Raw genomic sequence first — 53,074 nt, 5'->3', positions numbered from 1 at the left:
AGGAATTTTAAAAATGGGAAAAACAGAGGGCTTGCTTTTTCAAAAGACAAAAAAAACACTGTTGTTAGCTTAATTTAAATGATTTAATGGTGTGTTTAGATTTTAACCGGACAACAGTGAAATAAATTCAGGATGACGAGCGTATTGTGGCTCCCGTTTCATTAACATTGTAGTATAACAATACTAGGCTGTAATCTTATTTGCTTCTGCAATAATTGCCTCACGTATTTTCGAAGATACTTGAACTAAAGGAAGTCTAAGGTTATCTTCACATACGCCAAAGTGTTTCAATGCCGCTTTAGCGCCAGCCGGATTGCCTTCTACAAACATTAATCTTGTAAATTCGATTAAGCTAAGGTGTAAAGGAAGCGCTTTTGCAAAGTCACCAGCTAAACATAATCTTATCATGTCAGACAGTTGTTTTGGCAATGCATTTCCAATAACAGATATTACACCTACAGCACCTATTGAAATCATTGGCATTGCAACAGGATCATCACCTGAAATTAACATGAAATCCGCTGGTTTATCTCTCATGATCTGATTAAACTGATCGAAATTCCCAGAGGCCTCTTTAATCGCAATGATGTTCTTTAAATCAGTAGCTAAACGACAAGTCGTTTCAGCGCTGATATTGCTTCCTGTGCGTCCTGGTACATTGTACAAGAAAATTGGCAATGAGCTGGATTCACTAAGTGCTTTGTAGTGTTGGTAAATACCTTCCTGAGTTGGTTTATTATAGTATGGGCTGGCCGATAAGATGGCGTCATAACCGCTTACTTCAAAATCTTTTATATTTTGTGCAATAGCTCTAGTATCATTACCACCGATACCGGCGATTAATGGTAAACGGCCATTGTTTATTTCTGCTGTAAATTCCCAGATCTTCTTCTTTTCGTCTTTATTGAGTGTTGATGCTTCTCCTGTAGTACCTAATGATACCAGGTATTCTACCTTTCCTTCGATCTGGTAATTGATCAGGTTTTTCAACCCGTCAAAATCTACCGACCCATCTGCATTAAATGGCGTAACCAATGCTACACCCGTTCCGTGAAATTTGTTCATTGTTTAGTTATTATTTCAACATCTCTAATAAATCACCCTCTGAAATCAGTGGTACATTCAGTTTTTTTGCTTTATCCAGTTTAGACGGACCCATATTGTCGCCGGCAAGTAAGTAATTAAGCTTTGCAGAAATGCCGCTTAATATTTTACCACCATTGCTTTCTATCAGATCCTTAAGTTCTTCTCTGCTATAATTTTCAAAAACGCCCGAAATTACAAATGTTTTTCCAGTTAATTTGTCACTTTGTAAAGCAATTTCATTTTCTATAGCTTCAAATTGAAGTCCGTAGGATTTTAAAAGGCCAATTTGATGTAAATGTTCCGGATTTCCAAAATATTCGATTATACTTTCTGCAATACGCTGTCCAATTTCATCTATTGCTGTTAGCTCTTCAAGGTTGGCTGTCGACAGTTTCTCAATATCTTTAGTGCCAAAAGCTAATTTTTTGGCAACAGTTTCTCCCACATATCTTATCCCCAGGCCAAACAGTACTTTTTCAAAAGGCATTTGTTTAGAAAGCTCAATACCTTTCAGCATGTTTTCTATAGAACGCTCCCCAAAGCGATCTAAGGTTTTCAACTCTTCAGCTTTTTCGTGAAGCGTGTACAAATCACTGATGTGTTTTACTAAGCCCTTCTGGTAAAAAGTTTCTATAGTTTCATCTCCAAGACCATCAATATTCATGGCTTTTCTACCAATAAAATGCTGGATTTTACCTACAATTTGTGGTGGACAAGCTTCATCATTAGGACAGTAAAACGCAACCTCACCTTCTTTTCTAATCAGTTCTGCGCCACACTCAGGGCAGGTAGAAGGATAAATAATTTTAAGTGCACCCGCTTTACGTTTATCGAGGTTCACATTAATTATTTTAGGAATAATCTCTCCGCCTTTTTCTACAAATACACTATCTCCTTCATGTAAATCTAACCTTTCAATCTCGTTGGCATTATGAAGGGTAGCTCTTTTTACAGTAGTGCCAGCAAGTTGTACGGGTTTTAAATTGGCAACAGGAGTAACTGCACCTGTACGACCAACCTGATAAGTTACCTTTTCCAGTATAGTTTCTACTTCTTCGGCCTTGAATTTAAAGGATATGGCCCAACGTGGAGATTTTGCGGTGAAGCCTAATTCTTGCTGTTGTGCATAACTGTTCACTTTAATTACAATGCCGTCAATATCATAAGATAATTTGAAGCGCTCAGTTTCCCAGTGTTTTATAAATAACAATACATCATCAATACTGTTAACCAGTTTAGAGTTGTCGCTTACATTAAATCCCCAGCTTTTTAAGGTTTGCAAACTTTCCCAATGCGTTTTAAAATAATTCTTATCGGTATTTAAAGAATAGAGAAAGCAATCCAGAGGACGTCTTGCCACTTCTTTCGAATCCTGCATTTTTACGGTTCCTGAAGCAAAATTTCTAGGGTTGGCATATTGTACCTCTCCAAGCTCTTCGCGTTCTTTATTTAAACGCTCAAAGGCCGCGCGATGCATAAAGATTTCACCTCTGATTTCAAACAGAGGAGGAACTTCTTCATTCTTTAGTTTATGAGGAATGTTGTTGATTGTTTTAATGTTGGTAGTTACATCATCACCTTTGGTCCCATCCCCACGTGTAACGGCTCTTACAAGCTTGGTATCTTCATAAGTTAAACTGATGGAAAGACCATCAAATTTAAGCTCACAAACGTACTCAAAGCTTTCGCCAATGGTTTTTCTAACCCTTTCATCAAAATCACGGAGATCCTGCTCATTATAGGTGTTGCCTAAAGAAAGCATTGGCCATCTGTGTTTTACAGTGGTGAAGGTTTTAGTTATATCGCCGCCAACCTTTAGGGTAGGAGAGTCTGGGTCTGCAAATTCCGGGTGTTCCTTTTCCAGCTTGGTAAGTTCTTCCAGTTTTTTGTCAAACTCATAATCTGCAATGGTAGGCATTGCCAATACATAGTAATTGTAACTGTGTTGGTTAAGCTCCTTAACCAATGCATCCATTTTGTCTTTTATATCAAATAGTGACATAAAAGCGAAGATACAAATTAGCTTTAGGAGCTAATTGAGATTTGTACGAAATATTTTGGTGTTAATGGTTGCCGGAACTTAAATGAAGCTCAATATCTCTAAATATTGACATATAGTTATCTTCAATACCTGACTTAAAAATAATGAGTTTATCGGTTAACAATGCAAGTTGTGGTTCGGTAAAAGGGCTGTCCCACAAACGCATACAAATGCGATTTAAGGCATAAGAAATGTTTTCGATCTTTTGGTAGCTAAAAAGGTATCTGCTCGAAATAAAGCTGTTCAGAAATTTAAAGAATACTGTGGTATCAGCTACGCCACTTTTCTTTAGGAATGAATCCAGCGCTTCTTTGTTTACTTGCCCCAGTTGCTCATAAAAAGTATTGATGTTTACAGTTCCATGAATGGTCAGTAAATGATCCAGTACTAATTCAAGACCAATATGCGCTAAAAAAAAAGGTTTTACAGGACTGTTTTCAAGTACAGGTAAAATGATTTGCTTTAAAGCGTTAGTGTGTAATTTAAAGAACTCCGAAGAATGAAAAACAGCATCAACTGCGATGTGTCGGGCCCATCCGCTAAGAATAGAATTTTCATTAGCGTCAGATTCAAAAAGATGTCTTTCTTTTAATGGATATAAGTTGCTGTCTTTCTGTGCGTTCTTTACAAAATCGGGCAAAACTACTCCAATTACCATGTTTTCGTCATGGTTGTCTCTCTCAAAATAAAAATGCGACAAAAAGTTCATTGCTTTAAAAGTAGCTAAATTTGTTTAATTTAACTGTTTTTGAAGTGTATTGAATTTAAAGGATAACATAGGTTTTCCTATATTTGCCGCAAAAGGATATAATAATGACCAATTTCGTTGAAGAGCTACGCTGGAGAGGTATGTTGCAAGACATCATGCCTGGTACTGAAGAAAAATTGAATGAAGGAATGACCGCGGGTTATATAGGATTTGACCCTACTGCAGATTCATTGCATGTAGGCCATTTAACTCAGATTATGACGCTTATTCATTTTCAACGTGCAGGTCATAAGCCATATGCTTTGGTTGGTGGAGCTACCGGTATGGTAGGTGATCCTTCAGGCAAATCTGACGAAAGAAACCTTCAAACGGAGGCCATGGTAGAACATAACCTTGCCGGGATGAAAAAACAACTTTCTAAATTTTTGAAATTTGAAGCGGCAGGCAATGGTGCGGTGATGGTAAACAATAATGACTGGTTTAAGGATATGAACCTGTTTGCTTTTATCCGAGACATCGGTAAGCACATCACTGTAAACTACATGATGGCAAAAGATAGTGTTAAAAGAAGATTAGAAGGTGATTCTGGACTTTCTTTTACAGAGTTCTGCTACCAATTGATTCAAGGATATGATTTTTATTACTTATGGAAACACCACAATTGTCTGGTACAAATGGGTGGTTCAGATCAGTGGGGTAATATTGTAACAGGAACAGAATTAATCAGAAGAAAAGATGCGGGTACTGCATTTGCGGTTACTACCAACCTGATTAAAAAAGCTGATGGTACTAAGTTTGGTAAAACGGAAAGCGGAGCGGTATGGTTAGATCCAGCAAAAACATCGCCATATAAATTTTATCAGTTCTGGCTCAATGCTTCTGATGATGATACCAAAAAATGGATCAGAATCTTTACGCTTAAAACGCAGGAAGAAATAGAAAGTCTTGAGACAGAGCACGACACAGCACCACATTTGCGTGTTCTTCAAAAAGCATTGGCTGAAGATATAACCATCAGGACACATTCTGTTGAAGCATTAGAGACTGCAATTAAAACTTCAGAGTTTTTATTTGGTAATGGTTCATTAGAGTTTTTTAAGAGCTTAAATGACGACCAGGTATTAGAGATATTTGAAGGTATTCCGCAGTTTGAGATTTCAAAAACAGAGCTTGAACAAGGAATAGATGCAGCTACTTTGCTTGCCGAGAAATCAAGTGTTTTCGCTTCTAAAGGTGAAGCTAAAAAGCTAATTCAAGGAGGAGGCGTATCGGTAAACAAAGAAAAGATCGGTGATCCTCAGGGTATTTTCAATAATAGTAATCTATTGAATGATAAATTCATTATTGTTCAAAAAGGTAAAAAGAACTATTATTTGGTTGTTGCAAAATAATAGTTTTCGTTACTCCGGAATACTCTTTGTCACCCTGAATTTATTTCAGGGCCTCGCACAAGCAAGGCTTTCTTTCTCTTGAGGGATCCTGAAATAAATTCAGGATGACGAAGATATGATTGTTGAATCTAGACGGATATTATTGCTAAGTCAAGGATGGTTACTGAACCAATAGGTTACAGCCTCTGATATCCGCATTGTCAAAACGGCCTAAAACCTCAAAAGATTCATCTTCAAATACGCGGCCCAGATCCTGGGTCGCTATAAAAGAGCAGGAATTGATGTTTGCTAGATCTATAACATTGATTCCTCCTGTTTTGTTATTCGCTATCAAGCTAAGCGGATCATTGGTATCACGAAGATTGATCTTCATCCATGGCGGACAATTAAATATCCCATTTCCATAAGAGTAGGCTTGCGATAAGAGTTCAGTCATGCCGTATTCACTATGAATGGCGTTTACACCAAAGCCATTTTGAAGTATTTCATGCAATTCTTCTCTCACCATTTCTTTTCTTTTCCCCTTCATTCCACCAGTTTCCATTACAACCAATTCTGGGAATGATATTTTGTATTGCTCAACAAAGTCGAGCAGGGCATAAGTAACGCCAATTAAAATTGTTTTCTGACCGGAAGCTTGCAGTTCTTTTAGTTTTTCAAACAAGTCGTCATGATTGTGCAAAAAGTAGCCACTGTCTTGGTGTTTACTTTGTTTTAGTAATGCATCAACCATATAAATCAAAGAAGATCCATCACGCTCCAGGTAAGAAGGCAACAGCGCAAGTATACAGGTTTGCTCAGGCTTAGCATAAAACTGCTCAAAAGCAAGATTGAAGCTTTGTTCGTAAATTTTAACATCAGTAACCAGGTGTCTGCTTTGCAACATACCGGTGGTTCCTGAACTACTGAAGACGATCTCAATTTCGTCAGTAGAACTTAATACTTCATGGCTTTTAAAAAAGCCAATAGGTAAATAAGGAATGTGATCTGATGAAGATATTTCATTAGGCTTAATCCTTAGATGCGATATGTATTCACGATAAACAGAACAGTTTTTTGCCTGATACCTAAATACCTCAAGAGCTATTTGTTCAAACTGTTCTTTAGTTTCAATAGAGAAAATTTGCCTGATTAAATCCTTCACGTGTGCAAAAATACACAACAAAGTTTTAATTAAGAATTGGTTTTCATGCTCAGCACAGCTTTTCTAAAATGATAACCACAAAAGCCACTAATGCCGGCTATAAATGCGCCTAATACTGAACTTAAAACAAGAACTAATATCCATGAACTTACACCAAGCATACCAGCAACTCTTAGCGCTAAAATATTGTCGTTAGGTAAGCTTTTAAATAAAGCCATACCTGTCCATAACAATAGAATGGCAAGAAATGGCGACCATAAAGATATCTTCCCTGTCTTTCCGATTAAGCCACATGTGGCAAATGCAATGATTACAACTATCCACCACGGTAGAACCATTTGAAGTAAAAAAGAGGCTATTAAAATTACAATAAATACCATGATGCTATTTTTTGGATATTTTTAATTTAGAAATTATTTTGGCTGAAGGATCATCAAATGACTGCATAAAGAAAAGATCATACAGCTCGCCATTTGCCCAGGTATCAATCATGTTGTCATAAAATTTACTTCCTGGATTTCCTGATTGTCCACCCGGAAAAACACCATGTCCCTTGGGTGTTTTTCCTAGTTCAATTACCATTCGCCATGATGGGCCATTACTTTCACTTAATGCATCGATAGTCATCTTTCCACCACCAATCATTAGTGTTTTTGACCCGAAGCCTGGTATTTTTGCTAAATGAGGCACATTAGTATGTTTTAAATTAGCCCACTGCCAGCGTTCACCAATCGGCCCGTACTTTCTTTCCAGACTGTCACATGAGTATTTAAATGCCTCATTTACCAGATCACTTAAAGTTTCTTTCTCAGGTGTGTTAATATTATCAATCCATTTAGAATCAGGTTGTGTTAAAATTAACTGTACTGTTCTATCCCTCGATGGATAACGCATTGGAATGCCATCGACATTAAAATCATCCGCCCAAATGTTGTCTTGAAGGCGTTTAGTCCAAAGATCAAAAATGCTTGCTGCAATTTCTTTTGCGTCATAACGTTTGTTCCATACAGATACCAAAGAGAAACCTTCCTTTTGTGTAGCATTTAGTTTGCTGGCATCTATTAAAGGCAAAATTGCAGGTAAGATGTTTTGAGCATGGATACTGTAGGTATCTGTTTGCATGATTCTAATGCTATCAGCAGTGGCTTTAGTCATCACAGTTAATCTATCGTTTATACGTTTCGCACGTTCATAAGGGCTAAACTCCCAATTAATGTAGTACGGATAGCTTGGATCGGTTGATGATTGGTTTGCAGAGCTAACAAAATTCCGTGGAGGGTTTTTAACCGTAGGATTCTGATCAGAAGGAATCCATCCTTGCCAATCATTTTTAGGATCTGAACCATCTAAGATAAATTTCCCCTGATCTTTCCATTTTAAGGGGAACTTGCCGTTAGCAGTAATTGCGATGTCATTGTCAGTAGAAGCGAATACAAAATTTTGTGCCGGGGCAGTATAAAAAGTTAGTGCTTTACGGTAATCAGTATAGTTTTTACCACGGTTTAGTAAGTAAAAAGTTTTAAGCTCATTAGATTTTTCGTGTGCAATCCATCTGAGCGCATTACCAACAGGGACATTATTTGCTTTAGAAAATTTTTCCGGTTTTTGAAGGTAGACTACAGGGCCTTGATGTGTATAGTAAACCGTATCGATTTCGGGCTTGCTACCTCTTATCACGATTTTTTCAAAGCGAGTGGTTGTATTTTTCCACTCATTGTTATACCAGTAACTTTTATGAGTGTTGTCTTTAAATTTAATCTGGTAAAAATCCAGTACATCGGCTGCAACATTAGTTACTCCCCAGGCAATATTTTGGTTAAATCCAATAATTATACCAGGTGCTCCTGGTAATGATACCCCGTAACTATTTAGTCCGGGAGCATGTAGCTGAATTTGGTACCATATAGAAGGAAGTGTTAGGTCAAGATGTGGATCGTTGGCCAGGATAGGGTATCCCGATGCAGTTTTTTCGCCCGAAATAGCCCAGTTATTACTTCCAATTCCTTCTTCTTTTTGCATGGTTTGTATATTTCCGGTTGTCATTTCCTTTAACGCATCAGCTGGAGGACTGGGTATTGGTAGCGGATTAAAGTCCCACTTGGTACCTACGGGAATAATTGGGTCTTCTTTGAATGGATAATCAGGGAACAAGTCTTTAATTACATCGTTTCCAAATTTTTTTCTGATGTTGGTCATGTAAAATTCGTCAGAGCCCATGGCTAATACTGCCGACATTTGTTTTAGTAACAATGCGCACTTTAATGGGGTCCAGTCTTCCGGTTTAAAGTCGAGTAACTTGTATTCTACAGGTAAACTTGCCTGCGATAAGGAATGAATGTAATCGTTAATGCCGGCAGTATAAGCCAACACCATTTCTTTAGATTTAGGATCAGCCATCATTCCCTCCAATGATTTTTCAGCACCATAAACCATTCCCATACGGCGTTGATATTTATCTAGCTCGATGGCTTTTTTGCCAACTACCTCGCATAATCTGCCTGCTGCAAAACGAGTTTGGAAGTCCATTTGCCATAGGCGATGCATTGCAGTTACATAGCCCTGTGCATAATAAACATCATGGTCATTCTGAGCAAAAATATGAGGAATCATTCGATCGTCAAATGCTATGTCTACATTCTGAAGTGCATTTTTCAGAATCAGTTTTCTATTTGGATTTACTGTTGTTTTTTCAGCGTTTTGCCAAAAGCCTGTAAAGGGGTTAAGGAATTTAAGAAGTGGGGGAGTATCGCCGAACTTTGTATTGAGAGCATATGTTAATAGTATCGGTATAACAATGCAAATGAGGGCTTTTATTTTATTCATCATTTTTCAGTTAAAGGCACTTCTAAAACATAAATGAAAGTACTTGGTTACTACTTCCCTTGATATTAAAATATTGACTTTGCAAGTTAGCATAAAAGTTAAATCAAATGCAATGAAAATCAGATTTTACCAACGAAATATTAGTCGAAATCTGATTTGGAAAATTAAATTAATGTATTATATTTATAATAAAATTAACCTAACATAAATTAACTGTATGAGCAAAACGTTTACTAAAGCAATCTTTACGTGTTTATTGCTATGTATTACCGCTGTGGTAGTGCATGCACAAACTGTAACCATTAGTGGGGCCGTTACTGATAAAGCCACTAAGGAGCCAATACCAGGTGTTGGGATTACTGTCAAAGGAACTACAATCGCAACGGCAACAAATATGAGTGGTAAATATGCGTTTGTAGTTAAGCAAACCGGTCCATTTATTATCGTTATTTCTTACGTGGGTTATACATCAATTGAAAAGGAAATCACCGGAAATATTGCCAATTTAGACTTTGAAATAGAAACAGCCGTAGTTTTAGGCCAGGAGGTAGTTATTTCTGCATCTAGAACTCCGGAGCGAATTTTGGAATCTCCGGTATCTGTCGAAAGGATGGGGCCTGCGGTATTAAAAGAACTTTCTGCACCATCATTTTACGATGCTTTAAACAATATGAAAGGGGTTGAGATCAGTACCCAGAGTTTAACTTTCAAATCTGTAAATACGAGAGGATTTAACTCTAATGGTAACAATCGTTTTAATCAGTATGTTGATGGGATGGATAATCAAGCACCCGGATTAAATTTCGCTGTAGGAAATATTATCGGAGTATCAGATCTTGATCTTGATAATGTGGAGCTACTGCCTGGAGCCTCTTCTGCACTATATGGTGCTGGTGGTATCAATGGTACTATGCTTATGACTTCTAAAAGCCCTTTTGATTATCCTGGAGCAAGTTTTTCTTATAAATCAGGAATTAATCATTTGAACGATAATAATACGGGAAACCAACAGTACAACCAATTGGATGTACGTTTGGCAAAATCTTGGAACAACAAGTTCGCTATAAAAGGTACTTTCTCATTTCTTCAAGCAAAAGATTGGCAGGCTGATAACTATAGTAATTTTGACCGTGTATCACGTACTTTTAAGCCGGGAGACCGAGCATCTGATCCAAATTATGATGGTATAAACGTATATGGTGATGAGATTAATGCAAATATTTTAACTGTTTCCAGACAATTACAAGCAGGTTTTCAGAGTCAATCGCCGGCAGGTTTTGCAGGTATGACTGCCTTAATAAATGCGTTCCCGAATTATAACCTGGATCAGTATGTAGCCACCATAACAGCCCCAGGTTCTCCATTTGGAGGGCTTGCCCCAGCTATTCCTTATCTGGGAATTGTAAAGGGAGTCAAAAATAATACTATATCTAATCAAGATGTTTCCAGAACAGGGTATAACGAAGTTAACCTGGTAGATTATAATACTAAATCATTAAAAACTTCAGGCTCTTTGCACTATCGGTTTACACCAACTATTGAAGGTATAGCGCAACTCAATTGGGGAACAGGGACATCAGTATATACTGGTTCAGATCGTTATTCTCTTCGCAATTTCAGTATCGGACAATATAAATTGGAGCTGAAAGGACAGGATTTTTTTGTTAGAGGATACACTACTCAGGAGCGTTCTGGTGATTCTTATATTTCTTCAATCCTTGGGTCATTTATTAATGAGGCGTATCGTCCAAGTCAAGGTCCAGCAACAAATCCTACCTCTGGATGGTATGCACAGTATGCTTTGGCTTATTCCACTGCGCTTCTTAAAGGGGGCTCTGATGCACAAGCTCATGCTGCAGCACGTAGTGTTGCAGATCAAGGCAGACTGATGCCGGGTACGCCTCAATTCGATGCGGTAAAAGAAAACATCATGAATAACACCATTTCATCAGGAAAGGGTGCGAAATTCAATGATAAAACTAATCTATATCATTATGAGGGTATGTATAACTTCTCAAATGCACTTGATAATGTAGTCGAATTACAAGTAGGTGGATCGTATAGGATATATCAACTACGCTCTGGAGGGACTATTTTTGATGATCTTAATGATAAAATTGATATCAATGAGTACGGAGCTTTCGCTCAGATAGCAAAAAAAATGTTTGCTGATAAGTTCAAGCTGGCTGTATCGGGTAGATACGATAAGAGCTCTAATTTTGATGGACGTTTTACACCAAGAGTTTCAGGTGTGTATACCGTAGCTCCTGATAACAATATCAGAGTGTCATTCCAGACAGGTTATAGGAATCCAACAACCCAAAATCAATATATCGATTTATCAGTAGCCGGCGGTGTACAAAGGCTTATTGGAGGTATACCAAGTATGCTAAATAAATATAACTTGCTTACAACTAATGTCCCTTATACAGATGTGAGTTATCGTGCATTTCTTGGCTCCGTAGCTGCCGGTGCTCCGAACCCTGCATTATTACAGAAATATAATTTCGACCCAAGAGGAGTTCGTCCTGAGAGTGTTCAAGCGTATGAGGTTGGGTACAAAGGTTTGTTAGGATCAAGATTCCTGGTGGATGCCTATGCTTATTACAATAGCTATAAGGATTTCATTACAGCCGTTGAAGTATATCAACAAAATAAGGACAATACATTCTCTAAATTTGGTGCGCCTGTAAATGCAACAGGTAAAGTAACCTCTTATGGTGGTGCTTTAGGTTTAGATTATTTAATAGGGGGTTACAACTTGAGTGGTAACGTATCTTACAACAAATTAGGTGATCTTCCTGCAGATTATATCAATGACTTTAACACTCCTGAGGTTCGTTATAATTTAGGTCTTGGTAATAAGGAGATCATTAAAAACTTTGGTTTTAATGTTAATTACCGCTGGCAGGATAAATTTTACTGGAACTCATCTTTTGCTGCAGGAAACGTTCCTTCATTCAGCACAATTGATGCGCAGGTTAATTTAAAAATACCTTCAGTAAAATCAATGCTTAAACTTGGGGGATCGAATATTTTAAATAAATACTACTTTACTTCATATGGTAACCCTGCTGTAGGTGCACTTTACTACATAGGATTCACATTTAACCCATAAAATCAAATTAACTAAGCTCTACATCAATTAATTAGTTTTATAAAAGTGCCCTGATAGTAATGTCAGGGCCTTTTTTATACCCGTATTTTTATCTGATAATAATCCTTTGGTTTTAATGGAAATTTTAACACTTTAGTTGTACAAAATACATGATCTATAACATGATCAAAAGGGGGGCAAATTTTTACTAAAGCGTTTTTTCATGGAAGAAAATAAAGAATTAATAAATAATATAATCACTAAGGAAATTGTAGAAGAGCCAGTTCAGCATTTAAACAATCCGGTTACAGATATAAAACCAATAGTTAAAAAATACCTTAGTCCAGTGCAAAGTGTTACTACTGTTGGGAATAAATTTTTCTTTGCCGATGGTGATGCAAAGGTTGAAATTAGAGTAGTAAGTGATGAGATTATCAGAGTGAGATTAGCACCACACGGTGTTTTTCTGGATGATTTCTCCTATGCTGTTCCAGTGGTAGACCAAAAGGTTACTACTTTTAAATTAGAAGAGCTAGCGGACTACTATAGCATATCAACAAATACCGTTACTTGTAAAGTAAGAAAGGATGATTTCCACATCTCATTTACCGATAATCTGAATCAGATGGTGATGAGTGAAGATGCGACACCAATGCATTGGGAAGAAAACATAGAGTTTGGTGGTTACTATGTGTATGCTACAAAAAAATGTGGCACAGAAGAGAACTTCTTTGGTCTTGGAGATAAATCAGGAAATATGAACCTGAGAGGTCGTCATTTCCAAAACTGGAATACCGATGCTTATTCGTTTGGGTGGGATCAGGATCCATTGTATCGTACCATTCCATTTTATGTTGGTGTAAATCAGCAGGCAGCCTATGGCATTTTCTTCGACAATACCTTCCGTTCTTATTTCGATTTCGGTAGAGAAGACAACTCTAAAACCAGCTTTTGGGCTGATGGTGGTGAATTGCAATATTATTACATCCACGGTCCACATATGATGGATGTGGTAAAAAGATACCAAACATTAACCGGAACTCACCCAATGCCTCCAAAATGGGCCTTAGGTTATCACCAGTGTAGGTGGAGTTATTATCCTGAAAAGAAGGTTAAAGAAATTGCAGATGGCTTTAGATCACGTAATATCCCTTGTGATGCCATATATCTGGATATAGATTATATGGATGGATACCGTTGCTTTACCTGGAACAAAAGCCATTTTCCTGATCCGAAAAGAATGATCAAGGAATTGGCCAACGATGGTTTCAAAACCGTTGTAATGATTGACCCGGGGATTAAAGTAGACGATAACTACTGGGTATTTAAAGAAGGTAAAGAAAACAATTATTTCTGTCGCCGAAGCGATGACTACTTTATGGAAGGTCATGTTTGGCCCGGCAGATGTCAGTTCCCTGATTTCACCAATCCAACTGTAAGAGAGTGGTGGGGTAATTTGTACAAAGAACTGGTAGATATAGGCGTTGCCGGAGTGTGGAATGATATGAACGAACCTGCAGTATTTGGTTCAGGAACTTTTCCTAACGACGTAAGACATAACTATGATGGTTATAGAGGTTCGCACCGTAAAGCCCATAATGTGTATGGTATGCAGATGGTACGTTCAACCTACGACGGTCTGAAAAAACTAATGCGCAACAAGCGTCCGTTTACCATTACCCGTGCGGGTTATTCAGGTATGCAGCGTTATGGTTGTGTGTGGACAGGTGATAATGTAGCTACCTGGGAGCATTTAAAAATCGGTAACATCCAGTGTCAGCGTATGTCAGTTTCGGGTGTTCCCTTCTGCGGAACAGATATAGGAGGTTTCAGCGGAGAGCCAGATCCGGAATTGTTCACAAGATGGATCCAATTGGGTACATTTTCGCCATTCATGCGTGCACACTCTGCAGGAGATACTGCTGAACGAGAGCCATGGAGTTTCGGAGAACCATATACCAGTATCAATAGAACTTATATTGAATTAAGATACAGGTTATTGCCTTATCTGTATTCTGTGTTCTGGGAGCATCACCGTTATGGCTTCCCAATTTTAAGACCATTGGTGATGTTGGAGCAAGAAAATATCAGCAACGGATACCGTCAGGATGAGTTTACTTTTGGTGATAAAATATTGGTTTGTCCTGTTTTAGAGCAAGGAGCAGCTTCTCGCATGGTTTATTTGCCAAAAGGTAAATGGTACAACTTCTGGACGCATGAGGTATTAACTGGAGAGAGTGAGCACAGTATTGCAACACCTTTAGATCATATGCCGCTGTTCGTAAGAGCGGGTTCGGTAATTCCGGAATATCCTGTAATGCAGTATGTTGGCGAAAAAGACATAGATGAAGTATTGCTTAATGTTTACTTTGCTGATTATGAAGTAAATTCATTCCTTTTTGAAGATCATGGAGATACCTTTGCTTACGAGCAAGACATCTATTCTGAGAAAAAATTCAGTGTTAAAGGAACTCAATATGCTTTAACAATTGAACAGTCGAGAACCGGTTTGTATACACCTAATTACGAATTGTACAATTACAATGTAGTCGGCTTACCATTCAATGTAAATAAGATTACAGTTGATGATAAAGACATTACTGATTATACCTTAGATGAGCATAACTGCTTACGTTTTAAATCAAATAAGAATTTCACCACAATAAAAATCTATAATTAATGGAAGTGCTTGCCTACAGTTTATTTAGCGATTTTGATATCTCATTATTTATTTCAGGCAAGCATTTTCGGTTGTATGAGAAATTTGGTGCACACCTTATACAGCACAACAAAACAGATGGAACTTACTTTGCTGTCTGGGCACCTAATGCCCAGGCAGTAAATGTAACCGGTAATTTTAATAAATGGAATAAAACATCGCACCCGCTTAACAGACGACTGGATTCTTCAGGTATCTGGGAAGGATTTATTCCAAACATCGGTAAGGGCGAAGTCTATAAATATGCCATTGTCGGCTTTGATGGTAGCAATATAGAAAAAGGTGATCCTTTTGCTACAAAGTGGGAACATCCTCCAAGAACTGCCTCAATTGTTTGGGATACAGATTACAGTTGGAAGGATAAAACATGGCTCAATAAGCGTCCTAAAGCAAATGCATTAAACAAACCCATGTCGGTTTATGAAGTGCACTTAGGCTCTTGGCAACGCGATCCATCGGAACCAAAAAGGGTGTTAACCTATAAAGAAATAGCAGCAAGCCTGGTGCCTTATGTATTGGATATGGGCTTTACTCATGTTGAGCTGATGCCAATTATGGAATACCCATATTACCCGTCATGGGGGTATCAGATTACTGGCTACTTTGCCGCAAGCTCCAGACATGGCACTCCGCAGGAGTTAATGTTTCTGATAGAGGAACTGCATAAAAACAATATCGGGGTTATTTTGGATTGGGTTCCTTCGCATTTTCCCGGAGATGCACATGGGCTTTACAAATTTGATGGCACTCATTTGTATGAGCATGCAGATATGCGAAAAGGCTTTCATCCTGATTGGAAATCCTATATCTTCAATTATGATCGAAATGAAGTTAGGTCTTTCCTGATCAGTAATGCGATGTACTGGCTTGATAAATTCCATGCAGACGGTTTGCGTGTAGATGCCGTGGCTTCTATGCTTTATTTTGATTTCTCGAGAAAGGCCGAAGAAGCAGCTACCAATGAATTTGGTGGTAGTGAGAACCTCGGTGCAACCTTATTTTTAAAAGACCTTAACGAAGCCGTTTACGGTGCTTTTGAAGGTGTACAGACCATCGCCGAAGAAAGCAGTACTTATCCGGGTGTAACACATCCAGTGTTTGCCGGCGGATTAGGTTTTGGAATGAAATGGATGATGGGGTGGATGAACGACACTTTAAAGTACTTCAAAAACGATCCAATCAACAGGCAATTTCACCATCATCAACTAACTTTTAGCATAACTTATGCCTTTAGCGAGAACTTTATGCTGCCTTTTTCTCATGATGAGGTGGTACATGGAAAGTCTTCGATGATCTATAAAATGCCCGGCGATGAGTGGCAAAAATTTGCCAACCTGCGGGTGCTTTATGCGTACATGTTTACTCAGCCAGGCACTAAGTTGCTTTTTATGGGAAATGAGTTTGCTCAAACCCACGAGTGGGACTTTAAAAACTCATTAGACTGGCATTTATTACAACATCCTCCTCATTTAGGGATGCAAAAAACGGTAAGGGCCATTAATAACCTGTACAAATCTGAACCTGCGTTGTATGAACACAGTTTTTCGCATGAAGGATTTGAATGGATCAATGCCGATGATGCGCAACACTCCGTTTACATTTACATTAGAAAAGGAACGAAAGCTAAAGATACACTTATCGTAATCCTGAATCTTACTCCAGTTTATCGCGAAAACTATCTTGTTGGTTTGCCATTTAAAGCAAAATGGAAGGAAATATTTAGTACGGATGCCAAAGAGTTTTTTGGAAGTGGGAAGTTAAATACAGAAGTATTACTACCACTAAATGAGACTTGCCATGGCCGAGAATATTCTATTTCTTTAAATATCCCACCTTTAGGGGCATTGGTTTTAAAACAAGCAAAGTAAAAGCAAGGAGTGCTATTATAATTGCACCTATTATTGTGTAGTGAGTCCAGGATAAACCTGCAGGCTGTAGTGCTATCTTTTGGTCGTAACCCATGTAAATCAGGGCATCCCAATAATAAGGCAGGTATTCCTGTTCTGTATTGCGTTTGCCAGATAACCAGTTTAATTTGGAAAGATGTAGTGCTGTGCCTACCTCTTCTCCTTTGATTATACTTTGATAGCTGTTTGCTGTAATCTTAGCGGCAGCATCATCATTAACATTCCACAACCCGGCAATGGTGCCTTGTGTGCCTATGGCTGTAAAACCTCTGTTTAGGCTAATAATTCCTTCTCCGGCGGCCATCATGCCATCGGCGGTTCGGCAGGCACTAAGCACCACAAGGGCAGGTGCATATTTTCTTGCCGATAACTCAAATAGAAATACCTGATCATCGTTTAACGCAAGTGTGGGTTCTTGTTGAGCTCCTGAGAGGTAAGAGTGGGTACTGATATGGAGTACAGCTGATTCATCAAATGCTTTAAAGAAGTTTTTTACACTGGCATCCTCATCTATCAAAAAACTACCGGCAACAATCTTTTCTATAGCTTCGGCCTCTTTGGCAACGGCAGGTATATTTTGCTTATCATTGTTTTGATGGGTAATAAATAAGCCAGAAAAGGTTTTGTTTTCCTGAGTTTTCTTCTGCGATTGGTTTAACCAGGTCTGAATTGAAAAGGCGTAGGAAATGGTAGTTTTTTTAATAAGGTAAGGCCACGCAGAAATCGAAGGACTATATTTATCATCAGTAATCAGGCCATCAAAAGATAGATAACCCAAAAACTCGTCGGGGATCAGAATAATCTTTTCATTCTTCTTTAAATCAAATCCTCCCAATAGGGTAGTATAAATTGAATTGGAGGTATTAAAAAAATCTTTAGGACGATTAATCATTGCTGCGGGGCCATTGTGATAATAGGTATTAGTAAAGTCAGTTATCAATTTCTTAATACCATCCGCATTGGGTATTCTTTTTACATGCTTAACCCGGCTATGTTTTATCTCCAATGCATAAATATGATCCATACCACAGAAGTACTCAATGAAATGTGTACTCGAAGGCAACTGCTTCAAAAGTTTCAACGAAGTGTAGTCTTTAGTATCAGTAGCTATATTTAATGCAGGATAACGTTCTCTCAATTGCTTCTCTACATATTCAAGTTTAAACTTAAGCTCTGCATTATTCTTACCGGTTGATTTAATATCTTTCGGATCCTGCAACAGTTCCTTATCATTAAATGTAATTGCCCGCTCCAGTGTTTGTTTGTAAGCAAATAGCGAATCCTTATTTTGAATCGTTAGTTGTTGTTGATTTCTTCTGATGTCATCCAGTAATGTGCGGGCTTTGGTCTGCTCAAAAATATCAGCAATTATTTCAGCATAGCGATGTTCCTGCGTTTTCCCCAACAAGTTGAAAGCTATGGCCACGGCTTTCTCTGCTTTTTGTTTCATTTCTCCCTGAAAACGTTGTTTTGTTTTTACATCAGCCAGTTCAAAGCGAATTTTGTCGGCAGCAACTAAGGATAACCTAATGTTGCCTAATGCTTCAGTTTCATTTCCTAAGAGCAAATAAGCCATCGCCTTTTGATAAAAAACATCTACCAGACGATTGTCTCCATAAATCCTTTCTTTCCTGATTTTTTTGTCTGTACCTATTAATCCAAGGGTATTTAAGGTTTGATTAAAGTAGTTTAAGGCTTCATTTCCATTTTTTTGGTTTAGTTTAATTGTTCCCAACTGGGTGAAGATGTATGCTTTCTCTCTAAGCCTGTTTCCTTTGTAATAACTCTCGTTCAGCTTTAAGGCTTGCTGATAATAATTTTGAGCTAAATTAAAGTTCTGCTTAACTAGTTGAATATCTCCGGCAGAGCTATAACTGCTTAGTAGCCAGTATGCTGTTTGAGTATCCTGTTTAAGTTTTTTTTGCCTGATGATGTTCCTGTTTATCACTTTTTCGGCATTTACGATATCATTTTTATCCTTATAGATATCGGCCAGAGTATTGTCTAGCAGGATATTTAAGGTTGATGTTGGAGTGATTTTTTTAATGCCAGATTCAATACATTCCTTGGCCTTTTTGAAATCTCCTAATGAGCGATAAGAAATAGCCATATTGTTGTAGGCTGAAGCGATTAGCTCATTGTCATTCTGCTTTAACGCGATGTCAAGCAGTTTTTGTTGAAGAAATATGGCTTTCTCGTAATCACCTAAACGGGTATAGTTATTTGCCCAGGGTTTTAGTACATAGTCTGTAATACTTTCAATATTTAGTTTGTTGTCTACGCAGTAATTATACGCCTGTTCATAGCAGTTAATAGATTCGAGGATATTACCTGAAAATAATTGGTTGTAGCCTTGGTTGCTTAAAAGTACTAGCCATGTTTCGCGCTCAGAAACTGAGAGAGCCTTGCGCCATGCAGCCTTTTGTGTGCTCATTAGAAAAGGCAAACTTTGTCTGCGGTTAATTACACTGTAATCTATTCTTGTATATAACCAATCTGTAAGGTTATCTGCTTTTTTTAAAGAATCTAAGGTTTTAACAATGTGTTGAGGAATGCTTGACTGAATCTGTGCAACAACCGATGTTGTAAATGCGAGAAGAATCAGAAAAATGCTGTACCAGAATTTAATGGTTCTCATTAACGGTCGTTTTAGCTAAAATACTTTTTTTAGCTAAAACTTCCATGTTAAATAAGTAATTAACCTGTTATTGCTATTTTGTAAAGTGAACAGGTAACGAAATCCAATAGAGGGACCCACATGTACTTTTCCTACTTGCACATCTGCAAATAGTGTATTTTGGAAATCATTTAAACTACTCGAAATCTTTTTAAACGTTTCCTTTGCCTTATGAATCCCACCCGACTGAAGCAGTTGAGCGGCAATAGTTGTAGAGGGTTTGTATTGTTTATCCAGATTAAAAGAAACCAGTGTACCAGCGCCTGCGCCAATGTATTTGTTAAAGTTATACCTTAACTGAAGTGGAACAATATTAATGTTTACCACTTTAATTACTGCTGTGCTATCTACATAATCAACTTTTGCTTCTTCACGTTTACCGTTTGCATTTTGCACTACAATGAATCTTCCATCGCCAGGGGTATGCTTTATCAGATATTCTTTTTCTGCATAAGAGTTCATGTATAACTCGGCTTGTAAATAATAGCGGTGTGGTGCGTATGGAGCAATACTTACTCCAAGAGTAATGCTTTTCTGTCCTGCAAAAGGAGTTTTTCCACTTTCAAAAGGAAAACCATAACCGGCAATAATGCCAGGAGATAAGCCCATTTTATACCTTCCTGTTGATTTATTGGTGTAAATAGGTTCATTTTTATCAAATACAATGGCGGCTCCACTTTTAAAAGGCAGCTTTTTAGGCTTGTCTTTAAACCCAATTGAATATTCAATATAACCCATTGTTGAATCGGCATCATTTACACCTTTTTGTTTTAAACCAGGTAGATAGATGTTCTTAAAAACAAAATGTACACTATCTGCAGTGTGTAATGTATCAATACAACTTTGGTTGGTGTAGGCAGAGTCGCATGAAATTAGTTTGGGTTTGGAATCTAATAATTTAACTGAGTTGATATCCAATACGTCAGCAATAGCAACCCCAACATCAACTTTTTTAGCAGGGCCTTTACCCGTATTTTGGAATCTTACTTTGTAGGTCAATTTTTTCTTTTTACCAGTAAAACGATAATTCATTCGACTGTTTTTTAGCGACATCTTATTGGGATCATGAGAGGCTACAATTTGAAGTTCCAGTGTGAAAAATTCCGTTGATACAAGTGGATCATCAGGTATAAACATCCCGGTAAGGTTTATTGTGGCATTGGTGTCATTGATCATTTCAGGTGTAGTTTTGAATTGCATAAACAAATACTTTTCCTCACCTGATTTTAAATTCTCAAACTTCCAGCTTTCACTTTTTCTAAAGGCAGTCATTTTTTCTCTAATGAGTGCTGTACCTTCTGCATCTAAAATCACATTATTAATCTCCTGAACATTTGGACCGGATACAGATGCATAATAAGCATCCTTATTGGCATTGGCTTTTAGCAGTGCAAAATTGCCATATTTGTCAATTGAAGTTTTTTGCTCTTTATTATATGCCCTGGTTTCTACCAGATCAAAATTGTTTTTTTCGAACTCTTTGTCGTTGTACAGAACAGAAAGTGTACCGCTCAAATTTGCGATTCCATTTTCCCGTTTGTTTTTATAACCGACAATCAACATCATATCGTCACCGGGTTTAGGCATGTTGTTAGTTTTTAATTCAATGGAGCCTCCCGATTTAAAGAATATTGGTTCTGCAGAAGGTTGGTTTGCTGCAAGAGTTGGTTTTGAACTACCTGGTTTCAATGGCTTAGGTCTTGTTGGAGGTGGTTTGCCATCATCATAACTATTGGTCGCAAATAAGCGTACATTATGAAGCAGAGTATCAGGGAATATATGTTCCGGTTCTTTCTCAAATGAAAACTTCCCGTCCCCAAATTCCCAGAAGTAGGTGTAGAAAGGCTCCGGAGCACCGGCTATTTGTCTTAACGGGCGCAATACAGCGTTAAATTTAACAACACCATTTTCCTCCTTATAATTAATCACCGCCGGTACAGTATCTGCCGGAACAACTTTTAATGGTAAAGGTTGTGTTTGCGCCATCACAGTTCCAACAGAGAACAAAAAGAGCAGGTAAATTAATTTCTTCATCTGTAATAAAATTAGCAATTAACTTTAGAAATAATAAAAAAAGATAAAGCACGGTTTAGGTGCTTTATCTCATTTGTGTATTTGTAGGTAGGTATTAATAATTATCTAAGCTATTGATGGCAGTTTGTATAGCTTCTTCTGTTGTTTCAGTTAAAGTAAGTATCACATTTTGATTGGCACTAATGGTAGTTTCTATAGCTGCATAATAATATCTTCCATCTTTAATCGAAAAAGCAAGCATACGACCTTCAGCACCAATTGGCATCATATTATCATAACTTTTTACTTTATTGGGTCCATTAGGTGTGTATAATTGTGCTGCCACATTACTGCCTTTTGCGCAAAAGAAAACAAAGGTTTCTCCGTTAAATCCACGGAAAGTAGCCATAGCACCAGGATTGTTTGCAACTTCTACAGTAACAGTTGTTTTTGGATTATTATAGCTATAAAATACATCGCAGTTAATCCATCCAAGATTTCCGAAATTAAAGGTAAATGCATTCTCAACAGCAGGTACTTCTCTTTTTATATTGTCGTTTTGTTTGCCTGGAGCTTGCCATGCCATTTGGTTATTGTTACCCGCCACTAGCGGTTTATCTTGTTGGTCTACGCCAACCCAAAGTTGTGTCGTTCCATCTCTTTTAGCTGGGATAGAGATTTTTACCGGTACAGCCAGGTTCTGATCCACACTAGTTCCGTTGGATTTTACATCTATAAATATAAAACCATCTGATGCCAATGGTGCACCGGAAGCATGATTAGTGTTGGCTCCGGTAAATAAAACATCACTTCTTTTAAGTACTTCATAAGCTTCAACAGATACATTTCCGGTTACAGCAACTCCTCCTTTAGTTAAAGATCCTTCAGGAAATGTAATTTTTGATCCATTTAAAAGCGTTATTGTTTGAGGTAGAGCAGATGCATTTATTTGATTTACCTGTTTCTTTGCTCCGTGCTTTTCCATAAATTCTTTAGCAGAACTTACTGCTCCGGTTTTAATTGGACTATCCTTTTTACAGGCAATGGATAATGAAATTAATGCAATAAATAATGCTGATGTTAAGTTGAACTTTTTCATGGTCTTTAATTTTATAGTTGCTTACTCTTTTCGGGCTTTTCAGCGTACGCCATAGGGTGATTTGAATAGATATCAGCAGCACATTAAATTTGTTACCCCCATGTTTAAATATTTTATTAGCTGGCTATAAAAAGAAGTTTTAAATTAGAGGCGACATCATTTACTATAATCCGTCAATGGCCAAAAAAATACATTCAGATCAGCGTTATCTTATTGGGTTGGTAAACAATGATACTGTTGTTATCAATGAGATTTATAAGAATTGTTCAGGAAAGATCAAGTCATGGATCAACTTTAATAACGGGAGTGATGATGATGCTGCGGATATATTTCAAGAAGGACTGATGGACGTTTACCGACAAGCAAAATACAAGTCATTGGAACTTACTTGTCCATTCGAACCTTTTATCTTGTTGATTTGCAAACGTAAATGGTTAAATGAAATAAAGAAAAGAGCAATTCTACCGGTAACAAATAATGAGGATGATTTATTACACATCGGAGAAGATACTTTTGCCAATGCAGATTATCTGGAAAGTCAGGAACAGCAATCGCAGCTATTTCTTAAAGTCTTTGAGAAATTAGGAGAGCGTTGCAAGGAGATCATTACCTGGAGTATGAGGGGAGAGGCACAGGAAAAGGTGGCCGAAACCCTTGGTGTTACTTATGGTTATTTGCGTAAGAAAAAGTCTGAATGCATGGCTTCTCTTATTATGATGGTGAAAGCTAATAAAATAGAAGAATAAAGATGAATGAGGAAAAATTACTGACTGTTGCCCGTTACCTTGAAGGTGATATGGAGCTTCAGGAAAAACAGGAGTTTGAGATCCAGCTTGAAAAAGATACTGAACTACAAAATTTAGTAACTGAATATAATGATGTTCATGAAACGTTGAAGATGAAGATTGCTCCTTCAGTAGCTGATAAAGAGGTTGCAGTAACACTCTCTGACTTAAATCAAAAATATTTTAAAGAGACCCGACAAATAGAGTCCTTGGTTAAGAGTGAGGTTAAGGTGGTCTCGTTTAAATCATATTTAAAATGGATAAGTGTAGCTGCAGTTTTAGTTATTGGCTTGTTTGTCTGGGCACCATGGTCATCCGGCCTGTATGGTAAATACGCCATTAGCAGACAAATGTCGGTCGCAGAGCGCGGAGATAGTGCTGGCGCGCTTGTCAAAGCCGCAGAGTTATATAACGCAGGTGATTACGACAAGGCCCGTAAAATAATGCAAAAGGAATACATGAGTAACCCTCAGGATCCATTGTTGTCTTATTATTTTTCTATAACATTAATTGAAAATTCTCAGGAACATGAAGCACGAACAGTGCTCGCAAAACTGTATGAAGGAGAATCTGCGTTTAAATACGATGCGGCTTATTACATCGCATTGAGTTATGTAAAACAAGACAATAAAAAGGACGCCTTAAACTGGTTGTCGAAAATTCCAGAAGGCACGGCTAATTATGAGAAAGCAAAGGAACTTTCAAGTAAATTGTAAAGAGTCCATCAACACGACTTTTTTAATATCCTTCAGATAAGTTTGTTCTTGTTTTTTCTTCATTAGCTCCAGTCCCCGTTTTTGTTCTTTTTATAGCTCCTCCGAAATTATAGGTGAAAGATAATCTGCCAATTCTGGTCTCATATTTATTTTGCCATACTTGTTTTATAAAAGGCGAATTTTGGTTGTACCTGATTTTGTAAGTATTAAAAATGTCGGTTACGCTAAACGCTAAGGTTGCTTTTTTTCCAAACAAGCTCTGTCTTACTCCAGCTACCAAATACCCATAAGGGTCGTTGGTGATATTGCGCTCCTGAATTTTTCCACGATATCTGAATAGAATTTGTAATGAGAAATCACGCGTAATGTTAAAATTGTTATAGGTGTCAAATGTAAAATTTAATCTCCCCGAGTTATTTATTTCAATGCCATCTACATTGCTTTTAAATGAAATCTTGTACATATTTGAGAAAGTCCCGGCATACCACCATTTGTTGATTTGCTTATTAAACGCAACATGCAGACCAATATATTCACTATAATTATTATTTATTGGGGCTGTTGTAGTAACGCCATCCTCGTTGTACAATGAAGAGAAACTAGTGAAATCCTTTAGCGTTCGTCTATATTCAATCATGCTAAACAATGCATTTTTAAATGAATGGGTCAGTGAAAAATTGTAAGCAACCGAAGGAGATAATTTTGGATTTCCTTGTGTGTAGTTATTGGAATTGATAATACGGATTAATGGATTTAGGTTTTCATAAGTAGGGCGGTTAACACTTTTGTTCATGGTTAGGTTCAAGCTGTGTTGCTTGTTGAATTTATAATCAAAGAAAATTGATGGGAATAGTTGAATATATTCTTTCGTAAATTGTTCACCTGTATAAAATTGTTTGCCTTTTCCCAAGGTGCTTTCTGCCCTGAGGCCAATGTTATAAGAGAGTTTTTTAATTGAATTGCCATATGTTGTATACAACGCATTGATGTTCTCAGAGTACTTAAAAAAGTCATTCTGAGTATTCGAAATATCAGCTGTGGTTTCGTCCAGCGTCAGAAGATCATTGTTGTTTTTTGAGATCACGTAGCTTGATTTCCAGCCAGCCTCTATATGTGCAGTTTTTGTTAAAGGATGAGAATAATCTGCTTTTGCAGCATAAACATCAAACTTACGCTGCTGTTCTAGTAGCGAACGTGAAGGTTCAACCGGATCTGCTGAACTGCCGTATTTTTTTACGGTATAATTTTCATCCGAGTTATTCAAATAATTAAAGTAATCAAAATCTACAGTGTATTCTCTTCCGGAGGTATCAATTTTATGTGTTAAATGGAGGCCAGAACTAAAGTTTTCTGTTCTTGTTTTTACAAGATCTAAAAAATCTTCTTTATTAGACGTTGGTTGTTCTATACTGGAGTGTTCGGTAAAAGAGGTCGCGTTTTTATTAAACAGTTGAACCTCCTTAATGGCCGAGGCGGATAAAGTGGTTTTCTCTGATAGATAGAAATCAAGTCCAAGGTTTGGGGTATAAATCCTGTTACTTCTTATGCTCGAAATATTAGATGAAGTTTGTGAGTTAACAACGCTGTTATTTAGAAAATTAGATTCAATTTTAGAGTCAATAGAATACTTATTGAAGGAGTAATTTGGATTAAATAGGATGTTGATGTTGTTGGTCTTATAATTAAGAGTTAGTCCTGCGTTGTGCTTGCCAAAATTGCCCTGGCCTATACCTGCAATAACATTTCCACTTAAACCTTCGCTATGGTTTCTTTTCTTTATGATGTTTATAATACCACCGCCACCGGCTGCATCATATTTCGCAGACGGATGGGCTATTAGTTCAATTTTTTCAATGCCCTTGGCCGACATACCTTTCAGCAAACCAGATAATGCTTCGGAAGATAGGGGAGTAGCTTTTCCATTTATGAAAATCTGTACTGATTGGCCGTTCAGACTAATACGTTCGTCAGGAGTTACCTGTACTCCAGGTAGTTTATCCATCACTTCTAAAGTTGATGAACCTGTGCTCATCTCGTCATTCATATTGATGATTACTTTGTCAGCTCTTCTTTCAATAAATGGTTTATTGGCCTTTATCGTGACTGCGTTTAGCATAGTTGCAGTTGGGGTTAATTGGAGTGAGCCGGTATTAATTGTTGGAGTGTTTTCGGTAATGCCAAGTCCTGTTTTGATGAAAGTTTGATAACCCATCATTTTTACCTCTAAAAAGTAGTACCCAGCTTTAATACCTTCAATTGTAAATGTTCCATTTTGGTCGCTAATAGAAGTTCTGAAAATAGAAGAGTCGGCTTGATTTTTTAGTATTAATGAAGCGTAAGGAATGGTGATGTTCTTTTCATCAGTCACAGAACCTTTTATTGTGCCTTTATTTACCGCTTTAGACTGAGCCTTTAGATATTGACCAATTAATGATAGCAAGGAAATAATAATAAAGAATCGGATTGGGCTAAATTTTGAAAATAGGAGCATAAGTGAAGCTTAAGTTTTATAAAAGCTAATATAACTAACTATTTAGTTATTATAACTAATTTATTAGTTATTTTTATTTATGTCATAAAACAAATCAAAAGAATAGCTCTGTTTTTGAATTAAACTTTCAATAAGTTTTGAAAGTTTAATAATTTACCAGTACATTTGATCTATGAAAAGCTTAAAAAACCACTTGATCCTTTTTGATGCAGACTGCCCAATGTGCAGGCTGTATACGAAAGGCTTTACTAAGGTTGGAATGCTTGATCCGACAGGAGCACAACCTTACCAGAACATGCCTCAAAATGTTTGTCCCTATGTGGATCAGCAGAGGGCGGTTAACGAAATTGCACTGGTTGATACCGATACAGGGCATGTAACTTATGGTATACATAGCCTGTTTAAAGTGCTTGCAAATTCGATCCCTGTTTTTGCTCCGCTTTTTTCATTTAAGCCCTTTGTTTGGATGATGACTAAAGTGTATGCTTTTATCTCTTATAACAGAAAGGTAATTATACCCGCCGAAATAACTGCCGACAGCTATGCAATCCAGCCGACTTTTAAATTGAAGTATCGTATTGCATATTTATTTTTCACTTGGTTTATGGCCAGTTTTATCCTTACCTATTATGCAGGTTTATTAAAAGAACTGATGCCAATAGGAGGTGCTTACAGGGAGTATTTTATTTGCGGCGGACAAATTGTTTTTCAGGCTATTGTAGTGAGTATTATTGCCTGGGATAAAAAATGGGAGTACTTAGGTAACATGATGACCATATCTTTTGCAGGATCTTTATTGTTGTTGCCAGCTTTATTGATGGCGAAGTTCCTGGTATTGCCTGCTCTTTTTTATACTACCTATTTTATGGGAGTTGCAGGTCTTATGTTTTTGGAACATTTTAGACGAATGGGCATTTTAAAACTAGGATATATACCTACCTTAACCTGGGTGCTGTACAGAATAATTGTCCTTTTACTGATCTTATTTATTTAAAGAATATGAAATACGCGAAAATAGTTTTGGCTGGTGGCAATGGGTATCTCGGCAATGTTTTGGCTAATTACTATAAAACAATTGCAGCTCAGGTAGTCATACTAAGTAGGAAAGCTAAAGCCGCGCAGAGTAATGTAGAAACAGTTTTGTGGGATGGAAAAACTGAAGGTACATGGACTGAAACACTTAAAGGTGCAGATATGTTGATTAACCTTTGTGGGAAAAATGTAAACTGCCGTTATAACAAACAAAATAGAGCGGAGATTATTGCTTCAAGAACAATACCCACAAGACTATTAAATAAGGTGATATCAGAAATGGCTAACCCTCCAAAACTTTGGATCAATGTAACTTCTGCAACTATTTATCGTCATGCAGAGGATCATCCCCAAGATGAGTATAATGGAGATATAGGATACGGATTTTCAATTGATGTTTGTCAGCAATGGGAGGGTTCATTTTTTGAAACAGAAATACCATTGACAAGGAAAGTTGCACTAAGAATGGGAATTGTATTAGGTAGGAATGACAGTGTTTTCCCGAGGTTACTTAATCTCGTTAAATTTGGGTTGGGCGGTAAACAAGGTGATGGACAGCAATATGTTTCATGGATTCATGAACACGATGTGGCCAGGAGTACAGAGTGGTTGTTAAACAATGAAGAACTTACAGGTGTTGTAAATTGCACTGCTCCCGAGGCTGTTAAAAATACGGAGCTGATGCGATTAATAAGGAATGCTTATGGTATGCCAATTGGCTTACCTAATCCGCAGTGGTTACTGGAAATTGGAATGTTTGTGATCGGTTCTGAAACGGAACTAGTTTTAAAGAGTAGATGGGTAGCACCTAAACGTTTACAAGAATCTGGTTTTGTTTTTCAGTTTGCCAATGCAAAACATGCGATACACGATATTTTAAGCATCAGGGTTTGATGAAACTTTACTAAAATAGAATGATGGACAACTTTTTCTTATCATTGTTTTATGAACACTAAACAAGCTTATAATATCTGGGCTGCACAGTACGATACTAACGATAATAAAACAAGAGATCTGGAAGGGTTGGCATTAAAATTATGCCTTGCCCGTGTTCCGTTTAATAAAGTTTTGGAAATTGGTTGTGGAACCGGAAAAAATACGGAATGGCTGATTGGAAAGGCCGCAATGATAACTGCAGTCGATCTTTCTGATCAAATGCTGGCAAGAGCTAAAGATAAAATAACTTCTAACAGAGTCGAATTCAAACAGGCTGATATTACTGCCCGTTGGAACTTTAGAGATGGCTTGTACGATCTGGTGACCTTTAGTTTAATATTGGAACACATCGATAATCTTGACTATGTTTTTAATCAGGTCTCAAAATCTTTAAACCCTGATGGTTATGTTTATATTGGTGAATTACATCCATTTAAGCAGTACACTGGTACTAAAGCTAGGTTTGATACTGAAGATGGGAAACAGATTGTAGACTGCTTTAATCATAATATATCTGACTTTATTCAGGCAGGTAAAAAGCATGGTTTAACATTAGTTGATGTAGAAGAGTATTTTGATGACAATAACAGAACAGAGATTCCAAGAATTTTAACCATCTTGTTAAAGAAATCCTAATCATTTTATATGAAGACCTTTACTTTAATCGTTTTAACTTTAATAATGGTAACCCCGTTCCAAAAATCAATGGGTCAAACAGAAAAAAAACAACAAGGAGCCGTTCTAAATCACATCGCAGTTTACGTTACTGATCTTGCTAAGTCAACAGCATTTTATAAGGATGTTTTTGATCTGGAAATCATCCCGGAGCCATTTAAAGATGGCAGACATACTTGGTTTTCATTAGGCCCTGCCGGACATTTGCATTTAATTCAGGGTGCAAAGCCCAATGTAGAGCATGATAAAAATGAGCATTTATGTTTTAGTGTGCCATCTGTAGATAAGTTTATTACCCTGCTAAATTCTAAGAAAATTGAATTTGAAGATTGGGCAGGTACACGTAAAGCAGTTACATTAAGAGTGGATGGTATAAAACAGGTTTATTTTAAAGATCCGGATGGCCATTGGCTTGAAGTAAACGACGATCATAAATAGTCGGACTTTTAATAAATAAAACAAGGCATATGACAATTGACATAGAAAATAAATTAAAAGGTAAGGACATCAATCCTACTGCTATGCGTTTGTTGGTGCTGGAGTTTTTAACCAAGCAAAGTGCCGCTATCAGCCTAAACGACCTTGAAAAAGGTATGGCCCCATCCGATAGGATAACACTTTACCGTACGCTAAAAACTTTCGAAGAAAAGGGACTTGTCCACAGTATTGAAGATGGAACCGGCGCTACAAAATATGCTTTATGCGAGGAAGATTGTGATGGAGAAAATCATCACGATCTTCACGTTCATTTTTATTGTAATACCTGTAAGGAAACATTTTGTCTCCCAAACACCGAAATACCTGATATCTCATTACCGGTCAATTTTCTGCGCCAGGAGATGAACCTCATCATCAAAGGAATATGCGATCAGTGTAATCCATCAATACCTTTGCAATAGCATTGCATAGCTATAGCCTGTATCTTTGTTTGTATAATTTAACGTTATGCAACTATCAAATAATCATACAGACTGCTGTGCAGTAGAAGAACCTCAGCTTAAAGCGGCACACAAACATACGAATCAACACGTTCATGAACATTCTGATGATGATGGACACAATCATGGTGCTACAGAGCCATCAGGGTTGATAGGCCACTGGCCATTGTTAACTGCATTAGCCATTATTGTTGTTATGATGGTATTGGAATATGGGTTTAGCATCACATTCAATAATCTTATTCAGTTGGCAGTTTTTATACCTGCTTATTTATTGGCTGGATATAACGTATTGGCTCTGGCATTTAGAAAAGCAATAAGACTTGATTTCTTTAACGAGTTTTTTCTGATGAGTGTAGCAACTTTGGGTGCTTTTGCTATTGGATCTTACAGCGAAGGGGTAGCCGTAATGGTGTTCTATTCTATAGGAGAGTGGTTTCAGGATTCGGCGGTTAGCAATGCAAAGCGAAGTATTAAAGCTTTGCTGGATATCAGACCTGATAGTGTTGATGTAATCAGAAATGGAAAAGTTGTTAATGTATCTCCTTCGGAGGTTCAGATCAATGAATCTATACAAGTTAAGCCTGGAGAAAAGGTGGCGCTTGATGGCATATTAATATCAGATAGGGCAACATTTAATACTGCTGCTTTAACTGGCGAGAGTAAACCTGATAACAAAAATAATGGCGAAACCGTACTTGCCGGAATGATAAATCTCAATCAGCTTGCCGAATTAAAAGTTACTGCTTTGTTTAAAGATAGTAAGCTAAGCAAGATTCTTGAAATGGTACAGGATGCTACGGCAAGGAAATCTCAAACACAATTGTTTATTTCCAGATTTGCTAAGGTTTATACACCTATCGTGTTTTTATTGGCTGTTCTTGTCGTTGCGCTCCCTTACTTTTTTGTTGCCGATTATAACTTTAGCGACTGGCTTTACAGAGGCTTGGTATTTCTGGTAATCAGTTGTCCTTGTGCGTTGGTGGTTTCCATTCCATTGGGATATTTTGGAGGGATTGGTCTTGCTTCAAAAAATGGTATTTTGTTTAAAGGATCTAATTTTCTGGATGTAATTACTACCGTAAATACAGTAGTAATGGATAAAACAGGTACGCTTACAAAAGGAGTTTTTGATGTGCAAAAAGTAGTAGCGGTTAATGGGTACAGCGAAAAAGAGCTCGTTCGCATTGCTGCAGCACTTGAAAGTAAATCGACCCATCCAATTGCAATTGCGGTTAAGCAATATGCAGGTGATGATCTCTCAGGAATAAAAATAGAGCAGGTTGAAGAGATTGCAGGTCATGGTTTAAAAGGACTAATTGATGGTAAGGAAGTCCTTGCAGGTAATGCTAAATTGCTTAAGAAGTTTAATATATCTTATGATAAGGCTATAGATGAGATTGATGATAGTGTAGTGGTCGTGGCCATAGATAACGTGTATTCAGGTTATATTACCATAGCCGATGAAGTAAAAGAAGATGCTAAACAAGCAATAACTGATTTGCATGCATTAAATATTAAAACGGTAATGCTAAGTGGCGATAAACAAAGTGTGGTAAGTCGAGTGGCTGCTTTTTTGGGGATTGACGCCGCATTTGGCGACCTTTTACCGGAAAATAAAGTGCAGAAAGTACAGGAGCTTAAAGATAAGAGCTTAAAAATTGCCTTCATTGGTGATGGAGTTAATGATGCTCCTGTTGTAGCATTGGCCGATGCTGGAATTGCCATGGGCGGATTGGGCAGTGATGCCACCATTGAAACGGCCGATATTGTTATACAAAACGATCAGCCATCAAAAATTGTTACAGCAATAAAGATTGGTAAAATAACACGCAGTATAGTTTGGCAAAACATTTCGCTTGCTATGATTGTGAAGATAGCTGTTTTAATTTTGGGCGCCGGAGGTGTGGCAACATTATGGGAAGCTGTGATAGCGGATGTTGGTGTTGCGCTGCTCGCAATCCTGAATGCAGTAAGAATTCAGAATATTAAATTCTAAGAGAGTTTATATAAACTCTCTTTCTATCTCTCTTAAACATCAGTTTCAATATTTCTTAAAAAGTACCAAAAACATTAAAAATATTGCGCAAAGGTTTGTTTTGCTAGATAAAGGCTGTTTTTTGCCTTTTTTAACTCCTTCTGTTAGAAACTTTTACACTGCCTGTTAGGTTTTTATGTGGAATAATAGGTAATTTACATTAACACACTGAAGCCAAATATTGTAATGTCCGTATGAAATTTTTTCGCAACAAGAAACTATTAGTCCTGCTTGTCCTTGCCGCAGTAGTTGTTTTATCCTCACTACTGATGTCTTATGATAAGAAAGTGGATTTCAATACCGAAGTAAAACCTATCATTAATAAGAAATGCATTTCCTGTCACGGTGGCGTGAAAAAGCAGGGAGGGTTTAGTTTGCTTTTTCATGAAGAAGCAATTGCTGCTACTAAAAGCGGGAAACCTGCTATTATTCCGGGAGATCCTGATGGAAGTGAACTTATCAAACGCTTATTAAGTAAAGATCCTGAAGAGCGCATGCCTTATAAGCATGACGCCCTTAATGAAGATGAAATAGATATTTTTAAACGCTGGATAAAGCAGGGTGCCAAATGGGGCGATCACTGGGCTTATCTGCCTGTAAAAGAGGTAGAAGTGCCAAGTGTTAGTGGCGATTGGGCAAAGAATGATATAGATAAATTCATCCTAGAAAAATTGGATGAGCAGGATTTAAAACCATCTAAAGAAGCAGACAGACCTACTTTATTAAGAAGAGCCAGCCTTGATTTAATAGGAATGGCACCCCCTAAAAAAATAGCCGATCAGTATTTAACAGCCAAAGACGGTGATAAAGCATATCAGGTTTTGGTTGATTCATTAATGGCTTCTCAACGTTTTGGAGAGAAATGGGCTTCTATGTGGTTAGATGTTGCCAGATACGCTGATACAAAAGGCTATGAAGCTGATGCAGGAAGAAACATCTGGCCTTACCGCGATTGGGTAATCCGTGCCTTTAATAAAGACATGCCTTACAACCAGTTTGTTACTGAGCAGATAGCCGGGGACTTGGCGGTAAATCCTACAGACGATCAGTACATCGCTACTGCGTTTCAACGAAATTCAATGAGCAACGATGAAGGTGGTACAAATAACGAAGAGTTCAGAGTTTCCGCAGTATTGGATCGTGTTAACACGACCTGGGAGGGGATGTTAAGCACCACTTTTGCTTGTGTGCAATGTCATAGTCATCCGTACGATCCTTTTAAGCATGAGGAGTTTTATGAATTTATGGCTTATTTTAACAATACGCGTGATGAGGATCTTTCATCCGAGTATCCATTGTTAAGACAGTATAATGATTCATTACAAAGAAAGCTTACCTCATTAACAGATTGGTTAAAAGTTAATGCACCTGCAGGGAAAGCCGCTGAGATTCATAAATTCTTAAAAACCGGAGAACCGATTATCAACTCTGTTTCTACTGATAGTCTGGAAAACGCCATTATAGCTAATAAAAACATAGCACTTGCCTTTAGAAACAATGGAGTAGCGAGAATTCCAGCGGTAAACCTTAACAAGGTTGATGAGATGATTTATAGATATTCATCCGGCAAACCCGGTGGGAGCATGCAACTGAGGTTGGATAAACCTACAGGACCTGTAATTGCCTCCTGGAAAGTTCCTGAAGGACCGGGGTATCGTAATCTGGCTGTCGATTTTAAAGAACAGACTGGCATACACGATGTCTACCTCACTTATACCAACCCAACAGCTACAAATAAAGAAGAGATAGTTGTATATTTTGATTGGTTCCGTTTTTCTCAGCAATTCCCTGGAAAAGGAAAACCTGGTTATGAAGAAAATAAAGCGATCTTCTGGTCTCTAATGGATTCCAATGGAGGATCTATACCTATTCTGGTCGAAAATCCATCAAACAGATTACGCAAAACATTTGTGTTTAAGCGTGGCGCATGGATTACTCCGGGAGCCGAAGTACACGCAGGTGTTCCTAAGTCTTTAGCTTATGCCATGCCTAAAAACGCGCCAAAAAACCGGGCGGGGCTTGCCATGTGGCTTACCGATAAGCGAAACCCTTTACTATCCAGAACTATGGCCAACCGTTTATGGGAGCAGCTATTTGGGACAGGGATTGTGGAAACGCTTGAAGATATGGGTACACAAGGAATGAACCCAACTCATAAAGAACTACTGGATCATTTATCGTGGCAACTCATGAATGATTACAAGTGGAGTATGAAGAGGTTGATTAAGGAGATGGTGATGAGTGCAACATACCGACAAGATTCGAAAGTGACAGAGGATACAAAAAAGAAAGACCTATTTAATAAGTATTATGCACGGGGTGCAAGGATGAGATTAAGTGCAGAACAGATCAGAGATCAGCACCTTTCAGTAAGTGGAGTATTAAGTGCCAAGATGTATGGGCCGGGTGTAATGCCTTGGCAACCAAATGGAATCTGGAACTCACCATACAATGGCGCTACCTGGAATAGCTCGGCTGGCGAAGATCAGTTTAGAAGAGCCATTTATACCTATTGGAAAAGAACAGCTCCTTACCCATCAATGATCGCTTTTGATGGTGCACAAAGGGTAGTGTGTAGTCCGCGAAGGATTAGAACCAATACGCCATTACAGGCTTTGGTTACCCTTAACGACTCTGTGTACATTGATATGGCTAAATTCTTTGCTTTAAGAATGAAAAAGGAGGGTGGCAAAGAGGTGAAAAACCAAATAGCTAAAGGATATGAGTGGATGATGTATAAACCTATTCCGGGTGCTAAACTTAAAATTTTAGATAACCTTTATCTGATGGCACTAAACGACTACAAAGTACATCCTGAAAAGGCCAAACAAATACTCGGCGGGCAACAAACAGATACTTACCCCGAAACGGCTGCACTGGTGGTAGTAGCAAATGCAATGTTGAATCTTGATGAAGCGGTAACAAAAAACTAATTGTAATGACAAGAGATGAATTGAATGCACATCGTTTGGTAAAAGAAGCTCAGGAAACTGAACTAAGGGCTTTTACACGTAGACATTTCCTTAAAGAGAGTGCAATGGGACTTGGTGCCGTAGCTATGGGGGCATTGTTAGGTAGTTGTGGTTTAGGAGGCAAAACTGCCAGTGATATTTTATATGATCCGGTGCATCCGTTGTTGCCAAAGGCACCACCACTTTTAGGTAAAGCAAAGAGTGTGATTTATCTGCATATGGCAGGTGCTCCCTCTCAGTTAGAACTATTTGATTTTAAACCTGAATTGATGAAGATGGATGGGCAGGATTGTCCGCAATCTTTATTGGCAGGTAAGAAATTTGCTTTTATTACAGGTGTGCCTAAAATGTTGGGTCCACAGGCAAAATTTGCACAACATGGCGACAGTCGTGCCTGGGTTAGTGATAACCTTCCGCATTTCTCTACCATGGTAGATGATGTTAGTTTTTTAAAGGCAGTGCATACAGATCAGTTTAATCACGCCCCAGCGCAATTATTAATTCATACAGGTAGTGCACGTTTAGGCAGGCCGAGTATGGGCAGTTGGGCTACATACGGTTTAGGTACCGAAAATCAGAACCTTCCGGGTTTTGTGGTGCTTACCAGTGGTGGAAGTTTCCCTGATGCAGGAAAAAGTATCTGGGGTAGCGGTTTTCTACCTTCCGTGTACCAAGGAGTACAGTGCAGAAGTGAAGGAGATCCGGTATTGTTTATCAAAGACCCTCATGGAATGAGTCGTGATTTGCGTAAGGCATCTATAGATGCTATTAATGCATCCAATGAACAGGAGTATACAGCTTATAATGACCCGGAGATATTATCGCGTATATCACAATATGAAATGGCTTACAGGATGCAGATTTCTGCCCCTGAGGTAATGAATATTAATGATGAACCGCAGTATATTCATGATATGTATGGCACACAGCCAGGTAAATCATGTTTTGCAAATAACGTGTTGCTTGCCCGTAAACTAGTAGAAAAAGGGGTAAGGTATGTACAGTTGTTTGATTGGGGTTGGGATGCACATGGTGATGGACCAAACAACTCATTAAACATAGGCTTAAAGAATAAATGCCGCAGTATTGACAAGCCTATTACCGCATTGTTACTTGATTTAAAACAACGTGGCCTACTTGATGAGACATTGGTAGTTTGGGGTGGAGAGTTTGGGCGTACACCAATGATGGAGAATCGTAATGGTGTTCAGAACCCTTATAACGGTCGCGACCATCATACCGATGCCTTTACCATTTGGATGGCCGGAGGGGGTATTAAAAAAGGTTATACCCATGGCGAAACTGATGAGATTGGATACAGCGGCATAAGTGGTAAAGTCGATGCTTTCGATATACAGGCTACCATATTAAATCAGCTCGGTTTTGATCATGAGAAATTCACCTATCCTTTCCAGGGGCGTCCATTCCGTTTAACGGATGTTGGAGGCAAGATCATACATGATATTATTGCTTAATTAATTTTACTTAGAACATTTTTACCGCAAATATAAATGCACCAAAACAGACGACATTTTTTAAAAACTACTGCAACGGCAACGGCTGCCGGATTATTGGTTCCACTAGGCGAAATGGCAGCAAAAGAAATTCCTTACGTTAACGCAAAAGCAGGATACGAATTGTTATTTATGGCTACCGATTGGGGGCTAAGTGGCACAACAGATGAATTCTGCGCTGCGGCAAAAAAAGAAGGATATGAGGGAATTGAAGTTTGGTGGTCGGGAGATACCAAAGCTCAGGAAGCGCTGTTTACAGCATTGAAAAAACATAATTTACAAGTAGGTTTTCTATGCGGAGGTTCGCAGAGTGATGCAGCGGCACATTTAGATACCTTTAAGAAAAACCTGGATGCCGCTGCTGGTAATAGCTTTCAGAAACCGGTTTATATCAACTGCCATTCCGGAAAGGATTATTTTACTTATGAGGAGAACAAACTATTTATAGATTACACAACCAAGAAAACTAAAGATACCGGCGTTCCCATTTATCACGAAACCCATCGTGGGCGAATGCTATATTCAGCTCCTGTGGCAAGAAAATTCATAGAGAAAAATCCCGATTTACGACTAACTTTAGATATATCCCACTGGTGTGTGGTACATGAAAGTCTGCTCGGAGATCAGAAGGAAACTATTGATTTAGCATTAGAAAGAGTAAGTCACATTCATTCCAGAGTTGGACATCCGCAAGGCGCACAGGTTAACGATCCAAGAGCACCAGAGTGGGATAGCGCTATAAAAGCACACCTGGCGTGGTGGGATAAAGTAATAGAACGCAAGAAACTGAAAGGTGAAAGGATGACAATTCTGACGGAATTTGGACCTCCTGATTACCTGCAAACTTTACCTTATACCCGACAACCGGTAGCAGACCAGTGGGCGATAAATGTTTATATGATGAACCTATTGCGCAAGCGTTATCAGTTGTAAGTAATGATACTATTATCAATTCCAGAATTTATTGGTCGGTTTCATCCCATTCTTGTTCACTTGCCTATTGGTATTTTATTGTTGGGTTGTCTTTTTCAGTTGTTAACTATAAACCCTAAATTTTTAGGGGTAAGACCGGCTGTACCTTTAATTTATTTGTTAGGCGGTTTGGGTGCAGTTTTTTCTTCGGTTAGCGGTTATCTGTTGTCACAAAGTGGCGATTACGATGGCAATATGGTCGATATACATCAGTGGCTGGGCATTAGCGTATCTATTATTTCGCTAAGTGTTTATGCGATGTACAGAAAGCAGGCAAGTGAAGGCTCGTTGAACATAGTGGCGGTTATTTTAATTGTTCTGATTTCAGTTACAGGGCATTACGGAGGCTCTTTAACTCATGGGTCTGATTATATTACCTCTGCCTTAAAAGATGACGGGAAAGGAAAGGCCGCCATACCACCAGTAGCAAATGTACAACAGGCAATGGCTTATACCCATATGATTCAGCCCTTGCTGCAAAATCGATGCTACAGTTGTCATGGTGCAGATAAACAAAAAGGAAAACTGAGACTTGACGGTAAGGATTTTATATTTAAAGGGGGCGAAGATGGTAAAGCATTGGTTCCTGGAAGTGCCGAAGAAAGTGAACTGATTAAAAGATTGCTATTGCCGTCTTCTAACGACGACCATATGCCTCCCAAAGAGAAACCACAATTAACTCCCGAAGAAATTGCATTGTTGCAATGGTGGGTACAGCAAGGTGCAGATTTTAATAAGAAAGTACAAGACTTAAAGCAATCCGAAAAGGATAAGGCGCTTTTATTAAGCTTTCAAACAGGTGAAGCTAAAAAAGAAAATAAGCAATCTGATATTCCTACTGCGGAGGTTTCAAAAGCAGATAATGCAGCTCTCGAAAAATTGAAACAGGCCGGCGTAGTGGTTATACCTGCACTGGGTAGCAGTAATTATTTAACTGCCAGTTTTGTTACTGCAAAGGCAGATGTTGAGGTGTTAAAACTTTTAGAACCATTAAAGAAGCAGCTGATCTGGCTTAATCTCGCCAATACTGCTCTTGATGATAAAGGAATGGAAACCATTGCTAAACTTGAGAACCTGATTCGCATTAATTTAAGTAGAACTAAGGTTACTGATAAAGGATTGACATGGCTAAAAAGCATAAACCATTTGCAGTATGTAAACCTCGTTGGAACAAAAGTAACTGCTAAAGGAGTACAAGAACTAAAACCCCTAAAAGAATTAAACAGCATTTATCTATACCAAAGTGGTGTAACTAAAGCCGACGAGGCTTTGCTCAAAAAGATATTTGCAAAAGCAAGCCTTGACTTCGGTGGCTATGTTGTGCCGACCCTTGAAAAGGATACTACTGAAGTAAAGTAGTCTGAAACATAACTTATTGATTTGCAATTTACACTGCAAATCAATAAGTTTAATGTAGCATGAGTATAAAGTCATCTGTTAATTGCATTTTAGTATTGTTGTGCCTTTTGCCATGTTTTGGTAAGGCACAAAATCAATTAAAGGATGAAATTATCAGGTTTGATGAAGGCCTGCCCTCAGATTTTGTTAGGCAAGTAGCATTAAGCAAAAACGGTTACCTGTATTTGGCAACCAGAAGAGGTTTGTCGCAATATGATGGTTATCGTTTTTTAGAACAACCGGCCGCACTTACCAATATTACCTCACTGTTGGTTAAAGATGATGTGATTTACTATCATGATGTTTACAATGGCTTATGTGTATTAAAAAACTTTTACGACAAGCCAAGTGTAATAACCACTAATAAGTACCATGACACTGACCCAAATAACGATCATTTCGAAAATATTTTTGTAGACTCAGAAGATAGAATCTGGTGTACTGATTTTAATAATATCAAATATTTTAACAGGGATGGTACAAAGGGCAAGGTGTTCTTTGTTGATAAAAATCCTGATAAGATAAAGAGATACGTAACTTTTTTGGAGCTGCAAAAGGGCGTGGTCTGGGCGCTTACAAATCGGGGTATGTTTATATGGCAAAAGCAAACAGGTAAGCTTATTCCGCAGTCAAATGCCAAATTAAGAAATCTGGAATATAGAGCCGCATTACAAATCAACAAAGAAGAAGTTCTTTTTAGTACACTAAACGGCAGGCTGATAAAATATAATCTGGTAAGTAAACAGATTAGTGATATGCCTTCATTACCAGATAATAGAACAATAGTTGGAATTGGAAAAGTAACGGTTGGCGGTCAACCTCAAACGTTATTATATTCCGACCAGTCTGTGTACCTGCTAAGTGAAACTGATTTAAAGCCAAAGCTACTTTATAGTACTGAAAGACAGATTATTAATGAGGTAATTGTAAACAACGAAACAAAAATTATTTGGATAGCTACCAATAAAGGGCTTGTAAAGCTGTTTAATCCGTATTCTTCAATAAGCAATGCAATGCTTCCGTTGGACAGCCAAAGACCAGGTAATATGATATTGGATATTGTAGAGCTGCCTAACGGAGAGATTTACACTTGCGGAAGAGACAATGTATTGTGGATTTACAATAAAACATCGGGCTGGCGAAAGTTGATGCTTCCTGAAAAGGATGTTAAATGTGAGAGTTTATCGCTTGCCGGAAATAAAATTTTGGTAAGTACCAATGTAGGTGTCTTTTGTGTTGAAGATGAGAACGTTAAAAAGCTAGTTGCACTTGCACTACCGCCAAAATGGCCAATCAAAAAGAGTATTGTTTATCAGGATAAACAGCTGTGGGTGTTGCCCGCCGGACAACCTGTTCAGGTTTATAAATGGCCATCCTTAGAAAAAGAAAATGGTTTCGTTACCAACGACAATCAGTTTTGGTCAGATAATTTATGGAATGACATTTACATAAATGCTGATGGTAAGATTTGGCTTGTTGGCTGGATGCCCAAAGATTTTGGTCTTGCGATATACAACGAGTCAAAAAAAGCATTTCTAGAGGTAAGTAAGCTGAAGGAAAATGCAGATCATTCTCAGTTTTGTGGTGATTATTATAACCGGATTTCAACAACTACAAATGGTGATGTACTAGTCTCTGGTTATGGTGGTTGGAACTTACTTGATGCAAATGGAGTAATAAAGAAAATGTTAAATACCCAAACCTATGATGTAGCAAATGATAGGGTAGAGGGAATTGCAGAAGATAACAATGGTAAAGTATGGTTTGCTACTGAGGAAGGATTAAATGTTTACAACAATAATACGGACAAGGTTATCAGAATATCGCAAATTGATGGCTTACCTGGCGACGATTTAATTTATGGGTTTAAAAAGCTTAGAAACGGCAACCTTGTTGTTGGCGTAGAAAATGGTTTGTCGTTTATTGATGTAAATAAAATTGTACGGTCGCAGCTGGTTAATAAATTAGAGTTGTGTGGCATTAAAGTTAACGGTAAAACTATTAATACCAATAACCCTGATATTGAGCTTAAAAAAGGGGAAACGGAACTGGAACTGCTGTTTTCTTCGCTTACTTTCATCGACAAACGGAAAATAATATATCGGTATAAGTTTAAGGATGAAACGAAGTGGATTTACCTTGGCAATAAGGCCGAGTTGTCGTTGAGGCATCTTGCCCCGGGTGATTATCACCTGCAAATTGAGGTTGGCGACAATATGGAGAACTGGCAATCCAAAGATCTGGTTGTTAAAGTATATTTACCTGCTCCATTTTATAAAACGCAATGGTTTCTGTTCCTCATGTTTGGGCTAATCATATTGGGGATAGTTTACGTTTACAGATACTTATTTCAACAGCATAAAATAGAAGAACAATACAGACGAAAGCTTAAAGATGCAGAAATGCAGGCCCTCAGGTCGCAAATGAATCCGCATTTTATGTTTAATACCCTTAATTCTATCAACAGCTTTATTATTGAACATAAAATTGAGGAAGCCAGCGAATACCTCACCACATTCTCTAAATTGATGAGGAATATATTGGATAATTCTAAGCACACCGCTATTTCTCTTGACAAGGAACTTGATACTTTAAAGCTTTACCTGAACCTTGAAGCTGCACGATTGGAGCATTGTTTTGATTACAGCATTAAGTTCAATAAGGATATTCATCCCGAATCGTTAAGGGTTCCTCCGTTAATTTTACAGCCCTTTGCAGAGAATGCGATTTGGCATGGATTGAGAAATAAAGACGGAAAGGGGCTTTTAGAGATTATAATTGAACAGACCAACGAAAGTATACTGCATATCACTATAAAAGACAATGGTATTGGTAGGGCTGCCGCTGGATCATTTATGGCTAGCCAGTTTAAACATAAATCTTACGGAGTTGATATTACTTCGAGCAGGTTAAAGTTACTAAGCAGCGATAGTCAAATTGTAACTGAAGATTTATACGATGGGGATAAAGCAGTAGGTACCGCAGTTCATATTTATCTGAACATGATTTGATCGGGATAATAACGAATATCTTATTAAGATAACCAGTTAAGGTTTAGATATTACCGTTCACTAATTATTTTTCGTGTTTTAGAAATTAATGACTTATTTTTAGAATAAAGGACTAATAATTGTAGACCTAAAGTATCTAAATATGAATGCAATCAGAGCTATTATCGTTGATGATGAAAAGCATGGTATCATAACTCTCCAACATTTACTGAGTCAGTGCTGCAAAGAAGTTGAAGTGGTGGCCACTTGTCAGAAAAGTGCTGAGGCTAAAATGATTATCGAAGATAAACAACCGGATATTGTTTTTATGGACATAGAAATGCCGGTAATGAGTGGTTTAGATGTTTTGGAGCAGTTTGATGAGCATAATTTTCAAACCATTTTTACTACTGCTTACGATCAGTATGCAATTGCCGCATTAAGATTAAATGCGCTCGATTATTTATTAAAACCGATTGATAAAACGGAACTAAGAGATGCAATTGATCGGTTTTTAAATAAAGAAACTGTTTCTTCTAAACAGCAGTTTCAAATGGCGAGGCACTTTACACAAACCAGAATTATGGATACACTGGCACTTTCCAGTAGCAAAGGTCTCCATTTTATTAAAATTAAAGATATTGTATATCTGGAAGCCACCAGTTGCTATACCAATATAACTATGCAAGATGCGCAAGTTCATTTGGTAAGTAAAACACTCTCTTCGTTTGAGGAGGCACTAAGTGATCATTCTTTTTTCAGAGCTCACAAGTCATTTATAATAAACCTTGATTATATAAAACACTATATCCGTGGCGAAGGAGGGGAAGTAATCATGACCAATAATACCACCATCAACCTAAGCCGGACTAAAAAACAGGAGTTTCTGAATTTCTTTACTAAGATATAGCTTGATAAGTAATGCCTTTATAAAACGGGCTGCAGAATAATCGATTTAAGGTTAAATAATGCCTTTCCATTAGTATCTGGACTTAGTTTTATGCTGTAAACACCAGGTTTGCTTACTGAAACAATGGCAACAGGATGTTTAATAAATAACAAAGGTTTCCCAGAGTCAAACTCTGATGTTCTTAAGGTTTGAAACTTATATGTTTTATTGTTAAAGCTCATTAAGCCTTCTTGTTTGCTATTTTCTTGAGGGCACGAATATTCCAGCAATATTTTATAATCGCCAGGTTCTGTTACAGAGAACTTAAAGGTTGCTTCATCCTCTGGTTTGCTCATGTTTGTAATACAAGTGGTGTGTTTCCAGTCGCCAAAGTAATGGCTGTAGGTAAGCGATTCTATTTTTGCATTACCTTTTACCTCTGCATTTACGGCATCAATTGTGTTGAAATCGTATTGCAACGAAACCTGTGGCAATGAAGCCGAGTAGCCATCATTAAGCTTGCCGTTAAACTGCACTGCAAGTACAGTATTGTGATCGTTTAAAGATTTGGGCATATCAATAATGATATTATTACCCTGTTTTACCCATTTAACAGGCTGTTTTGTAGCTAGCTGATACACTTTTGTGATGGCTACATTTACACCCGGAATACTTATTTTTCCGTTTCTGGGGTTGTTTAATACATGAAGAAATAATTTGCCCGGAGCAGAAGTTGTTACGCCCCAAGGTTGTGCCGGAATTAACCCATAAGTAGTTCCATAAATACTTTCTCCGTTTGTTTTTAGCCATTTACCTGTTTCTCGTAAGTACTTTACAGAATAAGGAGGGATGTTTCCTTCTCCATCAGGTCCAACGTTTAACATAAGATTACCTCCTTTTGATGCGACAACGGCCAGTAATTGAATGATCTCTTTAGGAGATTTGAAATTCATATCATGAGTAATGTATCCCCATGAGTCGTTGTGAGTGTATATAGACTCCCAGGCGCCTTTAATAGGAGTTGCCGGAACCTCTGAGTCACCGAAGGTACGGTAATCGCCCAGGCCTTGTCCAACACGACTGCTGAATAAACTTTTTGGTTGTAAGGCGTGCATGCTGTCAACCAGGTCCTGTGTTTGTTTTTTGTTTAACCCACCCGGCATATCAAACCAAACAATACCCAGATTTCCGTAATTGGTTAGCAATTCTTTTAGCTGTGGAATTGACTTTTCTTTATAATATTTTAGGTAATCTTTTTTCGATTCATCAAAATCCCAGTTATTGCCACCACCATTAGGTTCATGCCAGTCCAAAAATTGAGAGTAGTAAAAGCCAAACTGTATACCTCTTTTTCTTGTGGCTTCTGAGAGTGCTTTCATCGGGTCTTTCCCATAGGGAGAAGCTTTTACGATATTAAAATCGCTTACTTTTGAGTCGTACATTGCAAAACCCTCATGGTGTTTTGCAGTAATAACCATGTATTTAATGCCGGCATCTTTTGCCAGATCGGCCCATTCATCAGCATTAAATTTTACGGGATTAAATTCTGTAGCAACCTTTGCATAATCGGTAGCCGAAACCTTTGCCTGATACATTAACCATTCGCCGCTGCCATAATAATCTTTTCCATTCCATTCTCCGCCAAGTTTAGAATATAAACCCCAGTGGATAAACATCCCGAATTTCGCTTCTTTAAACCATTTTGTATTAGGGTTCTCCTTTTCATTGGCCTGTTTGTCCCACCTTTCAATGTCTTGTGCTACAGATGTGGTAAATGTTAAAACAGATAGGATGCCTGAAGTGATAATTGCCTTTACAGTTTTCATGGATGCTTCAATTTTAAAAATGGTTTAGTATTTGGTTAATGGATAGCTAATTTAAGCGTTATAGGTTACGAATATTGTTTATTAATGGCTATTGATTAAACAATTTTGGCTTAAGGGTTATCATTACAGTTATTATTGCTTTTTTCGTAACTTGGTACTTGAGTAAACACAGACGATAAAACTGAACTTATATGGAACAAATTAATGCTAAAAGGGGTAATTGGTTGGTTATAGCAGGCGTTATTGGAGTTTGGTTTGCGCTTGTTGCACAATTTTACCTAACCACTCAAAATGCTCTTGTTCCTGTTGATGAGTCAGTTATCAGGTATTTCAGTTTCTTTACAGTTTTAACAAATATTATTGTAGCAGTATGTTTCACTGCGCTTTTGTTTAAAAAAGAGGGGAGTAGTTTCTTTACAAAGCCTGGTACACTTACAGCTACAGCTGTTTACATTAGTGTGGTGGCTATAATTTATAATTTAATATTAAGATTTACATGGGAGCCTAAAGGCTTGCAAATGGTGGTTGATGAGTTGCTGCATGCAATTGTGCCACTAATTTTTGTGGTGTATTGGTTAATGTATGTACCCAAAAATACATTGAAGTGGAGAGACACTTTTAGCTGGCTTATTTACCCATTTATTTACTTGATGTTTATTTTATTTAGAGGATCAGTATCCGGATTTTACCCTTATCCTTTTGTAGATGTGGCAAAATACGGATACGAAACTGTTTTTGTAAACTGCGTTTATGTAATGCTTGTGTTTCTAGGGCTGTCTTTTTTATCTGTATGGATAGGGAGCAAAGCGAGATAACCAGTATCTCGCATTTTTCTGTTACTTGGTAATTAAGCCTCTATATTTTTGCATCGCAGCAATATTTGGGTCATGACCACGGAAATCTTTAAACATTTTGCCATAATCTTCGGTATTACCTCTTGAAAGAATCATATCACGAAAGCGCTGTCCATTAGCTAAGGTTAAGCCACCATTCTCTTCGAACCAGGAGAAAGCATCATGATCTAACATTTCCGTCCATAGGTAAGCGTAGTAGCCTGCTGCATAACCATTTCCCCATATGTGCAAAAAGTAGCTTGAGCGATAGCGAGAAGGCACGTAAGATAAATCAAGGTGTGTTTTTTGCAAGGCTGAAATTTCAAATTTGTCGGCATCCTGTATTGGATCTGTGGCAGCTAGCTTATGCCATTGCATATCAAGTGCAGCTGCGGCAAGGATTTCGGTTAACGCATAGCCCTGGTTAAATGTACCTGCTTTTTTGATTTTATCAACCAATGCTTGCGGCATAGGCTCGCCAGTTTTATAATGAACCGCGTAATTTTTAAATACCATAGGGTTCAGTGCCCAATGCTCATTAAACTGCGAAGGGAATTCAACAAAATCACGAGCTACATTAGTGCCCGATAAAGTTGGATACTGCTGACTAGCAAAGAAACCATGTAGCGCGTGACCAAATTCATGGAACATAGTAGTTACATCATCAAAGCTGATTAATGCAGGTTCACCGTCTGCAGGCTTAGTAAAGTTACAAACATTAAAAATTACTGGTTTTGTACCTAACAATTTAGATTGGCCGACCATATTGTCCATCCAGGCACCACCAGATTTGTTGTCACGTTTAAAATAATCGCAGTAAAATAAGCCTATGGTAGTTTTGTCTTTATCAAATAGCTCATACACTTTAACGTCTTTATGATATACCGGAAGATCTGTGCGTTCTTTAAAAGTTATTCCATAAAGTTGTGTGGCGGCATAGAATACGCCATTTGTAAGTACTTTGTTTAACTCAAAATAAGGCTTGATCTGATTTTCATCCAGGTCGTATTTTGCTTTACGAACTTGCTCTGCATAATAATTCCAGTCGTATGCTTCCACTTTAAATCCACCTTTTTGCTGGTCAATTACTGCTTGGATATCAGCTGCTTCAATCTTAGCTTTTGCAGTGGCAGATGGCACAAGCTTATCAAAAAAGGTTTCTACTGCTGCAGGAGTTTTAGCCATTTGATCCTGCAATTTCCATGTTGCATAATTAGGGAAGCCCATAAGTTTGGCTTTCTCTGCACGGATTTTCGCTATTTCAACAATTGCTTTTCTGGTATCATTTGCATCATTGCGTTCTGCGCGATTCCATGATACGTCAAATAGTTTTTGTCGGGTAGCACGGTTTGAAAGCATTTGTAAAGAAGGCTGCTGTGTAGTGTTTTGCAATGGCAACATCCATTTACCCTCTAGTTTGTTTGCTTTTGCGGCCTGGGCAGCGGCGGCAAGTTCGCCTTCAGATAGCCCTGCAAGTTCCGATTTATCATTAACTACTAAAGCACCAGCTTTGGCAGCTGCAAGCAGCTGATTTGAGAATTTTGCACTTAAAGATGCTTCCTCACCATTCAGTTTTTTAAGGTTTGTTTTATCAGCATCTGAAAGTTTGGCGCCAGCTAAAACAAATGTTTGATATTGATATTCTATTAACCGTTTCGATTCAGGGTCTAATTTTAATTGATCTCTTGTATTATAAATTGACTCTATTCTTTTAAATAAGGCGGAGTTTAGTAGGATTGCATCTTGATGAGCTGCAAGTTTAGGCGCAATCTCTTCTTGTAATTTCTGCAGGTCATCGTTTGTATTTGCACCGGTGAGCAAGCCAAATATCCTGTTCACTCTTGTCAGCATTTCGCCTGATTTCTCCATTGCCACAAGCGTGTTTTCGAATGTTGGCGCTTCGGTATTGTTTGCAATTTTAAGAATCTCTTCTAAATGGATTTTCATTCCTTCTTCAAATGCAGGTCTAAAATCGGCATCTTTTATCTGATTAAAATCTGGAGCCTGATAAGGCAATTTGCTTTGACTAAGAAAAGGATTTGATGGAGATAGAGCTGTATCGTTAGCTGTAGATTTTTTGTCGTTATTTTGACAAGAGGTTAGAATTGCAAGCATCGCAACCAAAGGAACCTTTAAAGATGTTTTCATGCAGTTTTTTTATTTGTTGATCTAATGTACGTAAAATCATTAGTGTTTTAATTGCATTTGGTATCTGTTAAGGTGTTCAAAAGGAGTAATTTTTTCCTTTTTTAATTTTTTTTGGGTCCTTAAGATTGGTCGGCCTTTCTACTGATATTGTTCGCCCTTTGTTCGACTGTGGTCGAACGAGGTCCGAACAAGGTGCGTTTAAAGGTGGTGCGAGGGCCGACTATATTTTAGGTCGAAAAAGCAATATTTTTCTGATTCAAAACTAAAACAATAAGAATTTAGTTAAGTAGCAGTATCAATTTAATTTAGAGCCAAATTCTACCGATTTGAATAATTGAATATAAGGAAAAATATAAATGCAGGGCTACATCTGGTGCGTTTTTCGGCGCAATTCGACGTAATTCTACGCAATAAGTCGTTTTGAACGTTTTATATGACACTAAAATGGTAATAAGCGAGAAGTTTCAATAAGGAGGCAAAAAAATAAGCCCCTGTATCAATGACACAGGGGCTTATTTTGTAAAAACTAGTATTAGTTACTTTTTAAATTCTTTTAAATCAACAATTCTATCATTGTCGTTAGGAATTAAAAAGGAGATACCATCTTTAGTTCTATCCCATTTAAAATTTTGCGTTACCCAGGCAAATAGTTCATTACCAGTTGCTGTAGGGATAGTTTTTAAAGGTTGATTGTATGTTTTTCCTGTAGGGTAGTGAACCTGAAAAAATGACTTAGCACATAAGAATGCAAGTGTTTGCTTATCAGGAGATTTTACCATGAAATCACCTTGGATTCTTTCATCTTCATTTTGTCTTTTGATTAAGAAAACCTTAGCATTAACATTGGTAACAAAGAAGTCGTTGTTAACAACATATCCATCTCTTCCAACTTTAGTAATTCCTTTGGTGTATTTTTTATCTTCTGCACCTTTAGATGCTCTGTAAAGGCTAATTACTTCTGGTTTTTTATCATTAATTGTAATTAGATAAACCGGAGCCTGAAGACCTGAGTTGTCTGCAATTTGCACTAACAAAGTAGTTTTTTGAGTGTTTACATATTCTGCCGAAGAGAATTTGCCATTTGCAGAGGCTTTATCATCAGGGTTTGTTTGGATTTGAATAACCGTATCCATGTATTTTACATTAAATAATTCTGTAGCCTCTTTTTTATCGCCTACGGCATTAATAAGAGCCAAAGTATCACCTCTGGTTTCAGGATTGTAGTTAAACTTTTCTGTAGCGGTTAATACTCTAGGAGTGTAAGTCGCAGCGTTTTCTTTGTTGCCTTGGCAAGCAGTGAAAACAACGGATGCTAAAAGGGCGTAAAAAATACTTTTCATAAAATTTTGAGATAAAAGGAATATTTGGTTAAAACAAAGTTAAATTCTGACATTAAATATCCAAATATAACTTGGTAACATTGATATGAATAAAATATTTTTATATTAAATTTAATCTGATGATGTTTTGAAAAAAGATATCGATAGCGTTAAAAGTATCAATTATCTTATTTCTTTCTTTGGAGCAAATGCCTTAATTCCTTGTTAGTTGGATTATCAATGTTTAAATCTTGAGTAATAAAATGAACGAAAACAAACCGAACATAATAGTTGAGGGGATGCTGCCTGTTAACTGGCCATCAGTAGTGGACATATATGTACAAGGATTTTCTACAAAAAAGGCTACATTTCAGACAGAGGCCCCTACTTGGGAGGAATGGAATAAGAGCCATTCAGAAGGTCTCCGGTTCGTAGCAATAAAAAATGAGATCATAACCGGTTGGGCAGCACTTAGTCCAGTTTCTTCAAGAGCCGTGTATGCTGGTGTTATGGAAGTAAGCGTTTATGTTCATGAGGATTATAGAGGAATGGGGATTGGAAATGTGCTACTAGAGCGACTGATTACTGAGAGTGAGACAAAGAATATTTGGACACTTCAATCAGGCATTTTTCCTGAAAATCTTGGCAGTATCGCATTACATGAGAAATTTGGGTTTAGAAAAATCGGCTACAGGGAAAAGATAGGCAAGATGTACGGAGTTTGGCGAGATACTGTGTTGATGGAAAGAAGAAGTAAAACAGTAGGTTTATGAGATATCAAATTTCAAAATGTTATATATTTATTATGTAGATAACTTTATATGAAATCAGATCTTGAAGAACTAATTGATGCATATGAAATAGAGAAAGCAGAACTCGAAAAACAGATTTCAGGATATGTTGAGGAAGGAGACTATATTTATGCTCATTATCATAATAAAGCGTTGAGAAAAATCAATAAAACACTCGATATCCTTAAAGGCATACAAAATCCATTTTACAGGCTCATTTCAGAAGAAAAAAACATAGCGAAAAATATCAGCAAGATGTTGACCAGTGAAGAATATAAAAAATATTTCGATCTATTGGGAGCAGATCATTTTGCAGACCGGCTTCGTGAAGGCGAAAACAAAATCACGGAATGGAAGCGGATTGCTATTAGTCCAATATACGATAGTCAGGAGATTGACAATGCGCTGTTTGATTTGGTTAAGGGGGTTCTTAATGGTTTTAACCTGTATTTTAAATCCAGACCAGATATATTCGCCAGATTTACATTAAAAGGCCACATCATTGAAATTACATTGTTATATGATGAAGATGCTTATTATGATTATGGAGGGGTTTTTTGGGATGGCAAAGAGATTAGTGCTTTGGGATTCATTCTTGAAGAAGAGCAATGGGTATACCTCTATCATTTTGATCAGTTTAAAGATGCATTGGAGATCAAAATCCTACTTGCCCGTTTAATTTATGATGTGTTCAATTACGACCGAAGATTTGACTCAGCAAGGATCGTATATGATTAATCCATTAATAGAATTTCCAGTGCATCCTCACTCACAAAAGTTGTGGCTTAGACTCAATTTGAGGTTGTTGGAATATACACGAAGACCATTCAGAAAATGATTAAAACAACTATTGAACTTGTATATCAAACTCTGTTTAATTTCTTTGTTAAGAGAGACGGCTATAATTCTTTGACCCACATATTGGCATCTTTGCTCACTCTTGGTGTTTTTTTCCTTATTACAACAAATGTACTGCTTGTAATAAATATCTTTTCGAATGATGCTATATCATTTCCACAAAATAAAGGTTTAGTGTGGTTCATTAGTTTAATAGTAGGAGGGCTAAATTATTTTTTTCTTTTCAGTATACTAAAAATAGAAAAGGAGGGAAGTGGAGAAAATAAAGTATTCAATATTGATTCAAAAAAGTCAAATGGGATATTAAGAATACTTACTGTCTTAGCAATATGCTGGTGTTTATCAGCCGTAATTGAAATCATTTTCTGAGTTGTTGCTTCCTCATTAATAAAAGAAATACATAGATTGTGAGGTTGGATAGAAATAAACGGGATGTCTTCTTCTTTAGTTATGTAGAGATGGAAAAGGTTAACCAAAGTATTTAAATTAAATTGTCCTCATCCGGTTCATATGCAATTATATCACCTGGTTGACATTCTAAGGCTTTACAGATAACTTCAAGTGTACTTAGACGTATAGCTTTAGCCTTTCCCTGTTTTAATATTGATAAATTAGATAAAGTTATGCCTACTTGTTCAGATAATGTATTTAATGACATCTTTCTTTTTGCCATCATTACATCTAAGTTAATCACAATCCCCATAGTTATATCGTTAATTGCTTTTCCTCTTCAAGAGAAAGCCCTATTTTAAATATTTCTGCAACGATGATCAACATGATCCCCATTAGAGCATAGCTTACACTAAAATTATAGGTGAGATCCATATGCCCCCATTTCAAATTGGAACTTAAAATTAAATTCACTAGAACTGTATACAACCATTGAACTACGGAATAGGCAATCAATACTATAGCTATATTCCTAATTCTATTGATGTTTAATGCATTAAATGGCAAGTTCTTCTTGAAGTTTGAGAAAATAACCTTTAATTGATAAGTAATGATGTTGATAGAAGCAAAAATAAGCCCGTACCCAAGCAATAACAGTATTATATTAGGACTGTTAGCTTGAATTTGTAAGGATAAGACACCATCAGTTGTATTTATGTGACCACCGGGAAAATTACCGCTTATAGAGCGAACTGTACTTATTGTGGTTTCAGAGAAGGTGACCGGAAGTTGCAAAACATATCCACCTCTAATATGTCCGGCTACTGCCAATAATACTAGGAAACCGGCTGCCACCGCCCATTCAATCCACCAAACTACATTGAGAGTTATTGCAATAACTGCTGATAAAGATTTGTTTCCAAATGTTTTCATAATGCGTTTATATTTACAGACAATAATAATAAATATTTATTGTTTATCAATAAATATTTATTATTATTTAGAGGCGCAGCCTCTGCAGGTATATCGTGAGTTCTTAAATGAGGGCTTTCGCTCTTTTGATGCTTGCAAAGAGAATGGGGAATTATTAATTATTAATTATTTCGTTAATTTGTTAGGAGGGATATTATAGTATTCAAATTGAAATGGAGAAGTTAAAAATTGTATTCACCTTGCTATCCATTACAATTACAATTGGACTCGGCTTATATTGGATTGGTGTGAATGCTGAAAAAGAACAGATTGAGACATCAGAACTGATAAAGGAAGGTTTCGGAGAATCTAAAGGCATCATTACAAGTATTAAATATTATAAAGGTCGTAGCCTAAGAGTAAAATATACGCTTAATAATAAGGTGTATGAATATTCCGGCGGTTGGGATCATAATCCAAAAAGATTAGATGTCGAAGATTCAATTAGCTTCAAGTACTCAATAAAAAGACCCGAAGTCCTTATCACTGAATTGGAATATGAATATGAAAACTACTAATTCTATACTATTAGTTGCATTTAGAGATTGGACTTTAACAGTTGATCGTGAAGTTACGAAAGCAACCTATGCTTCTGTCGTTAATGGTAGTGCTGAAGATTGTAAATGCCCTGAATGTTTGAATTACATTCAGGGTAGAGATAAGGCATTTCCCGATGAAATAAAATCCTTATTCGATATGTTGGGGGTGGACTACAGAAAGGAAAGCGAAGTATGGCGAATGTATAAGCATAAAGATGGACTACATATCTACAGTGGATTCTTTCACTTCAAAGGGAGTTTTGAAGGTCGGGATTGTTTTGTTACGGCTGATGGCAGGAATGGTACATTTTCTATGACCGATATAAACGAATCCTTTAGTATTGGT

At 37.5% G+C, this 53,074-nt stretch carries 37 protein-coding genes and 1 pseudogene (1 of these 38 running past the window's edge); 23 read left to right on the top strand and 15 right to left on the bottom strand.

The features are described 5' to 3' along the window. Positions 1 to 183: 183 nt before the first annotated feature. From dapA to HQN83_RS20245, 3 genes are all read right to left on the bottom strand, one after another. Positions 184 to 1,065: a 4-hydroxy-tetrahydrodipicolinate synthase gene (gene dapA / locus HQN83_RS20255; protein ID WP_173092780.1), complete on the bottom strand. Its 882-nt coding sequence runs from the start codon at positions 1,063 to 1,065 to the stop codon at positions 184 to 186. 10 nt (positions 1,066 to 1,075) lie between these two features. Continuing rightward, positions 1,076 to 3,088: an NAD-dependent DNA ligase LigA gene (ligA, locus tag HQN83_RS20250; protein WP_173092778.1), complete on the bottom strand. Its 2,013-nt coding sequence runs from the start codon at positions 3,086 to 3,088 to the stop codon at positions 1,076 to 1,078. Between the two features lie 61 nt (positions 3,089 to 3,149). Continuing rightward, the gene (locus HQN83_RS20245) at positions 3,150 to 3,836 is read right to left on the bottom strand and encodes an ACP phosphodiesterase (RefSeq protein WP_173092776.1); all 687 of its coding nucleotides are present in this window, start codon (positions 3,834 to 3,836) and stop codon (positions 3,150 to 3,152) included. Between the two features lie 104 nt (positions 3,837 to 3,940). On the opposite strand from HQN83_RS20245, the gene tyrS reads away from it, so the two are divergent. Beyond that, positions 3,941 to 5,227, top strand: a complete 1,287-nt coding sequence (gene tyrS, locus HQN83_RS20240) for a tyrosine--tRNA ligase (protein ID WP_173092774.1) — start codon at positions 3,941 to 3,943, stop codon at positions 5,225 to 5,227. 160 nt (positions 5,228 to 5,387) lie between these two features. Here the strand turns inward: tyrS and HQN83_RS20235 are convergent, their stop codons facing one another. The 3 genes from HQN83_RS20235 to HQN83_RS20225 are packed head-to-tail and all read right to left on the bottom strand — an operon-like array spanning position 5,388 to position 9,197. Beyond that, the gene (locus tag HQN83_RS20235) at positions 5,388 to 6,371 is read right to left on the bottom strand and encodes a LuxE/PaaK family acyltransferase (RefSeq protein WP_173092772.1); all 984 of its coding nucleotides are present in this window, start codon (positions 6,369 to 6,371) and stop codon (positions 5,388 to 5,390) included. Between the two features lie 29 nt (positions 6,372 to 6,400). Beyond that, positions 6,401 to 6,751, bottom strand: coding sequence for a hypothetical protein (locus tag HQN83_RS20230; RefSeq protein WP_173092770.1), 351 nt, complete (start codon positions 6,749 to 6,751; stop codon positions 6,401 to 6,403). A gap of 4 nt (positions 6,752 to 6,755) precedes the next feature. Continuing rightward, positions 6,756 to 9,197, bottom strand: coding sequence for a penicillin acylase family protein (locus tag HQN83_RS20225; RefSeq protein WP_317172524.1), 2,442 nt, complete (start codon positions 9,195 to 9,197; stop codon positions 6,756 to 6,758). Between the two features lie 214 nt (positions 9,198 to 9,411). Here HQN83_RS20225 and HQN83_RS20220 point away from each other — a divergent pair, with 214 nt between their 5' ends. From HQN83_RS20220 to glgB, 3 genes are all read left to right on the top strand, one after another. Next, the gene (locus tag HQN83_RS20220) at positions 9,412 to 12,312 is read left to right on the top strand and encodes a TonB-dependent receptor (RefSeq protein ID WP_173092768.1); all 2,901 of its coding nucleotides are present in this window, start codon (positions 9,412 to 9,414) and stop codon (positions 12,310 to 12,312) included. A 202-nt stretch (positions 12,313 to 12,514) separates the two neighbouring features. Beyond that, entirely contained in the window at positions 12,515 to 14,971 is a 2,457-nt protein-coding gene (locus HQN83_RS20215; RefSeq protein WP_173092766.1) for a glycoside hydrolase family 31 protein, read from the top strand. After that, positions 14,971 to 16,878: a 1,4-alpha-glucan branching protein GlgB gene (gene glgB, locus HQN83_RS20210; protein WP_173092764.1), complete on the top strand. Its 1,908-nt coding sequence runs from the start codon at positions 14,971 to 14,973 to the stop codon at positions 16,876 to 16,878. Before HQN83_RS20215 ends, glgB begins: the two co-directional genes overlap by 1 nt. On the opposite strand, the gene HQN83_RS20205 is transcribed toward glgB, so the two are convergent. From HQN83_RS20205 to HQN83_RS20195, 3 genes are all read right to left on the bottom strand, one after another. Then, positions 16,823 to 19,555 carry a CHAT domain-containing protein gene (locus HQN83_RS20205; protein ID WP_173092762.1) on the bottom strand — a complete coding sequence of 911 codons (2,733 nt, stop codon included), beginning with the start codon at positions 19,553 to 19,555 and terminating at the stop codon, positions 16,823 to 16,825. The genes glgB and HQN83_RS20205 overlap by 56 nt on opposite strands. A gap of 33 nt (positions 19,556 to 19,588) precedes the next feature. Next, a complete protein-coding gene (locus HQN83_RS20200; RefSeq protein WP_173092760.1) occupies positions 19,589 to 21,628 on the bottom strand; it encodes a PKD domain-containing protein in 2,040 nt (679 codons plus the stop codon). 94 nt (positions 21,629 to 21,722) lie between these two features. Then, positions 21,723 to 22,706: a hypothetical protein gene (locus HQN83_RS20195; protein WP_173092758.1), complete on the bottom strand. Its 984-nt coding sequence runs from the start codon at positions 22,704 to 22,706 to the stop codon at positions 21,723 to 21,725. 176 nt (positions 22,707 to 22,882) lie between these two features. Between HQN83_RS20195 and HQN83_RS20190 the strand changes: the two genes are divergently transcribed. Continuing rightward, positions 22,883 to 23,452 carry an RNA polymerase sigma factor gene (locus tag HQN83_RS20190; RefSeq protein WP_173092756.1) on the top strand — a complete coding sequence of 190 codons (570 nt, stop codon included), beginning with the start codon at positions 22,883 to 22,885 and terminating at the stop codon, positions 23,450 to 23,452. A gap of 2 nt (positions 23,453 to 23,454) precedes the next feature. Then, a complete protein-coding gene (locus HQN83_RS20185; RefSeq protein WP_173092754.1) occupies positions 23,455 to 24,207 on the top strand; it encodes a tetratricopeptide repeat protein in 753 nt (250 codons plus the stop codon). Between the two features lie 22 nt (positions 24,208 to 24,229). Here the strand turns inward: HQN83_RS20185 and HQN83_RS20180 are convergent, their stop codons facing one another. Further along, positions 24,230 to 26,647, bottom strand: coding sequence for an outer membrane beta-barrel family protein (locus HQN83_RS20180; protein ID WP_173092752.1), 2,418 nt, complete (start codon positions 26,645 to 26,647; stop codon positions 24,230 to 24,232). A 223-nt stretch (positions 26,648 to 26,870) separates the two neighbouring features. Between HQN83_RS20180 and HQN83_RS20175 the strand changes: the two genes are divergently transcribed. The 12 genes and pseudogenes from HQN83_RS20175 (at position 26,871) to HQN83_RS20120 (ending at position 43,073) form a co-directional block, all read left to right on the top strand. Continuing rightward, positions 26,871 to 27,692, top strand: a complete 822-nt coding sequence (locus HQN83_RS20175; protein ID WP_173092750.1) for a DUF393 domain-containing protein — start codon at positions 26,871 to 26,873, stop codon at positions 27,690 to 27,692. 5 nt (positions 27,693 to 27,697) lie between these two features. Further along, positions 27,698 to 28,624, top strand: a complete 927-nt coding sequence (locus tag HQN83_RS20170) for a TIGR01777 family oxidoreductase (RefSeq protein ID WP_173092748.1) — start codon at positions 27,698 to 27,700, stop codon at positions 28,622 to 28,624. Positions 28,625 to 28,666: 42 nt separating this feature from the next. Continuing rightward, positions 28,667 to 29,302 (top strand): annotated as a pseudogene (locus HQN83_RS20165) (class I SAM-dependent methyltransferase); the annotation flags it as partial. 9 nt (positions 29,303 to 29,311) lie between these two features. Next, a complete protein-coding gene (locus HQN83_RS20160) occupies positions 29,312 to 29,779 on the top strand; it encodes a VOC family protein (protein WP_246254556.1) in 468 nt (155 codons plus the stop codon). Between the two features lie 29 nt (positions 29,780 to 29,808). Next, positions 29,809 to 30,240 carry a Fur family transcriptional regulator gene (locus HQN83_RS20155; protein WP_173092744.1) on the top strand — a complete coding sequence of 144 codons (432 nt, stop codon included), beginning with the start codon at positions 29,809 to 29,811 and terminating at the stop codon, positions 30,238 to 30,240. Between the two features lie 46 nt (positions 30,241 to 30,286). After that, the gene (locus tag HQN83_RS20150; protein ID WP_173092742.1) at positions 30,287 to 32,278 is read left to right on the top strand and encodes a heavy metal translocating P-type ATPase; all 1,992 of its coding nucleotides are present in this window, start codon (positions 30,287 to 30,289) and stop codon (positions 32,276 to 32,278) included. Between the two features lie 233 nt (positions 32,279 to 32,511). Further along, positions 32,512 to 35,250 (top strand): DUF1553 domain-containing protein, encoded by a 2,739-nt coding sequence (locus tag HQN83_RS20145; RefSeq protein ID WP_173092740.1) that lies wholly within the window; start codon positions 32,512 to 32,514, stop codon positions 35,248 to 35,250. Positions 35,251 to 35,255: 5 nt separating this feature from the next. Then, entirely contained in the window at positions 35,256 to 36,764 is a 1,509-nt protein-coding gene (locus HQN83_RS20140; protein WP_173092738.1) for a DUF1501 domain-containing protein, read from the top strand. Between the two features lie 36 nt (positions 36,765 to 36,800). Next, positions 36,801 to 37,736 (top strand): sugar phosphate isomerase/epimerase family protein, encoded by a 936-nt coding sequence (locus HQN83_RS20135; protein ID WP_173092736.1) that lies wholly within the window; start codon positions 36,801 to 36,803, stop codon positions 37,734 to 37,736. Between the two features lie 3 nt (positions 37,737 to 37,739). Next, positions 37,740 to 39,134 (top strand): c-type cytochrome domain-containing protein, encoded by a 1,395-nt coding sequence (locus HQN83_RS20130; RefSeq protein ID WP_173092734.1) that lies wholly within the window; start codon positions 37,740 to 37,742, stop codon positions 39,132 to 39,134. 59 nt (positions 39,135 to 39,193) lie between these two features. Next, positions 39,194 to 42,184, top strand: coding sequence for a sensor histidine kinase (locus HQN83_RS20125; protein ID WP_173092732.1), 2,991 nt, complete (start codon positions 39,194 to 39,196; stop codon positions 42,182 to 42,184). A gap of 142 nt (positions 42,185 to 42,326) precedes the next feature. After that, positions 42,327 to 43,073: a LytR/AlgR family response regulator transcription factor gene (locus tag HQN83_RS20120; protein WP_173092729.1), complete on the top strand. Its 747-nt coding sequence runs from the start codon at positions 42,327 to 42,329 to the stop codon at positions 43,071 to 43,073. A gap of 17 nt (positions 43,074 to 43,090) precedes the next feature. Here the strand turns inward: HQN83_RS20120 and HQN83_RS20115 are convergent, their stop codons facing one another. Beyond that, the gene (locus HQN83_RS20115; RefSeq protein ID WP_173092727.1) at positions 43,091 to 44,878 is read right to left on the bottom strand and encodes an alpha-L-fucosidase; all 1,788 of its coding nucleotides are present in this window, start codon (positions 44,876 to 44,878) and stop codon (positions 43,091 to 43,093) included. A 191-nt stretch (positions 44,879 to 45,069) separates the two neighbouring features. Here HQN83_RS20115 and HQN83_RS20110 point away from each other — a divergent pair, with 191 nt between their 5' ends. Continuing rightward, entirely contained in the window at positions 45,070 to 45,693 is a 624-nt protein-coding gene (locus tag HQN83_RS20110) for a Pr6Pr family membrane protein (RefSeq protein WP_173092725.1), read from the top strand. 21 nt (positions 45,694 to 45,714) lie between these two features. Here HQN83_RS20110 and dcp read toward each other — a convergent pair whose 3' ends face one another. Together dcp and HQN83_RS20100 are read right to left on the bottom strand one after the other, a co-directional pair. After that, positions 45,715 to 47,859 (bottom strand): peptidyl-dipeptidase Dcp, encoded by a 2,145-nt coding sequence (gene dcp, locus HQN83_RS20105; protein WP_173092723.1) that lies wholly within the window; start codon positions 47,857 to 47,859, stop codon positions 45,715 to 45,717. Between the two features lie 536 nt (positions 47,860 to 48,395). Next, positions 48,396 to 49,199 (bottom strand): hypothetical protein, encoded by an 804-nt coding sequence (locus HQN83_RS20100; protein ID WP_173092721.1) that lies wholly within the window; start codon positions 49,197 to 49,199, stop codon positions 48,396 to 48,398. Positions 49,200 to 49,441: 242 nt separating this feature from the next. Here HQN83_RS20100 and HQN83_RS20095 point away from each other — a divergent pair, with 242 nt between their 5' ends. Beyond that, complete coding sequence (locus tag HQN83_RS20095) at positions 49,442 to 49,951, top strand: GNAT family N-acetyltransferase (protein ID WP_173092719.1); 510 nt, start codon at positions 49,442 to 49,444, stop codon at positions 49,949 to 49,951. 48 nt (positions 49,952 to 49,999) lie between these two features. Continuing rightward, positions 50,000 to 50,707 carry a hypothetical protein gene (locus HQN83_RS20090; RefSeq protein ID WP_173092717.1) on the top strand — a complete coding sequence of 236 codons (708 nt, stop codon included), beginning with the start codon at positions 50,000 to 50,002 and terminating at the stop codon, positions 50,705 to 50,707. A gap of 601 nt (positions 50,708 to 51,308) precedes the next feature. Here HQN83_RS20090 and HQN83_RS20085 read toward each other — a convergent pair. Further along, positions 51,309 to 51,530 carry a helix-turn-helix domain-containing protein gene (locus HQN83_RS20085; protein ID WP_173092715.1) on the bottom strand — a complete coding sequence of 74 codons (222 nt, stop codon included), beginning with the start codon at positions 51,528 to 51,530 and terminating at the stop codon, positions 51,309 to 51,311. Positions 51,531 to 51,532: 2 nt separating this feature from the next. Beyond that, positions 51,533 to 52,150: a DUF2975 domain-containing protein gene (locus HQN83_RS20080; protein ID WP_173092713.1), complete on the bottom strand. Its 618-nt coding sequence runs from the start codon at positions 52,148 to 52,150 to the stop codon at positions 51,533 to 51,535. A 212-nt stretch (positions 52,151 to 52,362) separates the two neighbouring features. On the opposite strand from HQN83_RS20080, the gene HQN83_RS20075 reads away from it, so the two are divergent. Beyond that, complete coding sequence (locus tag HQN83_RS20075; protein WP_173092711.1) at positions 52,363 to 52,707, top strand: hypothetical protein; 345 nt, start codon at positions 52,363 to 52,365, stop codon at positions 52,705 to 52,707. Beyond that, positions 52,694 to 53,074, top strand: the 5' portion of a protein-coding gene (locus HQN83_RS20070) for a hypothetical protein (RefSeq protein WP_217277435.1). It continues 114 nt past the right edge of the window; the window shows 381 of its 495 coding nt (coding positions 1-381); it begins with the start codon at positions 52,694 to 52,696; the stop codon falls past the right edge of the window. The genes HQN83_RS20075 and HQN83_RS20070 overlap by 14 nt, the downstream gene beginning before the upstream one ends.

This window comes from Pedobacter foliorum (genome assembly GCF_013266735.1).
Classification (GTDB): domain Bacteria; phylum Bacteroidota; class Bacteroidia; order Sphingobacteriales; family Sphingobacteriaceae; genus Pedobacter; species Pedobacter foliorum.
Note: the sequence above shows the minus strand (reverse complement) of the source record. Positions and strands in the feature narration are given on the sequence as shown.

Excerpts from the sequence above, each read along its gene's own strand:
- HQN83_RS20155 (WP_173092744.1), top strand. The coding sequence starts at position 29,809 with ATGACAATTGACATAGAAAATAAATTAAAAGGTAAGGACATCAATCCT.
- ligA (WP_173092778.1), bottom strand. The coding sequence starts at position 3,088 with ATGTCACTATTTGATATAAAAGACAAAATGGATGCATTGGTTAAGGAG.
- HQN83_RS20135 (WP_173092736.1), top strand. The coding sequence starts at position 36,801 with ATGCACCAAAACAGACGACATTTTTTAAAAACTACTGCAACGGCAACG.
- HQN83_RS20190 (WP_173092756.1), top strand. The coding sequence starts at position 22,883 with ATGGCCAAAAAAATACATTCAGATCAGCGTTATCTTATTGGGTTGGTA.
- HQN83_RS20145 (WP_173092740.1), top strand. The coding sequence starts at position 32,512 with ATGAAATTTTTTCGCAACAAGAAACTATTAGTCCTGCTTGTCCTTGCC.
- HQN83_RS20220 (WP_173092768.1), top strand. The coding sequence starts at position 9,412 with ATGAGCAAAACGTTTACTAAAGCAATCTTTACGTGTTTATTGCTATGT.
- HQN83_RS20090 (WP_173092717.1), top strand. The coding sequence starts at position 50,000 with ATGAAATCAGATCTTGAAGAACTAATTGATGCATATGAAATAGAGAAA.
- HQN83_RS20140 (WP_173092738.1), top strand. The coding sequence starts at position 35,256 with ATGACAAGAGATGAATTGAATGCACATCGTTTGGTAAAAGAAGCTCAG.
- HQN83_RS20230 (WP_173092770.1), bottom strand. The coding sequence starts at position 6,751 with ATGGTATTTATTGTAATTTTAATAGCCTCTTTTTTACTTCAAATGGTT.
- HQN83_RS20225 (WP_317172524.1), bottom strand. The coding sequence starts at position 9,197 with ATGATGAATAAAATAAAAGCCCTCATTTGCATTGTTATACCGATACTA.
- HQN83_RS20205 (WP_173092762.1), bottom strand. The coding sequence starts at position 19,555 with ATGAGAACCATTAAATTCTGGTACAGCATTTTTCTGATTCTTCTCGCA.
- HQN83_RS20170 (WP_173092748.1), top strand. The coding sequence starts at position 27,698 with ATGAAATACGCGAAAATAGTTTTGGCTGGTGGCAATGGGTATCTCGGC.
- HQN83_RS20130 (WP_173092734.1), top strand. The coding sequence starts at position 37,740 with ATGATACTATTATCAATTCCAGAATTTATTGGTCGGTTTCATCCCATT.
- HQN83_RS20075 (WP_173092711.1), top strand. The coding sequence starts at position 52,363 with ATGGAGAAGTTAAAAATTGTATTCACCTTGCTATCCATTACAATTACA.
- dapA (WP_173092780.1), bottom strand. The coding sequence starts at position 1,065 with ATGAACAAATTTCACGGAACGGGTGTAGCATTGGTTACGCCATTTAAT.
- HQN83_RS20080 (WP_173092713.1), bottom strand. The coding sequence starts at position 52,150 with ATGAAAACATTTGGAAACAAATCTTTATCAGCAGTTATTGCAATAACT.
- HQN83_RS20215 (WP_173092766.1), top strand. The coding sequence starts at position 12,515 with ATGGAAGAAAATAAAGAATTAATAAATAATATAATCACTAAGGAAATT.
- HQN83_RS20150 (WP_173092742.1), top strand. The coding sequence starts at position 30,287 with ATGCAACTATCAAATAATCATACAGACTGCTGTGCAGTAGAAGAACCT.
- HQN83_RS20125 (WP_173092732.1), top strand. The coding sequence starts at position 39,194 with ATGAGTATAAAGTCATCTGTTAATTGCATTTTAGTATTGTTGTGCCTT.
- HQN83_RS20175 (WP_173092750.1), top strand. The coding sequence starts at position 26,871 with ATGAAAAGCTTAAAAAACCACTTGATCCTTTTTGATGCAGACTGCCCA.
- HQN83_RS20085 (WP_173092715.1), bottom strand. The coding sequence starts at position 51,530 with ATGGGGATTGTGATTAACTTAGATGTAATGATGGCAAAAAGAAAGATG.
- HQN83_RS20200 (WP_173092760.1), bottom strand. The coding sequence starts at position 21,628 with ATGAAGAAATTAATTTACCTGCTCTTTTTGTTCTCTGTTGGAACTGTG.
- HQN83_RS20115 (WP_173092727.1), bottom strand. The coding sequence starts at position 44,878 with ATGAAAACTGTAAAGGCAATTATCACTTCAGGCATCCTATCTGTTTTA.
- HQN83_RS20185 (WP_173092754.1), top strand. The coding sequence starts at position 23,455 with ATGAATGAGGAAAAATTACTGACTGTTGCCCGTTACCTTGAAGGTGAT.
- tyrS (WP_173092774.1), top strand. The coding sequence starts at position 3,941 with ATGACCAATTTCGTTGAAGAGCTACGCTGGAGAGGTATGTTGCAAGAC.
- HQN83_RS20110 (WP_173092725.1), top strand. The coding sequence starts at position 45,070 with ATGGAACAAATTAATGCTAAAAGGGGTAATTGGTTGGTTATAGCAGGC.
- HQN83_RS20100 (WP_173092721.1), bottom strand. The coding sequence starts at position 49,199 with ATGAAAAGTATTTTTTACGCCCTTTTAGCATCCGTTGTTTTCACTGCT.
- HQN83_RS20120 (WP_173092729.1), top strand. The coding sequence starts at position 42,327 with ATGAATGCAATCAGAGCTATTATCGTTGATGATGAAAAGCATGGTATC.
- HQN83_RS20160 (WP_246254556.1), top strand. The coding sequence starts at position 29,312 with ATGAAGACCTTTACTTTAATCGTTTTAACTTTAATAATGGTAACCCCG.
- glgB (WP_173092764.1), top strand. The coding sequence starts at position 14,971 with ATGGAAGTGCTTGCCTACAGTTTATTTAGCGATTTTGATATCTCATTA.
- HQN83_RS20095 (WP_173092719.1), top strand. The coding sequence starts at position 49,442 with ATGAACGAAAACAAACCGAACATAATAGTTGAGGGGATGCTGCCTGTT.
- HQN83_RS20245 (WP_173092776.1), bottom strand. The coding sequence starts at position 3,836 with ATGAACTTTTTGTCGCATTTTTATTTTGAGAGAGACAACCATGACGAA.
- dcp (WP_173092723.1), bottom strand. The coding sequence starts at position 47,859 with ATGAAAACATCTTTAAAGGTTCCTTTGGTTGCGATGCTTGCAATTCTA.
- HQN83_RS20195 (WP_173092758.1), bottom strand. The coding sequence starts at position 22,706 with ATGAAAAAGTTCAACTTAACATCAGCATTATTTATTGCATTAATTTCA.